The sequence below is a fragment of the Streptomyces sp. NPDC006552 genome, assembly GCF_040611655.1.
Classification (GTDB): domain Bacteria; phylum Actinomycetota; class Actinomycetes; order Streptomycetales; family Streptomycetaceae; genus Streptomyces.
Window position 1 is genome coordinate 1 of sequence record NZ_JBEXOS010000046.1, and the last position, 57671, is coordinate 57671.

Genomic DNA, 57671 nt, shown 5'->3' on the forward strand with positions numbered 1-57671 from the left:
GACGCCTTCCAGGTCACCGGTGCCGTCGCCGTCGCTGTCGGCGAAGCTGCGCGGGTAGACCTGGTAGATGACCGCGTCGCGCCACCAGTCGGTGGCCTGGCGAGTCGGCGTGGGCGTCGCGGAGACGTCCGTGGAGTGCTGGCTCATGGCGTCCTTGAAACGTGAGGGAGGCGGGCAACGGGAAGCAGGGCGGTTCAGCCCTTGGTGCCGCCTGCGGTCAGGCCGGTCACCAGGTTCTTCTGGACGAGGTAGAAGACGGCGGAGATCGGGACGGCGATCAGGACGGCCGTGGCGGCCATGTACTGGCGCTGCGCGTCGTGTTCGCTGACGAAACTCTGCAGTCCGACGGCGAGGGTGTACTTCTGATCGTCGAGCATGAAGGTGTTGGCGAAGGCGACCTCGCTCCACGCGGTGATCATCGTGTAGAAGGCGGCGACGGCCAGGCCCGGCCGGGCCAGCGGCAGGATCAGCCGGAAGAAGGTGCCGAACGGGGAGAGCCCGTCGACCCGGCCCGCCTCGTCGATCTCCATGGGGATCGTGTCGAAGTACCCCTTCATCAGCCAGGCGCAGTACGGCACGGCGGTCGTCAGGTAGACGACGATGAGTCCGGCGTAGGTGTCGATGAGCCCGAGGTCCGAGAGGATCACGTACATCGGGACCATGAGGACCGCGACGGGGAACATCTGCGTGCACAGCAGGACCCACATGAACTTCTTGTAGCCGGGAAAGCGCATCCGCGAGACCGCGTAGCCGCTCGTCGCGGCGACCAGCACGCCGATCACGGTGGTGCCGAGCGAGACCAGGAGCGTATTTCCCAGCCACTTGAGGAAGTTGGTGTGCTGCAGGACGAACGTGTAGTTGTCGAACGTCCACGTGTCGAGGATGCGCGACGGGTGCAGGTAGTCGTCCTTGCCCGGGCCGAGGGAGAGGAAGACCAGCCAGCCGATCGGGAAGAGCGCGACGACGCTCGACACGATCAGCACGGCGTGGGTGAGGACCGACGCCCTGCGGCTGCGCCGGCCGCGCAGCGGCGCGTTCACCGGCCGCGGGGCCTGGCCGGCCGGCTCCGGTACGGAGGTCTCGATGAGGGTCTGGGTGGTCATGGTGGTGGCTGCTCCTGCCTCGTCAGATGGCGGCTTGGGCGTCATTGCGGTTCAGCCACCGTCGGTAGACGGAGGTGAAGACGATGAGGATGGACAGGAGCAGGACGCCGTAGGCGGCGGACTGGGCGTAGTCGCGCGGCTGCTGGCCGAACCCGAGGTAGTAGGCCCAGGTGACGAGGATCTGCGCGTCGGGCGCCGTGTTGCCGAAGAGCAGGAAGATGATCGCGAACTGGTTGAACGTCCAGATGATGCCGAGCAGGACGACGGTGGAGCTGACGGAGCGCAGGCCGGGCAGGGTCACGTGCCGGAAGCGCTGCCAGGCGTTGGCGCCGTCCATCTCCGACGCCTCGTAGAGCGTGGCGTCGATGGACTGCAGACCGCCGAGGAGCGAGACCATCATGAACGGCACACCGCACCACGTGTTCACGAGGATCGCGGCGAGCTGCTGGAAGAACGGGTCCTCCAGCCAGGCGGGGGTCGGCATGCCGAGCGCGTCGAGCGTGGTGTTGACGACGCCGGCGTCGGCGAGCATGAACCGCCAGGCGAAGACCGTGACGAACGTGGGCACCGCCCACGGCAGGATCAGCATCATCCGGTAGGCGGTGCGGCCGCGCAGCCCCCGCTGGTTGAGCAGCAGCGCCAGGCCGAGGCCGATGCCGTAGTGCAGGGCGACACATGCCGCCGTCCACACGATGGTCCAGATGAAGTGCGACCAGAAGCGGTCGTAGGAGGTGGGCCCCCACAGGATGTCGGCGTAGTTGTCGAGGCCGATGAACTTGTAGGTGGCGTCGATGTGGTTGACGCCGATGGTGCGGGCCGAGTTGAGGCTGGTGGCGTCGGTGAGCGTCAGGTAGAAGCCGCGGACCAGCGGATACAGCACGATGACGGCGAGCACGACCACCACGGGGGCGATCATCGCGTACGCGTACCAGTGCTTCTGGTAACCGTTCTTGAGCCGGGCCATGAGGCCCGGGCGCCGGCCTCGGTCACCCCCGCTGGGGGCGGCCGGGCGCTCGACGGCGACAGTCATGGGAGTACACCTTCTGGTTCGCGGCTTCGGGAGGGTGCCAGGAGCCGTGCGGCGTGCTGCCGCACGGCGGGTGCCGCGGTCCCGCGCGCGGGGCGGGCTGTCGTGGGCGGGACCGCGGCACCGGATCAGGGGTCACTCGGTCAAGTCCCCCCGGATGGGGGTTACTTGGTGAAGCCGTCCGGCAGGAGCTTCGTGTACTGCGTCTCGACGGTGTCGATCACCTTGTCGATGCTCTCCTTGCCGCCGGCCGCCTTGGGCAGCTCGGTGTCGAGCGGGCCCCACAGCGAGCTGTACTCCGGCAGTTCGGGCCGCGGGTGGGCGGCGGGCAGCACCTTCTGGAAGCCGGCCAGCCCCGGGTCGGCCGTGACCTGCGCGGTGTAGGCGTCCTCGCGGGTGGGCAGCGTCGCGTTCTTCTGGGCGATCTTCGACTGGGTGGCGGCCGAGGTCATCCACTTCACGAACTTCAGGGCCGCTTCCTGGTGGGCCTTGTCGGAGCCCGCGTAGACGGAGAGGTTGTGGCCGCCGGTCGGGGCGCCCGCCTTGCCGCTGGAGCCGGCCGGGACGGTGGCGATGCCGAGGTTCGCCTTGTCCTTGAACGCCGAGCCCTTGTAGAAGTTGGTGACCTCCCACGGACCCTCGACCGTCATGGCGACCTTGCCGTTGACGAAGGCGTCCTGGCGGTGGGCGTAGGAGTCGGCGGTGACGTCCGCCTTGTGCAGGCCCTTGCCGTCGAACGTGCTCAGCCAGGTCTTGGTCGCCTTCTGGCCCGCGGCCGAGCCGAGGGTGATCTTCTTGGCGGTGGCGTCGACGGTGTCGGTGCCCTCGCCCAGCAGGAACGGCTCCAGGTAGTAGCCCTTCTCGCTGCCCCAGTAGCCGTCGACGCCGGTCTTGTCCTTGACCTTGGCTGCGGCCGACTTCAACTCGTCCCAGGTGGTGGGGGCCTTGGTGATGCCGGCCTTCTTGAAGAGGGCCTTGTTGTAGACGAGGGCGAGGGTGTCGGTGACCAGCGGCACGCCGTAGGTCTTGCCCTCGAACTGCGCCTGCTTGATCAGGTTGGGCTGGAACTTGCCCTGCTCGGCGAGGGCCTCGGTGCCGTCGAGCGGCAGCAGGTAGCTCTTCTTCGCGAAGGCGGGGGTCCAGCCGACCTCGGCGCGCAGCACGTCCGGGGCGCCGCTGGCCCCGGCCGCGGTGTCGAACTTGTTCTGCGCCTGGTCGAAGGGGACGTTGACGTACTTGACCTTGACGTCCTTGTTCGCCTTCTCGAAGTCCTTGACCAGCGCCTGGTACGTGGGCGACTCGTTGGTGGCGTTCGACGTGTCCCACCACGTGATGGTGGTCGGGCCCGAGGCCTTGCCGCCGTCGTCGTCGCTACCGCCGCAGGCCGTCGCCGCGAGAGCGAGGGACGCCACCACCGCGGTGGCCGCTATGCCACGCCGCATGAGATCTCCTAGAGGGTGAAAGCCCGTGAGTGGACAGGAAGCGATCCCGTGCGCTTCCCTGGCCGACTTGCCGGCTGCACCGCTGCGGCCGCCGGGCGACGTGAACGTAACAGCGCGGAAAGGCCCGCGAAAGACCTTGCGCGATTTTTCTGCAAGGGACGGTCATCGTTACATCCCCGTGTCCGGAAGGTTGCCAAAGGGTCAGTTGACAGCCTGCTCGGAACAGGGACAAAGGGCGGCATTCGCCCGCATGTACCGCGCCAGATCGTCGAGTTGCGGGGTGGTGGCGACTGCCGTGATGGCTGAAATTCCTTCCAACCGGCTTGCAGCACCCGGCCATGGGTCCGGCCGCGGCAACCGGTACAGTCCCCTCCCATGACCGCGCGGCTCTCCGACATCGCAGCCCAGGCGGGCGTCAGTGAGGCCACGGTCAGCCGCGTGCTCAACGGCAGACCGGGCGTGGCCGACGGCACCCGCGAATCCGTCCTGGCCGCGCTCGACGTGCTCGGCTACGAGCGCCCGCCACGCCTGCGCACCCGCAGCGCGGGCCTGGTCGGACTGATCACCCCGGAGCTCGACAACCCCATCTTCCCGGCGCTCGCCCAGGTCATCGGCCAGGCCCTGACCCGCCAGGGCTACACACCGGTCCTCGCCACCCAGACCCCGGGCGGCTCCACCGAGGACGAGCTGACCGAGATGCTGGTGGAGCGCAGCGTCGCGGGCATCATCTACGTCTCCGGACTGCACGCGGACACCACCGCCGACACCCAGCGCTACGACCGACTGCGCGGCCAGGGCATACCGTTCGTCCTCGTCAACGGATTCTCGGCGCGGATCAAGGCCCCGTTCGTGTCGACCGACGACCGGGCCGCGACGCGGCTCGCCGTGGCGCACCTCGTCTCGCTCGGCCACACCCGGATCGGGGTCGCGGTCGGCCCGCGCCGCTTCGTACCGGTGCAGCGCAAGATCGAGGGGTTCCGGTCGGGAACGGCCGAGCACCTCGGGCTCACCGCCGAGCAGAGCGAGGAGCTGGTCCAGCACTCCCTGTACACGATGGAGGGCGGCCAGGCCGCCGCGGCGACTCTGCTCGCGCGGGGCTGCACGGCGATCATCTGCGCGAGCGACATGATGGCGCTCGGCGCGATCCGCGCGGCCCGGCAGGCCGGGTTCCGCGTTCCGCAGGACGTGTCGGTGGTCGGCTTCGACGACTCCCCGCTCATCGCGTTCACCGATCCCCCGCTGACCACGATCCGGCAGCCGGTGCAGGCCATGGGGCAGGCGGCGGTCCGCGCGGTCCTGGAGGAGATCGGCGGCACGCCCGCGCCGCACACCGAGTTCGTCTTCATGCCCGAACTGGTGGTCCGCGGCTCGACGGCCGCGGCGCCCGCCGCCCGGCAGGGCTGACCTTCCCGCTCCGGGCGGATGCGGTAAGAAGGCATCCGTGACCGAACCGCCCCACGCCCCCGCCCAGCGCGCCTTCCTCGCCCTCGCCCCGCCCGACGAGGCGAAGAACGAGCTGGCGCGGGCGCTGGGTCCCGCCTACGCCGCCCATCCCGGTCTGCGCTGGAACCGCATCGAGGACTGGCACATCACCCTCGCCTTCCTGGGCGAGCTGCCCGTCGAGGCGGTCCAGCGGCTTCGCCCGCCCCTCGCCGGCCTGGCGGCGGCCCGCCCCGCCCTCGAACTGACGCTGCGCGGGAGCGGGCACTTCGACGAGCGCGTGCTGTGGAGCGGCGTCGACGGTGACCTCGACGGACTGCGGGAGCTGGCCGCGGCCGTCCGGGCGCTGGTCGGGGAGGGCGGGATCGTCCTCCCCGATCGCCCGTTCCGTCCCCACCTCACGCTGGCCCGCGCCCGCCGCTCCGACACCGCGTCCATAGCGGCGGTGGCCGCCTGCCTCGACGGCTTCGCCGGGCGCCCCTGGCGGACCAGGCGCCTGCACCTGGTCGGCAGCACGGTGCGCGGCCACTCGGGCCCGCGGCGCTATCAGGACATCGACGCGTGGGAGCTGACCGCCGTGCGCCCCGGCGCGGCGGCGCCCGGCGGCCCCGGCCCGCTCAGTTCTGGCTGATCCCGCCCCCGCCGATCGTAGCCGGGTCCGGACAGGGTGGGCGCGAGCGGGTCGGCGTGGAGCGGGCCGGGTGCGGTCCCCGGTGACGAGGACCTCGGGGGTCTTCGCGGCGGCGGACGCGGCCGTGGGGAGGGTCAGGGCGGTGGCGGTGCCGGGCGCAGCGAGCGACGGGAGACACCGGGCGTGCGAGGCGGCATGCGGTCCGCCGGGGACGGGGGCAGCCATGGACATTCGTCACCGGCCCCTGGACTCAGCCGCCGTGGGAGTCCAGGGGCGGACGCGCGGTCAGCTGCCGGTCGCGCCGTCGAGCAGCTCGCGCAGGATGTCCAGGTGGCCGTTGTGGCGCGCCGTCTCCTCGGTGAGGTGGTGCAGGATCCAGCGCAGGTCGACATGGACACCGTCGCGGATGGTTCCCACCGCCCGCTCGTCCAGGGCGCGACCGGCGACCAGTTCGCGGTAGCGGGCGCTGTGTTCGGCGTACTCGTCGAGCAGTTGCGCGAGCGGGAAGTCCACAGCGATCCGCATCTCGCGGTCGGGGTCCTCGTCCGTCATGGGGGCCCGGTCCTCCTCCCCGAGGAAGACCACGTGGAACCAGTAGTACTCCACCCAGCGCAAGTGGTTGATCAGTCCGCTCATGGTCATCAGCGGTGAGTTCGGCAGGAGCGGCTTGCGCGCGTTCTCCTCCGAGACGCCGCGGCACTTGGCGCGGGCGGTGTCACGTGCGTAGTCGAGGAACGTGGTGAGCTGGGTGCGCTCGTCCCACGCGGGCGGAGTATCACTGAGTCTGGTCATCGCGCGAAGCCTCCCTGATCACCGCGGCCGTTGTCGAGGCGTTTAGGGCTCGCGCCGCGCGGAGGCCGTGGCGCGCCGCTACTCGCCGCTGATGTTCACCATCCACGTGATGCCGAACCGGTCGACGCACATGCCGAACACGTCGCCCCACATCTGCTTGGCCAGCGGAACGGCGACGGTGCCGCCGGCGGAGAGCTTCTCCCAGTAGCCGCGCAGCTCGGCACCGTCGTCGCCGCTCAGGCTGACCGAGATGTTGGCGCCGGGCCGGTACTCCATACCGGGCGGTGTGTCGGCCGCCATGAGGGTGAACCCGGCGGGGGTCTCCAGCATGCCGTGCATGATCTTGTCGGCGGCCACCTCGGCGCCGGGGGCGCCCGCGTCCCCGAACGTGTTCAGGGCCAACTCCCCGCCGAGCGCGTCCTGGTAGAACTCCATGGCCTGACGGGCGTCACCGTCGAAGCTGATGTACGGGTTGAGGCGAGTGGTCACGGCGGGGTCCTTTCCCGGTGGTCCGGCGGTGGCCGCATTATGCGCCCGGTACGGCCGGCCCGCGACGCGGACAGCGCGGCGCACCGCACGAGCGGCGACACCGCGCTGCCGTAAGGGACCAGGGACCAGGGACGAGCCGCGAGGGGCAGCAGGGGATGTCAGCTGTGCGCGACGCCGAGCCCGTAGAAGGCGACGCGCGCGCCCTTGGTCGTACTGCTGGACGAGGACTGGTTGTAGGAGCCGGCCTTGAAGTACTGCTTGTACGGGAAGAACGACGACGGGATGGCGTAGTGCGTGGTGCTGCCGTTGACTGTCACGTCGAGTGTGTCGCCTCCGGAGACGGCGATGGTGTAGCTCCACGTCTTGCCGACCGCCACGTGCCCGACGGTGTGTGTCGTCTGTCCGCCGGAGGGTGAGTTCTCGGTGCCCACCACGATGTCGCCGCTCGACCGGTAGTACAGCTCGACGAGCGGCTTGGTGGAGCTGCCGCCGGTCCCGAGATGGATCTGGCCGACACACACGTTGGACGTGACGGAGACGACGCGCAGGGTCGCGTTCAGCTTGTGGCTGCCGCTGAGCGACCAGTTGGCGGCGGTGCCGCTGCGGTTCATCTCCCGCAGCTCGGACCGGGCGTAGTTCGAGTTGGGGGTGGTGACGCCCTTCTCGGGAGCCCAGAACGTCATCGCGCCGTCCCGGGTGTCGGTGTAGAAGTACGCGTCCTGGAAGCCGTTCGCGCCCTGGAGCCGCGACGAGGGGATGGTGGTCGGCGACCCGGGCGAGCCGACGGGCTCCTGCAACTGCCACACGGACAGATCGAAGTTGCCGCCGGGTGCCTTGCCGGGGTCGGCCGCGTCGGCGCTGGGGCCGCCGAGCAGGGTGAGGGCGGCGACGACACCGGCGATCGTGGCGGTGGACAGGGCTCTGGTGCTGCTGATCATGGGGGGGTTCCTCCAGCTGAGACGACGCTGTGACATTCGACGTTCATGTATCTGAAGGCTGGGTTCACTTATGAACCTCGCGTGCGGCGAACGTAAAGGTCTGCACCAGCGGAGTCAAGAGGGTGAACATGGCGGGGCCCACCGGGGGTAAGACCGGTGGGCCTGGCGCATCCCGGTGAGCCTGGACCGGCGAGGGCACCGGGAGATCGGGGGGTCGCCTTCCTCAGGTGCGGGTCCACCGCTGGTTGGCGCCGTTCGCGCAAGGGGTGAGCTGGATCAGGGTGCCGTTGGCGGTGCCGTTCGCGACGGTGTCGAGGCAGAGGCCGGACTGGACGCCGATGACGGTGCCGTCGGAGCCCAGGCGCCATTTCTGGTTGTCGGCGCCCCAGCAGCTGTAGATCTGGATCCTGGTGCCGCTGCCGGTGCCGGCGGCGTCCAGGCACTTGTTGCCGTAGACCCGGAACTCACCGGCGGCGGTGTACGTCCACTGCTGGTTGCCGCCACCGTGGCAGTCCCACAGCTGGACCTGCGCGCCGTCGGCGGTACTCGCGCCCGAGACGTCCAGGCAGCGGCCCGACCCGGCGCCCTTGAGCGGCCCGGCGTCCGAAGGGGGCGTGGTGGTACCGCCGTTCAGGGCGTCGAGGACCGCGGTGTAGGCCGCCTTCTTGCTGCCGTCACCATTGAACAACAGGGGCGTGTCCCCCGACCGCCAGGAGTCGGTGTCGCGCACCCCCCAGACGGTGATGCCGAGGCAGCGCGCGACGGCCAGGCAGTCGTTGGTCACCGCGGCGTACGTCGCGGCCGAGGCCCCCTGGATGTCCAGCTCGGTGATCGCCACGTCGACGCCGAGTGCGGCGAAACTCTGCAAGGTCGTACGGAAGTTACTGTTGTACGGGCTGCCGCTGTTGAAGTGCGACTGGAAGCCGACGCAGTCGATCGGCACGCCGCGCTGCTTGAAGTCCTTGACCATCGCGTACACGGCCTGGGTCTTGGCCCAGGTCCAGTTCTCGATGTTGTAGTCGTTGTAGCAGAGCTTGGCGGCCGGGTCGGCGGCGCGCGCGGTGCGGAACGCGGACTCGATCCAGTCGTTGCCGGTGCGCTGCAGGTTGGAGTCGCGCCGGGCTCCCGAACTCCCGTCGGCGAACGCCTCGTTCACGACGTCCCACTGCGCGATCTTGCCCTTGTAGTGGCTCATGACGCCGTTGATGTGGTCGGTCATCGCCTGGCGCAGCGTGCTGCCGCTGAGGCTCTGCATCCAGCCGGGCTGCTGGGAGTGCCAGGCCAGGGTGTGGCCGCGCACCTGCTTGCCGTTCTGCACCGCCCAGTTGTAGACGCGGTCGGCCGCGGAGAAGTTGAACTGGCCGCGCTGCGGTTCCGTGGCGTCGATCTTCATCTCGTTCTCGGCCGTCACCATGGAGAACTCACGGCCGGCGATCGAGGTGTACGCCGTGTCGCCCAGCTTGCCGGAGGCGATGGCGGTGCCGAAGTAGCGTCCGCTCTGCGCGGCCGCGGCGCCGAGCGTGTTCTCGGCGGCGTGTGCCGGTGGCGGCCCGGCCAGGGCGGTGGCCGCGCCGAGGACGCTGACGAACAGGGCCAGTAGCAGAGCGCGGATCTTGTGGCGGGCGAAGAGTCTGGGAAGGGCGTACGAGCCCATAGGTGTGCCTCCAAAGTCGTGATCGGGACGGACTGAAGGACTGAAGGAGCCGTGCGGCGCGGCCTGTTCAGGGCTCGACGCCGTTCGGCATTTCGGGCCGTGACCCGCTTTCCCAGACAGGGATGATTGAGGTGTTGACGGTGGATCGTCAATACTCGCCGCAGAATAAGTTTCTGTGGCGTGAACGAAAGTTGCGGAATTTCGGCAGACCGCAGGATGAGCCCTCGACCCAGACGTCAGCGCATGACGAGGATCGAGAACAGGGCCAGGAACAGGGCGAGTTCGCAGACTGCACTACCGAACTACCGTTTCATCCGCGGCTGTTGCTCACTTCGACTCGATCGAAACATTTCGGAATTCTCTTCCTGGGCCGCCGTGATGCTGCTGCGCCACACCAGCGTCCGACCGATCAGGCCGGGCCTGTCCCGCGTGGCCAGGGAGGGGGCGTCGCGATAGCGGGACCACCCGCAGAGGTAGCTGCTTCAGCCGCTCTCGATGCCCGGAGACCGGAAGGCACCCCTGCCATGACGTCCGTCGTCGCCCGCGGTCGACAGCCACAGCACATGGAGTTCGACGGTGATACGGACGCCGAGTTCGTCCTCCAGGGCGGCGTAGGAGTCGGCGGCGTCTCGTCCCGCGCCGGTTTCTGTTCGGGGGCGTCCCGGGACGGCTCCGCGGCGGCCCGCGCCGTGAGGTAGCGGATCTCGATGCGGTCCGGTTCCCGGATGTACCCGACGGACAGGTCGGGGCAGTCGTCGAGCATGGTGCCGTCCACCGTCACGGTCAGGATGCCGGGCAGCCCCGAGGGCCGGCCCAGGTCGGGGTCGTCGGCCAGTTGGCCGGCCAGGGCCTTCAGCGCGTAGGGAACGTCCGCTCCGAGCTGCGCGGCGATGCGGTGTAGGTCCGGCTGGATCTCGACGTTCACTGCCGGGGGCTCCTTGGCCGCCGGGGGAAGTGTGGTCCGCCCCGCACAGTAGAGCGCCCCGGCCGGGGCCCCGGAAGCCGCTCTTCAAGAGCACTGGAATCGATGTGCATGCACGGTGAAGACCGGGGCACATGGGTGAAGCACAACAGAACAACAAGACCGGCAGCTGCCGTACCTGGCGGCCGCGCCTCACCCGTGAGCCGACCGGCGACGTGACGCTCACGGGGACGGCTGGCGGACTTGACGCGAACGGTCAGCACGTGCCGAACAGAAGACTCGAACGAACGGATTCATGATGATTGTCATTGGGCTGATTCTGCTGATCATTGGCCTGCTGGTGGGCATGTCACTGCTGACCACGATAGGCGGAATTCTCATCCTGGTCGGCGCCATCCTGTGGATCCTCGGAGCCACCGGGCGCGCCGTCGGCGGACGCAAACACTATTTCTAGGCACGGCGTACGGGCCACGCCCGACGCACGGTGCCGGATCGGGGCTCCGCGGAGATCGTCTCTCCGTGGGGCCCCGTTTGCGTTGCCCGGACGCCGGGGCGGCCACGGCGTCAGCCGCGCCACCCCGGCCGCGGCGTCAGCCGCGCCGCCCCAGCGGTGACGAGGGGTGTGCGGCGCCCTGGGCCGGGACCAGGTCCGGCAGCGCGCCGAAGCCGTTCCATTCCAGCCGCAGGATGGCGAGGTCGTCGGTGTGCCGGTCCGCGTTGAGCGCCCGGACCTGGCTGATCAGCTCGTCGAGGTGCGTGTCGGTGTCGTCCGCGGGGATGCGGTCCATCAGCCGGATGAGCCCCTCGACGCCGAGGCGCTGCGGCTCCTCCCCCTCATGGCCCTCGACCAGACCGTCCGTGTAGATCACCAGCGCTCCGCGCTGCGGCAACGTGAGCTCGCTCGCGTGCCAGTTCGCGTACCCCGGCGCGATGCCCAGGGCGATGCCGTGCCGGGCCGGCACCTCGTAGGTGCCCTCCGGGGTGGTGAGCAGCGGGGCGTGGTGGCCGGCGAGGTAGAGGGTCGCGCGGCCCCGCGCCGGGTCCAGGCAGGCCAGGGTGACCGTCGCGAACAGGTCGCTCTGGGTGCGCTCGGCGACCAGCATCCGCTCCAGGAGCAGCAGCAGATCCTCGGCGCGGTGGCCGCCCAGGGTGAGGGAGCGCCAGGCGATGCGCAGGCAGACGCCGAGCGCGGCGGCGTCCGGGCCGTGTCCGCTCACGTCGCCGACGATGGCGTGCAGCTGGCCGTCGGGGGTCTGCACGACGTCGAGGAAGTCGCCGCCCAGTAGGGCCCGCTCGCGGCCGGGCAGGTAGCGGCTGACGGCCCGGATGGTGGAGGCGGCGATCATCGGCTGGGGCAGCAGGCCGCGTTCGAGGCGGGCGTTCTCCTCGGCGCGCAGCCGCCCGGCCCGTATGTCGGCGCTGGCTCGCTCGGCCTGCTTGCGGTGGACCGCGTAGCGCACGGCCCGGTGCAGCAGGTCCGGGGCGACCTGGCCCTTGACCAGGTAGTCCTGCGCGCCGGCGGCCACCGCCTCGCTGCCGGCCTGGGATTCGGCCAGTCCGGTCAGGACGATGATCGCGGCGTCGGGCACGGTCTCCTTGACCGCTTCGACCGCGCCGATCCCGCTGGTGTCGGGCAGGTGCAGGTCGAGCAGGATGCAGTCCGCGGCGTGCACCGTCGGCTCGGTGCGGACCTCGGCCAGGGTGCTGCACCGGATCAGTTCGTACCGCATCCCGGTGTCGATCAGCAGCTCCTCCACCAGGAGGGCGTCGCCGTCGTCGTCCTCGACGAGGACGATCCGGACGGGTCTGTCGGGTCCGGGGCTGGTCATCGCGCGGCCGCGCTCTCGAGGGCGTCCGGCTGCCGTACGGGCTCCGCGGCGGCGAGGGTGAAGACGATGCGGGTGCCCGGCGCGTGGTCCGGGTCGACGCCGATGGTGCCGCCGTGGAACTCGGTGATCTTCTTGCACATGGCGAGGCCGATGCCGCTTCCCGGATAGGCGTCCTTGGTGTGCAGGCGCTGGAAGATGACGAACACCTTCTCCGCGAACTCGGCGGCGATGCCGATGCCGTTGTCGCTCACCGCGAAGCGCCACAGGGCGCCGTCGCGGACCGCCTCGATCGTGATCTCGGGGGCCCGGTCGGCGTGGCGGAACTTCACGGCGTTGGCGATGAGGTTCTGCCAGAGGATGCCGAGCTGGGTGGCGTCCCCGGTCACGGTGGGGAGCGGGTCGCGGACGATGCGGGCCTTGGACTCCTCGATGGAGACGCTCAGCGCGTCGAGCGTCTGGCCGACGACCTCCTCCAGGTCGACCTCGCGGTGGTCGTTGTGGACGCGGCCCACGCGCGAGAACTCCAGGAGGTCGTTGATGAGCTTCTGCATCCGGTTCGCGCCGTCCACGGCGAACCCGATGTACTGGTCGGCGCGCTCGTCGAGCTGACCCGCGTACCGGCGCTGCAGGAGCTGGGTGAAGCTGGAGACCTTGCGCAGCGGTTCCTGCAGGTCGTGCGAGGCGACGTAGGCGAACTGCTCGAGCTCGGAGTTGGAGCGGCGCAGGTCGGCGGCCTGGTCGTCGAGCCGGTGCCGGGCCTCTTCGGCGAACGCCAGTTCGTCCAGCAGGCGGCGGCGCATGGCTTCCATGTCCGCACCGAGCTGACGCAGGTCCGCCGGTCCGGTGGCGGCGACGGGGTGCTCGAAGGCGCCGCCGGAGACGGCGCGGGCGTCGGCGCCCAGCTTGGCCAGTGGTGTGGTGATACCCCGCCGCAGGCCCTCGAAGACCAGGACCGTGAGCAGCAGGATGACGGCGCCGATACTGAGGAGGATGGAGTCGCGCAGGCGCGCCGCGCTGCGCAGGTCTTCCCGGGCGCCCTCGCGGGCGGCGCGCTGGTGCTCCTGCTGGACGGCCATCGCCTTGCGCAGTGCGTCGAACGTGTTCTTGCCCTGGTTGGTCCGCTGTGCGGAGGTCTTCGCGGGGGCCCCGGCGGGGGTCTCGGCGACCGGTCGCGCGTAGCCGCGCTGCCAGCGGTCCGACGCGTTCAGGACGGTGTCGAGGTCCGTCTGCCCCTTGCTGTCGTGCGCGAGCAGGCGCCGCAGTCCGCTCACGGCGGAGCGCTGGTCGGCCAAACCCTCCTGGTAGGGCGCCAGGAAGGTGCGTTCACCGGTGAGTCCGTAGCCGCGGATGCCGGTCTCCTGGTTGACCAGGGCCGCTTCCAGGCGCACGGAGGTCGCGAGCGCCGGGCTGCGCACGTCGACCAGCTCGTCGGTGAGGGTGGACGTCCGGTTCAGCGCCCAGAGACCGAGCCCGCCGAGGACGGCGAGCACGATGAGAGCCAGGGTGGCGCTCACGCGCAGCCAGCGGCGCGTCGTCCAGCTCGCACGGGAGGTTCCGGGACGTCGGTGATGGACGTCGGTCGCCATGCGATGCGCTCCTCGTGAGATGGGTCAGGGCCGCCTTACCTTGCGCGGGGCGTGCATACTGTAACCGCAATCCGACAAGTCATGTTGTCGACCGGTGGGCGGTATCCCTAAGGTGGGCTTCATGCCTGGCAAGCATTTCCCCCTACCCGTGACCGAGGAGGAGATCGTCGAGCTGACCGTCGACGCGCTCGACGCCCTGGTCCGCCGGCTCACCCCACGCGCTCTCGACCCGCGGCCCGCCGACGACGGCCGGGCCACGGCGCAGTCGCAGGCGCTGACGCGCCTGTACGTCGTGTGGCAGCTGAGAAGTGCCCTGGACCGCCTGGAGTACGAGGCGGCCCAGGACGCCGTGGCTGCCGGAGCCGGTTACCCGCAGCTCGGCCGGGCCCTCAACATCACCCGGCAGGGGGCCAGGAACCGCTGGCCCGATCTGATCTCCCACCCCTCCCACGCCCCAGCCGACCCGAACCCGTCCCGGAGCTCATGTGATGACCACGACCCGTCCCTATGACGTCCTGCTCGTCGAGGACGACCTCGCCGACGCCATGCTGGTGCAGGACGCCCTGAGCGCGCGCGGCGCGCGCAACCTGACGCAGGTCGAGGACGGCATCGCCGCTCTGGAGTACCTGCGCGACCCGCACTCCACCCGCCCCGACCTGATCGTCCTGGACCTCAACATGCCGCGGATGAACGGGCGGGAGCTGCTGACCGTCCTCAAGGGTGACGAGGAACTGCGCACCATCCCGGTCGTGGTCCTGACGACCTCGGCGGCGCCCGACGACGTGACGGGAGCCTATCGGCAGTACGCCAACGCCTATGTCACCAAGCCGGTCAACCTCGACGACTTCGAGCGAGCGGTGCAGAGCATCGACGCGTTCTACCTGGACACGACCACGCAACCACCGCGCTCCTGACACAATTTCGGACAAGGGGCCCGCGCGGCGGTCCGGTTCGCGGAACCCGGCGCGCGACCACCACTGGAGGAGGTCCTGTGGGTGCTCAGGAGGCATCTCACACGGAGCGCTTCACGTGCTCGCAGGCTCGGACCGACACGAGCAGGGTCGTGAACGCGCTGAGTGCGGAGCTCACTGCCGGGCAGACGCGCCGGCTGCGTGAGGACGCGCTGCTGATCGCCAGCGAACTCGCGTCGAACGCGCTGCGGCACGGCGGAGGCATCACCCGGTTCCGCGCCCGGGTCCAGGACGGCGCCCTGCTGGTGGAGGTCAGCGACCCCAGCCCCCGGGCGCCGCAGCTGAGGCCGCACGATCCCACCGTGCCCGGGGGGTTCGGCTGGATGATGGTGAACAACCTGGCGCACACGGTCACCGTCGAGACCGACGGCCGGGGCAAGACGATACGCGCGGCCCTGGACGTGGGCTCCTACCGATGACGGTGCGGCGGCCCGAGGTCGCGCGCTCACGCGTCGGAGCGGACCTCCACCGCCGACAACTGTCCTGCGGGCCAGCCCGTGTTGGCGGTGAACCGCAGCCGTAGGTAGCGGACCGTGGGGGCGGGCAGGGACAGCGTCACGGTGTTGTCCGTCGCCGGGTCGAAGGGGTACTCCGCGGCGGCGAGCACCGTGGTGAAGTCGGCGCCGTTCGTGCTGCCGAGCACCGACAGGGTCTGGGTGCGCCGGGACCAGGCCGGGTCGGGCGGCAGGGACAGCACGAGGCGGCGGAGCGTCGTCGCGGCACCGAGGTCGACCTGGAACCACTGCGGGAAGGCGTTGTTGCGGCTCTCCCAGTACGTGCGGGGGTCACCGTCCACCGCGTTGCCCGGCGCGTAGAGCTGGGTGGAGCCGGAGGCGGTGGCCGGCCGGCGCAGGGCGAGGTCGCCCGCGGCCGGCGGAGTGGTGCCCGGCATCGGCGGGGTCGGCCGGACCGGGGTGAGCGGCAGCTGGCCCTTGAGCATCCGGCCGCCGTCCCCGGTGAGGCGCAGGTAGTAGTCGGCGGAGCAGGCGGTGCCGTCCTCGTCCAGGCCCAGGAAGCCGGAGTTCGCGGGGACGTGGGCCGCGCTCTCGGCCGTCTTGGCGATCTGGTTGCCCTCGTTGTACTCGTCGAACATGGAGATGTAGATGCCCTGGGCGCCGAGGCGGACCATGTTGTAGAACTGGCGCCACATGAAGTCGCCGTGGACGCGCTGGCGCGACTGGACGTCGCCGGGCAGGACACAGGGCTGGTAGTCGATGCCGTGGGCGGCGCAGTGGGCCTGGTCCGGGGTGTTGACGTCGGTGTGAAAGCGGTCGGTGTCCGCCACAGTGCCGATCCGGCCCACCATCCAGGGCGAGAGCATGTCGAAGGCGTGGTAGACGTCGAGATAGCCCGGCCGGGAGTCCTCGATGCCGGAGCGCCAGTGGGTGGGCACGCCGCCCATCACGTAACAGCCCTGCGCCTTGAACCAGTTGACGACCTCCAGGCAGTCGGCGGCCGGCCACGCCTTGTCGGGCTCGTTGAAGCCGAAGCCCCAGATCCCGACGACGGGTCTGCCGTTCTGGACGGCGTAGGCGGGGGACGCGGTGTGGGCGCGCATCTTCTGCGTCCAGTCGGCGGGCAGTTCGGTGCGCATGTTCGTCCAGCCGGTGGCGTCGTACATGAGGTAGAACTTCCGGCCGTGGCTCTCGGCCGCGCTGCGTACTTTGGCGGCCATGGCGTCGCGCGTGGCGCCCTCGGAGCTGTTGGGGTTGAAGCGCTGGAGTGCGACGGTGTCGATGGCGTTCTCCCGCAGCCACCGCATATGGGTGTCGACGGTCTGCTGGTCGTACGAGGAGAAGAGGGTGGCGGGCGAGCCGTCGCCGAGGTCGGCGTAGGCCGTGCGGTAACCGCTGGTGTAGTCGCGCATGTCGGGCCAGCTGCGGATGGCGTTGTTGGCGGGCGCGGGCGGCCGGCCCCAGTCGCCGCTCCAGTGCCACCAGCCGTCGATGGGTGCCGCATCGCCCTGGCAGGCGAACCAGCCCTGGTAGCCGACGGTGACGCGGCCGACGACGTCGCCGGGCGGGGACGCGGCCGTCGCGGGGCTCGCCGTCGGGAGCCCGGCTGCGGCGACCGCGCCGCCCGCGAGCGCGGACTTGAGGACATTGCGCCGTGACAGGGTCATGGGTCCCTCGCCTTTCGTGGGGGGCGGGTGCATGACAACCTTGCGGGCCCACTGCGAGGTATTCAAGATAGATGAGCGCAAAATAACGACCGACCGACTCAAATTCCTTACCTGGCCCCCGAGTTGGGCACCACACGCGGCACCGGCCGTCCGGTCCGGGGCGGCAGGGTACGCCGGAGCACCGTCCGCACCGGGGGCGCATACGCGAATCGGATGCGCCCCCTCCGCCCCCGCTGGAACGCCCATTCGACTGCCGTCTCCAGAGCCCCAGAAAACCCCCGTTCTCCCAGGTCACCCGGCATGTGACCGGCCAGAGCCCCGGGGCGCGGCGAGGGGGTTACCGGCAGTGCTTCGAATCTTCAGCACAAATTGCACACATCCCTCTCTCCAACCGGGGGCCGATGGTCTAGATTGACCGTGCTTCAGCCGTTCGACGACGGAGCGACCGCTATCGAGATACAGGTCCGGCCTCAGGGGAAAGCCAGCGTTATCTCCCCCCGCCGGCCGTGGGGGTGATCGATGTTCGGGGCCTGACCAGCTCCGAGTGCGGGGAGCACCCGGGGTGGCGCCAGGTGTCCGCGGAGTACACCGGGCCGCCCGGACGGCGGGTCCGTCGCCGCCTCAGGGCGGTGCGCACAGCGCTGTAGGAGCCGGCAGGTCCGGTCTGGGGGCGAGGCCCCCGATGGGGAGGACAGCGCGACTCGGGAGTGGGGACTTCCCGAGGGAGAGAGCAGCGCGACACGGGGGGCGGTGCTTCCCGTGCGACCACTGAGACCTGGGGGGGTCCTGTGCAGGGGGAATTAGTCGACCCGTTTTCGTCGGCGCGCGGGGGTCTGGCGAGTGCGACGCTCAGCCGTCCGGCAAGCGACTGGGAACAGCGGTACCGCCGCACCGTGATCACCGCCGACACGGTGACCACCGCCGTCGTGGTGACCTCGATCGGCAGCTTCTTCGGAGCGCGGGACGCGGCCAACTGGCACGAGAAGTGGACCATCCTCGCCTTCGGCACCGAGCTGCTGGTGCTGGCCGCCCTCGCGGTGAGCCGGTCCTGGGCACCCGCCGTGCTCGGCCAGGGGGCCGAGGAGTTCCGCCGGCTCGGCCGCTCGCTGTTCACGGCGGCCGTCGTGCTGGCACTCGGCGGAATCGCGCTCACCTCACGGAACATCAAACTCTGGATATTCGTCGCGCTGCCGGCGATCGCGCTCACCACCATGACCGCGCGGTACCTGCTGCGCCTGCGGCTGCACAAGCAGCGCAAGGAAGGACAGTGCCTGCGGCCGGTGCTCGCCGCCGGAAGCGTGGAGACCGTGCGCGACCTGATCAGCCGGGCCCGCAAGTTCCCGCACCTGGGCTGGCGGGTGGACGCGGTCTGCACCACGGACGGCCTCGCCCCCGACGGCGACCAGCTGTACGGGGTGCCGGTCGTCGGGCCGCTGGCGGACGTCGCCAGCCACGTACAGCGCGACGGCTACCGGGTCGTCGCGGTCACCCCGGACCCGCACTGGTCGCCGGAGACCTTGCAGCGACTGGCCTGGAACCTGGAGGGCAGCGACGCCGAGATGGTCGTCGCGCCGGTCCTCATGGAGGTCGCGGGGCCCCGGCTGCACGTCGACGCGGTCCTCGGGATACCCCTGCTGCGGGTCAGCATGCCGACCTTCACCGGGGGCCGCCGGGCCGTCAAGGGGATCGTCGACCGGCTGGGAGCGGCGTTCCTGCTGCTGTTCTTCGCCCCGCTCATGGTCACCGTCGCGGTGCTCGTGATGGTGGACAGCCGGGGCGGAGCGCTCTACAGCCAGCGCCGGGTCGGCAAGGACGGCCACGAGTTCACCATCTACAAGTTCCGCACCATGGTCACCGGCGCCCACCGGGCCCGCGCCGGCCTGGCCGACGTGAACGAGGGCGCGGGGCTGCTCTTCAAGCTCCGCCGCGACCCGCGGGTGACCCGGGTGGGAGCGGTGCTGCGCCGCTACTCGATCGACGAACTCCCGCAGCTGTTCAACGTGTTGACCGGATCGATGTCGCTCGTCGGCCCGAGACCTCCGCTGCCGGAGGAGTCCGCCGCGTACGGTCCGGACATCCGGCGCCGCCTGCTGGTCAAGCCCGGCCTCACCGGCCTGTGGCAGATCAGCGGCCGCAGCGACCTGCCGTGGGACGAGGCGGTCCGCCTCGATCTGCGGTACGTGGAGGACTGGTCGCTCGCCCTGGACACGGTGATCTTGTGGAAGACACTGCGTGCGGTGGTCTACGGGCAGGGGGCGTACTGATGCGCGGGGGGCGGCGGGCCGACCGGTCCGCCGGCGCGGGGACCGCAGGCCGTGAGGGCCTGCCTGGGGGGAGGAACGGGTCATGAGAGTCAGCGTGTTCGGGCTCGGCTACGTGGGCTGCGTGTCGGCCGCGTGCCTGGCCGGCATGGGGCACGAGGTCATCGGGGTGGACGTGAACCAGGTCAAGGTCGACCTGGTCAACGACGGCAAGGCCCCGGTGGTCGAGGAGCGCATCGGCGAGCTCATCGCCGAGGTCGTGGGGACCGGCGCGCTGCGCGCCACCGCCGACGTCCGGGAGGCGGTCCTGGGCAGCGAGGTGTCGCTGATCTGCGTCGGCACGCCCTCGGAGGCCAACGGCAGTCTGTGCACCACCTATCTGGAGCGGGTCACCGAGCAGATCGGTGCCGTGCTCGCCGAGCGGGGCGGACGGCACACCGTCGTCTTCCGCAGCACCATGCTGCCGGGCACCTGCCTGAACCTGCTGGTGCCGATCCTGGAGAAGCACGTCGGCGGGATGGCCGGCGCCGACGTCGGGGTCGCGGTCAACCCGGAGTTCCTGCGCGAGGGCACGAGCGTGCGGGACTTCTTCGACCCGCCCAAGACCGTCATCGGCGAACTCGACCCGGCCAGCGGCGACGTGGTCGCGGCCCTGTACGAGACGCTGCCCGGCGAGGTGTTCCGGGTGCCGGTGCCGACGGCCGAGGCGATCAAGTACGCGGACAACGCGTTCCACGGCCTGAAAATCGGCTTCGCCAACGAGCTGGGCGCGGTGTGCCAGGCGCTCGGCGTCGACTCGCACCAGGTGATCGACGTCTTCCTCGCCGACCGCAAGCTGAACATCAGCCCCGCCTATCTGCGCCCCGGCTTCGCCTTCGGCGGCTCCTGCCTGCCCAAGGACCTGCGCAGCCTGGTCCACGCGGCGCAGCGGGCCGACGTGTCGGTGCCCATCCTCTCCCACGTCCTGCCCTCCAACTCCGCCCATCTGCAACGGGCGGTGGAGCTGGTGGAGCGCTCGGGCCGGCGCCGGGTGGGCCTGTTCGGCCTCTCCTTCAAACCCGGCACCGACGACCTGCGCGAGAGCCCGCTGGTGGAGCTGGCGGAGCGCCTCTTCGGCAAGGGCTACGACCTGAAGATCTACGACGCCAACGTGAGCCTGTCCCGGCTGCTCGGCGCCAACCGCGAGTACATCGAGAACCGGCTGCCGCACCTCGCGCAGCTGCTCGCGGACTCCGTCGGCGAAGTGCTCACTCACGCCGAGGTGTGCCTGGTCGGGACCAAGGACCCGGCCGTGCTCGCGGCCCTGCCCCACGGCCACGACGGCCCGGAACTGATCGATCTCATCCGCCTTCCCGACGCCGAGACGCGCCGGACCGAACCGGGGTACGTGGGCCTTGCCTGGTGAAACGAAGCACGAGAACGGGACCGGCGGGCGCGCGCTGGTCCTGGTGGAGAACCTGTCGGTGCCGTTCGACCGGCGCGTGTGGCAGGAGTGCACGACGCTGCGGGACGCGGGCTGGGAGGTCCACGTCATCTGCCCCCGGGGCAGCAAGCGGGACACGGAGGCGGAGGCCGAGATCGACGGGGTGCGCATCCACCGCTACCCGTTGCGCGCGGCCACCGGAGGACCCGCCGGCTACCTGCGGGAGTACGGGGCGGCGCTGTGGCACACGGCGCGGCTCGCCCGCAAGGTCGGCCCGGTCCACGTCGTCCACGCCTGCAACCCGCCGGACCTGCTCTTCCTGCCGGCGCTGCGGCTCAAGCGGCTCGGCGCGCGGTTCGTCTTCGACCAGCACGACCTGGTGCCCGAGCTGTACCTGTCCCGGTTCGACCGGGGCGAGGACCTGCTCTACCGCGGAGTGCGCGCGCTTGAACGGCTGACCTACCGCGCCGCGGACATCGTGCTCGCCACGAACGAGAGCTACCGGGACGTCGCGGTGGGCCGGGGCGGCAAGCGACCCGAGGACGTCTTCGTGGTGCGCAGCGCGCCGCAGACCGACCGCTTCCAACCGGTGCCCGCCGAGCCCGAGTTGCGGCGCGGCAAGCCCCATCTGCTGTGCTACCTCGGCGTGATGGGCCCCCAGGACGGGGTGGACTACGCCCTGCGGGCACTCGCCGAGCTGCGTGACGGGATCGGGCGCGACGACTGGCACGCGGTCTTCGTCGGCTCCGGTGACGCCCACGACGCGATGGTGGAGCTGGCGGGGCGGCTCGGGCTCGCCGGGCAGGTGGAGTTCACCGGCCGCATCCCGGACGCCGATCTGGTGCGCTATCTGTCCACCGCGGACGTGTGCCTCTCCCCCGACCCGCGCAATCCGCTCAACGACGTGTCGACCATGAACAAGGTCCTGGAGTACATGGCGATGGGCCGGCCGATCGTCTCGTTCGACCTGCGGGAGGCGCGCGTCTCCGCCGGGGACGCCGCCGTCTACGCGCCCGCCAATGACGAGGCGGCGTTCGCGGGGCTCATCGCGCAGCTCCTCGACGACCCGGCGAAGCGGGCCGAGATGGGCAAGATCGGCCAGGAGCGGATCGGCGGGCAGCTGTCCTGGCGCAACTCCCAGGAGTCGCTGCTCGCCGCCTACACCGCCGCGTGCCGGGGCCGTGTCCCGGTGCCGGCGGGCGACCTCATACGGACCGGGAAGAGGCCGCGGCGTTGAGTGACGACACCATCCGCCTGGCCACGGTCGGGCGGATTCTCCACCGGCGCCGACGGCTGCTCGCCGTCCTCGTCGTGGTGGGCGCGCTCGTCGGGTACGGCGCTTCGCTGCTGTTCCCGCCGAGCTACACGACCACCGCCTCCGTGCTGCTCCCGGGGCAGTGGGAGGAGCGCGAACTGCTCACCCAGGCGGAGATCGCGACCAGTTCACAGGTGCTCGACCGCACCGCCGCCGCGCTGCGGTGGTCCGGTGTCGACGGGCCCGGCCTGCGCGACCGGGTGAGCGTCGCACCGGCGGACGGGAACATCATCAAGATTTCGGGCACGGCCGCCACGCCGGCGCGGGCGCAACAGCTCGCCGACCGCATGGCCCAGCAGTTCGTCGACTACGCCGCCCGGCTCGCGGGCGACGACCCCGGCCCCGAGGCGGCGGCGGGGCCCGAGACGCTGCGCAAGCAGGTCGCGCAGACCAACCGCCGGATCAGCGAGCTGGCCGACGCCGCCGATCCCGGGCGGACCGTGGAGAGCGTGCAGGCCCGCACCGAGCTGGAGAAGCTGCGCACCGCGCTCCAGGAGTCCCTGCGCAAGCTGGAGCAGGCCGACCCGGCGACCGACAGGGCCACCATGGTCGTCATGGGCCCCTCGGCGCGGCCCACGGGCCAGGCGCCGCCGACGCGGACACAGCTCGTCGCCGGCGGGGCGCTGGTCTTCCTGCTGCTCGCGGTCGTCGGCCATCTCGCCGCGGCGCGGGTCGACCGCCGCCCGCGGACCGGTCCGGAGATCGCCGCCGCGCTCGGCTCGGAGCTGCTCGGCACCGTCGACGTGCCCGGGGAGCGGCGTACGCCCCGGCCGCGGGAGCACGGCGCGCGCAGCCGCCTGCGCCGGCTCCTCGGCGCCGACACGCGGTGGGACCTGCCGACGCCGCGGGTCAGCGGCGACGAGGGCAGCCGCCGGGTCCGCTACCGCCGGGTGTGCGTGCGACTGCGTACCCAACTGCCCGCCGCACGAGGCTTTCTGGTCGTCGTCCCGGAGGGGGACGAGATCGCCCGCCGGGCGGCCGGGCAGCTCGTCTCCGAGGCCGCGGGCGATCCGTCCGGCACCTCCACGGGACGGGGGTACCCCGCGCTGCGGGTGGCGGAGGTCTCCACCGAGCAACCGCTGGTGCCCGACCGCGAGCTGGAGTCCGGCGCCCTGGTCGTGCTCAGCGCCGGCAACTGGACCACGGGGGAACTCTCCGGGGTCGCCGAGGCCTGCGCGGACGCGGGGCACGACGTCGTCGGCGTCGTCGTCGCCGACCCGGTCCGGGCCCGGCCGGCCCCCGCCGCCGTCCCGGCGCCGCGCCGCGCCCGGACCGCCGTATCGGTGGGCGACGACGCGAGGGGAGGCCGGGTATGACGACGGACAGGACCGCCGCGAACGCCCCGCTCCTCGACCTGCACGCGCTCGTGGTGGCGGTGCGCAGGCGGCGCCGCCTGTGGGGCTGCCTGGCGCTGCTGGGGCTGCTGGTCGGCCCGGCGGTGGCGGTCCTGCTGCCGCCCGCGCCGACCGCGGTGACCACGGTGCTGGTCGCGCACAAGGAGGACCAGCCGAACGACACCGGCACGCTCATCCGGACCGACGTCGAGCTGCTGGGCACCACGCGGATCGCCGGCAAGGCCCTGAAGGCCCTCGGCTCCGCGGACAGACCCGAGGACTTCCTGCGGGACTACCGCGGCACCGGCGTGACCAACAACCTGCTGCGGATCGAGGTGACGGGCGACAGCGACGCGCAGGCGGTGGCCCGGGCCAAGGCGGTGGCGGACGCGTTCGTCGCGGACCACGTGCAGCGGATGTGGGACACGGCGAAGGCCGAGTCCAAGGCCCTGCTGGACCAGCGTGACCGCATGCGGGAGGAGCTCGCCAAGGTCAACACGGAGATCGGCGGCCGCTCCCCGGAGAGCGACCCGGCCGCGGCGGCGGGCATCGAGACCCTCTTCTCCCGCCGGGCCGAACTCACCTCGCGCATCGCCGACTTCGACCAGCGCTCCGAAGAGGCGCGGGTCGGCACGCCCCAGCTGATCGCGGGCACCCAGATCGTGGACGCCCCGCGCGCGCTGCGGCACTCCCTGGCGAAGGCCGCCGCGACCGACGCCGCGATCGGGCTCGTCCTCGGGCTCGTCCTCGGGCTCGCGCTGGCCGCGGTCGGCGCGGTGGTGGCGGACCGGCCCGTGCTGCGCCGGGACATCGCCGCGAACCTGGGCGCCTCGGTCATCGCGGAGCTGCCGCACCGGCCGGGCCGGTGGTGGCACCGCCGCCGGACCCGGGCGGCGCGCGACCGGCTGGCGCTGACCCTGGCCCGTACCGCGCGCGGCTCCGCGGAACCGCTGTCGCTGCTGGAACTCGGCTGCGCGCGCGACACCGGCGCGCTCGCCCTCGACGTCGCCAGAGTGCTGGGGGCCGACGGTCCGGTGACCGTCGTCGACGGCCTGCCGGGCCCGCAGCTCGCCGCGCGCGCGACGGGACCGGGCGACCCGGAGGTGGTCAGCGGTGAGCCCGGCGCGGTCCGCTCCCCGCGGGAGCGGCGGCTCGGTGTCGGCTCGGTCGCGCCCGGGACGGCCTGGACCGACCTTCAGTACCTCGGCGCGCGGACCGTGCTCGTCGTCCGGGCCGGGCACGCCGGCGCGGCCTGGCTGCACACCGTGGCACGGCAGCTCGCGGACCAGCGCATCCCGGTGGTCGGCGTGGTGCTGATCGACCCCGACCCGCGCGACCGGACCGACGGCACGCTGTGGGACGGGCTGAACATGGCGCTGCGGGGACACGGCGAGCGAACGGCCCCCGCGGGCGGTCCGGGCAGGCGGCGGCCGGAGCGGGAGCCGATCGGGGCCGCACGGGTCCGGGACAACGAGCAGGAGGCGCGGTAGCTCATGTGTGGCATCGCAGGCACGTACCGATGGCCGGACGGGAAGGCCGTGACCGACCGGCTCACCGAGATCCTGGCCCACCGCGGCCCGGACGGGTCGGGCCGGTACGGGCACCGGCTCGGTGACGGCGAGGTGCACCTAGGGCACCGCCGGCTCTCCATCATCGACCTGTCCGGGACCGGCGCCCAGCCGATGGTCTCGGACGGTCTCGCGCTCACGTACAACGGCGAGCTGTACAACGCGCCGGAACTCCGCGCCGAACTGGCCGCCGCCGGAGTGCGCTTCCGGGGCACCTCCGACACCGAGGTGGTGCTGGAGGCCTGGCGGCGGTGGGGCACGGAGTGCCTGCCCCGGCTGCGCGGCATGTTCGCGTTCGGGATCTTCGACGAGCGGACCGGAGAACTGGTGCTGGCGCGCGACCAGTTGGGCATCAAGCCGCTGTTCCTGCTGCGGCGCGGCGGCGGCCTGATGTTCGCGTCCGAGCTGAAGGCGCTCGCCGCGGTGAACGGCGGCTCGCTCGACGTCGACCCCGCGGCGCTCGTGGCGTCGCTGCTCTACTACTGGGTCCCGGACTCGCGGTGCGCGTTCCGCGAGGCGGAGAAGCTGCCGCCGGGGAGCTGGCTGCGGTGTCTGCCCGACGGGCGGGTCGAGCGCGGCCGGTACTGGGACCTGAAGGCCGTCGCCGCCGAGGGTCAGGAGCGGGCCCGCCAGGGCGAACAGCCGGACCTGGCGGCGGTCGTGGCGGAGTCGACCCGGCGCCACCTGCTCTCCGACGTCCCCGTGGCCACCTTCCTCTCCGGCGGCCTCGACTCCAGCTGGCTGACCGCGCTGGCCGCCCGGCACCGGCCGGGCATCTCCGCGTACACGATCGGGTTCCGCGCCGAGGACGCCCGGTTCGAGGCGATGCCCGACGACCTGCGCTACGCCCGGCAGGTGGCCGAGCGGTTCGGGGTGGATCTGCGCGAGATCGAGATCGCCCCCGACGTGCTCGACCTGCTGCCGCGGATGACCGAGCACCTGGACGAGCCGATCGGCGACCCGGCCGCGATCAACACGTTCCTGATCTGCTCGGCCGCCCGGGAGGCCGGGGTCAAGGTGATGCTCTCTGGGATGGGCGCCGACGAACTGTTCGCCGGGTACCGCAAGCACCTGGCCAACCTGCTGGCGCTGCGCTACCAGCGGGTGCCGCGGCCCGTGCGGCGCGGCCTGCACCGGGCCGTGGACCGGCTGCCGGTGGCGACGAGCCGCCGCGGCTACCGCTCGGTGCGGTTCGCCAAGCGGTTCCTGTCCTTCGCCGAACTGCCGGAGGAGACCGCGTTCCGGCGCAGCTACACCATGTACGACCGGGGGGAACTGCTCGCGCTCGTCGATCCCGACCTGGCCGGGACGGTCGACGACGTGCTGGGCGAGCACGCGGACGTCTACCACGACAACGAGCTGGACGACTTCGTCAACCGTATGTGCCTGGGCGACGCCCGGATGTTCCTGCCGGGGCTGAACCTCGCGTACACGGACCGCTCCAGCATGGCCGCGTCGACCGAGGTGCGGGTGCCGTACGTGGACGTGGAGGTGGTGAAGGCGGCGTTCGCCGTGCCCGGCGACCGCAAGATCGTCGGCCGGCAGGGCAAGGCCGCGCTCAAGGAGGCGGCCACCTCGATCCTGCCCCGGGAGATCGTGTACCGGCCCAAGGGCCTCTTCAGCGCTCCGCTGCGGGCCTGGATGAGCCGGGACCTGGCGCCGCTGGTGCGTGAGGTGGTGCAGGACGGTGTGCTCGTCAACTCCGGGTTCCTGCGCCGGGACGCGCTGGCGCGGATGGTCGCGCAGGACGCGGCCGGGCAGCGGGACTTCTCCAAGCATCTGTGGCATGTGCTGACGCTCGAGTACTGGTACCGCGGCGCGACCGCCGGCGCCGGCCGGAGCGGGGCGGCCTGAGCGCGTGGACGGTGTGAACGGCATGGCCGGCGTAGAAGGCGCTGACGGTGTGGACTCAAGAGGAGCTCGGGTGAAACAGGTTGTGCAGAACTACAAGAGCGGCGAACTGGCGCTGCTCGACGTCCCGGCGCCGGGGTGCAAGCCGGGCGGCGTCCTGGTGCGCAGCGCCTTCTCGCTGATCTCCACCGGGACCGAGCTGATGAAGGTGTCCGAGGCCGGCATGTCGATGGTGGGCAAGGCCCGCTCGCGCCCCGACCAGGTCGCCAAGGTGATGCAGAGCGTGGCCACGAACGGGGTGCCCGCCACCTACCGCAAGGTGATGGGCAAGCTCGACTCCTACACGCCGCTGGGGTACTCGCTGTGCGGCGTGGTCGAGCAGGTGGGCGCCGGCGTGGACGATGTGAAGGTCGGTGACCTGGTGGCCTGCGCCGGCAACGAGCACGCGTTGCACGCCGAGCTGAACTGGGTGCCGACGAACCTCTACGCCCCGGTGCCGGACGGCCTCGCGCCGCGCCACGCGGCCTTCGGGACCGTCGGGTCGATCGCGATGCAGGGCGTCCGCCAGGGTGACCCGCGGCTCGGCGAGGTGGCGCTGGTCATCGGCCTCGGGCTGATCGGACAGCTCGTCGTGCAGCTCCTGACGGCCTCGGGGGTCCGGGTGGTCGGGGCCGACCCGGATCCGGCACGCTGCGAACTCGCCGCGCGGCTGGGTGCTGTGGCCTGCGGCGACCCCGCGTCCACGGCCGTCAAGGCGGCCGTCGTCGAGCTGACCGACGGCCACGGCGTGGACCAGGTGTATCTGGCCGCGGGCGGTGGCAGCAACCAGCCGGTGGAGCTGGCGGCCGAGCTGAGCCGGGACCGCGGCCGGGTCGTCGACATCGGCAAGTGCAGCCTGGACCTGCCGTGGAACGCGTACTACGAGAAAGAGCTGGACGTCCGCTTCTCGCGCTCCTACGGCCCCGGGCGCTACGACCCGGAGTACGAGCTGGAGGGCCGCGACTACCCGATCGGCTATGTGCGCTGGACCGAGCGCCGCAATCTGGCGTGCTTCCTCGATCTGGTCGCCCGTGGCCGCGTCGACGTGGAGCCGCTGGTCTCGCACGTCGCGGACTTCGACGACGCCGTTCAGACGTATCAGCGCCTCAAGGACGGCGAGTTGAAGGCCGTGGCGGTGCTGTTCCGCTACCCGGCGCGGCCCGGGGGGACGGAGCCCGCGCCCGCTCCGACGGTGGCGGTGCCCGCGGTGCCCGCGCGGCGGCGGCCGGTGCGGGCCACCTCCGCGCCGGTCCGCCTCGCGTTCGTCGGCGCGGGCAACTACGCGACGTCGATGCTGCTGCCGCACCTCACGGGCCGGGCGGGCGTCGAGCTGGCCACGGTCGTCACGACGACGGCGCTGTCGGCGGCCAACGCCCAGCGCAAGTTCGGCTTCGCGGAGGCGACCACCGACCTGGACGCCGTGCTCGGTGACCCGTCCGTCGACGCGGTGTTCGTGGTCACCCGCCACAGCTCGCACGCGGACCTGACCCGCAAGGCGCTCCTCGCGGGCAAGGCGGTCTTCGTGGAGAAGCCCCTCGCCCTGACCGAGGAGGAGCTGGCCGGTGTGGTGGCGGCGGTGGAGGAGTCCGGCAACGACCGGCTGCAAGTGGGCTTCAACCGCCGCTTCGCACCGCTGCTGACCGAGGCGAAGCAGCGGTTCGGCACCCGGACCGGTCCGGCGAGCCTGCGCTACCTGGTCAACGCGGGCCGCCTCCAGCAGGGCAGCTGGTACCTCCAGCAGGGCGCCGAGGGCTCCCGGTTCGCGGGCGAGGGCGGGCACTTCATCGACACGGCGAGCTGGCTGCTCGGGTCCGACCCGGTCTCGGTCTACGCGACCGCCTCCGCCGGCAACGAGGACCTGCAGATCGTCCTCGGCTACCCGGACGGCTCCACCGCCACGCTCAGCTACGTCACCACCGGCCCCGGCAGCTTCCCCAAGGAGACGCTCGACCTGGTCGCGGACGGCAAGGTGCTGCGGCTCGACGACTTCGTCCGTGCCGCCGTGTACGACGGCCGCCGCAAGCGGGTGGTCGGCTCCCGGCTGCCGCAGGCCCGGGACAAGGGCCAGAACGCCGAACTGGCCGCGTTCGTGCGGGCGGTGCGGTCCGGCGGGCCGATGCCGGTGCCGCTGGACTCGCTCGTCGCCACCACCGCGGCCACCCTCGCCGTACGGCGCGGCCTGGCCTCCGGCGCGCCGGTGACGCTGGCGGGCGCCCGATGACGGTGGACGCGACGAGCCCGGGCTGGTACCTGCGGCGGCTGTCCCGGATGGGGCCGCGGGAGATCGGCGGCCGGGCGCTCGACACGGCGCGCCGGCGCCGGTGGCACACGGCACGGCCGCAGTACCCGGACGTGACCGGCGCCCGGTTCACCGCACTGCTGCCCGCGGGGACGATCGAGGCGGTCCCCGCGGACGCCGCGGAGCGGCTCGTCGCCGCGGCGGACCGGCTGCTGGGCGGGCAGGCCGAGTTCTTCGGCGTGGTCCGCGACGACCTGGCCGATCCGGACTGGTGGTACGACCCGAGGACGGGGCGCAGGGCGCCGGCGGGGTACGCCTTCGACGTGCCCTACCGCGACGAGGAGGCGGTCGGGGACATCAAGCAGATCTGGGAGCCCTCGCGCCACCAGTACCTGACCGTCCTGGCCGCCGCCTACGCGGTCACCGGGGACGAGCGGTACGCCGAGCGCGTGGCGGCGCACCTGCGGTCGTGGTGGTCGGCCAACCCGCCGCTGCGCGGGGTGCACTGGGTCAGCGGCATCGAGCTGGGCATCCGGCTGCTGTCGTGGGTGTGGGTGCGCCGGCTGCTGGACGGCTGGCCAGGGGCGGCGGCGCTCTTCGAGTCCAATCCGGTGGCGCTGCGCCAGATCTGGCACCACCAGCGGTGGCTGGCCGCGTTCCCCAGCCGGGGGTCGTCGGCCAACAACCACGTCGTCGCCGAGGCCGCCGGGCAGCTCGCCGCCGCCTGCGCCTTCGACTGGTTCCCCGCCTCGCGGCGGTGGCGTGCGGACGCGCTGCGCTCCCTGGAGCGCCACCTGCGGAGCAACACCTTCCCTTCGGGCCTCAACCGCGAGCAGGCCGGTGAGTACCACGGCCTGGTCCTGGAGCTGGGCCTGGCCGCGCTGGCCGAGGCGGACGCCGCCCGCGTGCCGGTCCCGACGACGGTGCGGCTGGTCCTGCTGCGGATGACGGACGCGCTCGCGGCCGTCGTCGACGACCGGCTGCGGCCGCCGCGCCAGGGCGACGGGGACGACGGGCACGGTCTGGTCGTGGACGGGGCGGGCACCGACCGCTGGGGCTCGCTCCTGGCCACCGGCGAGGCCGTGTTCGGCCGGCTCCCCTGGTGGCCGCGGGTGACCGGCACGGACGTGCGCACCCCGCTGCTGGCCGCGCTGCTGCTGCCGTACGCCAAGACCGGGAACGTGAGCCGTCCGGCCGCCCGCCCGGCCCACTTCGCCGACGCGGGCGTGACGATCCTGCGGGGCCCCGGTGGGCTCTGGTGCCGCTGCGACGGCGGACCGCACGGTTTCCTCTCCATCGCCGCGCACGCCCACGCGGACGCGCTGTCCCTGGAGGTCCGGCACGACGGGGTCGACCTCCTCGCCGACCCGGGGACGTTCTGCTACCACGGGCAGCCCGAGTGGCGGCGGTACTTCCGCTCGACGCTCGGCCACAACACCCTGGAGCTGGACGGCCGGGACCAGTCCGTCGCCGGGGGTCCGTTCCTGTGGACGCGGCACGCCGGCAGCCGCGTCCTGACCGCGCAGCCCGGCGGCGCCCTGGACGGGGGGACGGCCCGCTGGAGCGCCGAGCACGACGGGTACGCGCCGTCCGTGCACCGCCGCCGGGTGGAGCTGACCGCCGCGCCCGAGGAGCTGCGGGTCGTCGACGAGGTGCGGGGTCCGGGCCGGCCGGTGCGGCTGGCGTTCCATCTCGGCCCGGCCGTCGCCGCGGACCTGGTGGGCAGCCGGGCCCGGCTCACCTGGATCCGGGACGGCGAGGGCCGCTCCGCGGTCCTCGACCTGCCCGCGCAGCTGAACTGGCGTGCGCACCGCGGCGAGAGCGACCCGCCGCTCGGCTGGTACTCCCCCGGCTTCGGACGCAAGGAACCCGCCACCACGCTGATCGGCACCGGTACCACCGGCCCGGCCGACGACACCGCGCGGCCCGGGGAGTTCACCACCGTACTCAGGTTCCGCGGCCAGGAGGGCGCGTGAGGATCACGTGGCGGAACTGGGCCGCGCCGTCGGCGCTGGTGTTGCTCGCGGTCGCCGGATGTACGAGCACGGGTACGCCGGACGATGCCGCGCCGGAGCCCGGTGCCTCCGCGTCCGCGGCCGGGGCGCGGCCGGCGGCCCGGGTGTGCGCCGGGCCCGCCGCCGGACCGGCGAAGCCGCCGCCGGGCGCGGTAGTGGTCGACCCCAAGAAGGTGAACGACCTGGCGGCCAAGACCCGGGAGAACCCGCCGCACACCACGTTCTGGCTCCGGCCGGGCAGGCACACGCTCGAAGCGGACCGCTACGCGCAGGTCATCCCGAAGAAGGGGGACCGCTACCTCGGTGCGCCCGGCGCGGTGCTCGACGGCCGCAAGAAGAACCAGTACGCGTTCGGCGGTGACGCCCCGGACGTCCGCGTGAGCCATCTGACCGTGCAGGGTTTCGTCGCGCCGCAGAACGAGGGCGTGGTCAACCACGGCTCCGCCGACGGCTGGGTGATCGAGGACTCGACGATCCAGTACAACTCCGGCGCCGGGCTGATGGCCGGCGCCCGCCAGCAGGTGCGCGGCAACTGCCTGCGCGGCAACGGGCAGTACGGCATGAACGCGTACAAGGACGGCGACTCCATCCGCGGCCTGGTGGTCGAGGGCAACGAGATCGTGGGCAACAACACCGGCGACTGGGAGCGGCGGCAGGAGGGCTGCGGCTGCACCGGCGGGATCAAGTTCTGGGCCGTCGACCGCGCCGACGTGCGCGGCAACTGGGTGCACGACAACCGCGGCACGGGGCTGTGGGCGGACACCAACAACAACGACTTCCGCATCCAGGACAACGTGATCGAGAAGAACGACGGTGCCGCGCTGATCTACGAGATCAGCTACAACGCGGTCATCCGGGACAACACGATCCGGCGGAACAACTGGGTGGAGGGCCGCCGGGCCGCCGAGCGCGGCGACGGCTTCCCGTTCGCGACGCTCTACCTGTCCGAGTCCGGCGGCGAGCCCCGCGTCGAGGCCCGCACGGACAAGATCGAGGTGTCCGGCAACGTCCTGGAGGACAACTGGAACGGCATCACCCTGTGGGAGGGCGCCGACCGGTTCTGCAACAGCCCGGCCAACACCTCGACCGGTGACTGCACGCTGCTGGTGAAGCGGGCGAAGTGGTGCGCGCAGCCGGCGATCGCCCGTACCCCGCTCTACGACGACTGCCGCTGGAAGACCCAGCGGGTGGACATCCACGACAACCGCTTCGCCCTCGACAAGGCGGTCGTCGACTGCACGAAGCTGTGCGACCGGATGGGGCTCCTGTCCAACTACGGCACCTACCCGGACTGGTCCCCGTACAAGGGTGAGCGGGTGGCGGAGGCGATCACCGGCAGGCAGCACAACCGCTGGCACGACAACGTCTACGTCGGCACGTGGAACTTCGTCGCGCACGACCCGAGCCGGGTGCTGGACTCCGTGCAGTGGCAGGGCACGCCGTACCAGCAGGACACGGGGAGCACCTTCGACCTGCGGGGCGGTGGTTGAGGTGGCCGACGAACCGGCGCGCACCCCGCGGGCGGTGGGGGTCGTCTGGGGGCTGCTGGGCCTGAACACGCTCGGCTCCGCCGGGGCGAAGACCATCGTCCCGCTGCCCCGGTCCCTGATCCAGCTGGTGACGATGGGCGCGCTGGTCGCCGCGTTCACGCTGGCGCTCGTCCTCAACCGGCGGCTGCGGATCCGGCCGAGCGCCTTCCTGTTCCTGCTGACGCTGCTGCTCGTGCCGAGCGTGCTCTCCAGCCTGCACCTTGAGTCCGGACTCGGTGCGCTGTTCCGCTGCTGCCGCCTCGCGCTCTTCGTGGCCACGCTGTGGCTGCTGAGCTGCTGGTGGGACGGGAGCACGACGTTCGTGCGCCACCACATCCGGATGTACTTCGCGGCGATCGCGACGGCCGCCGCCGGCCTGGCGATCTCGCCCGGCGCGGCCATGCCCGAGCTGTACGGCGGGCGGCTGGTCGGCGCCCTGTGGCCGCTCACCCCGCCGCAGATCGGGCAGTACGCCGCGGTGATCATCGGGCTCACCGTGCTGCTCCTCCTCGCCCGCGGGACCGACGGGCGCGGCGCCGCGGTGATCATCGTCGTCGCGCTCGTCCTGCTCGCCATGACGCACACCCGCACGGCGACGCTCGGCCTGCTCGTCGGACTGCTCCTGGCGATCGGCTCGCTGGTCCTGACCAGCGCCGCCGCCCGCCGCTTCTTCGCCTGGTCGGTGGTGGTCGCCACGGTGGCCGGGCTGGCGCTCGCCTCCGCGCTGCAGGCGTGGTTCCTGCGCGGGCAGAGCAAGGAGAACTTCAGCAGTCTCACCGGCCGCGCCAAGGTCTGGGACGCCCTGCTGGCGGCGCCTCGCTCGACGGCCGAGCAGCTGTTCGGGACGGGGCTCGGCGACAAGTCGTTCGGCGGGCTGCCGATCGACAACAGCTGGCTGGCCGTCTACAACGAGCAGGGCCTGACCGGGGTCGCCCTCGTGGCGGCGATGTTCGTGGTGCTCGGCGGGGTGGCGCTGCTGCGGCCGCCGTCGCCGGCGCGGGCCGGTGCCATCTTCCTGATCAGCTACGTCGCGATGTCCTCGTACACCGAAGCCGGTCTGGGCGACGCCTCGCCGTACCTGCTCCATCTCGCCCTGGCCGCCTCGTTGCTGGCGGCGCCCGCCGCGCCGGCCACGCCGCTGCCGGCGCCCGCGCTCCCGCGCCGGCGTGTCCCGCGCTGGGCCCGGACCTCGGAGGTGACCTGAGCATGCACGTCCTCGTGGTGCACAACCACTACGGCTCGGCGCAGCCGAGCGGCGAGAACCGCGTCGTCGACCAGGAGGTGGAGCTGCTGCGCGCGGCCGGCCACCGGGTCGGGCGGTTCGAGCGGCGCAGCGACGACATCGCCGGCCGGTCGCTGCCGGGCAAGGCCGCGGTGCCGCTGCTCGTGCCGTTCAACCCCGCGGTCCGCTCGGAGCTGGCCGCGCGGCTGCGTGCCGACCGGCCGGACGTGGTCCATGTGCACAACGTCTTCCCGCTGCTGTCCCCCGCGGTCCTTTCCGCCTGTGCCGACGCCGGGGTGCCGGCCGTCGCCACGCTGCACAATTACACCCAGGTGTGCGCGCCGGGCACGCTACAGCGGGACGGCCGGGTCTGCACCGAGTGCGCGGGCACCACGGTGCCGCTGCCCGCCGTCCGGCACGGCTGCTACCGCGGATCCCGCCTTGCGACGGTGCCGCTCGCGGTCGGCCTGGCGGTCAACCGGCGGCGGTGGTGGGCCGGGGTGGAGCGGTTCCTGTGCATCTCGGCGGCCCAGCGCGACGTGCTGGTGCGGGCCGGGATGCCGGCCGGCAAGCTCGCGGTGAAGCACAACTTCGTGCCCGATCCGGGGCTGGTCCGTCAGGGCGCGGGTGAGCAGCTGCTCTTCCTGGGCCGGCTCGCGGAGGCGAAGGGCGTGCGGCTGCTGATGGCCGCGTGGGACCTGCTCGCCGCCGAGGGCGGCGTGGGGGTGCCGCTCGTCATCGCCGGGACGGGGCCGCTGGAGGGGGCGGTGTCCGCCTGGGCGGCGGGCCGGGACGACGTGCGCTACGTCGGCCTGTACGACCCGCGGCAGTGCCAGGAGGCCGTGGCGCGGTCGGTCGCCGTGCTGGCTCCCTCGACGGCGATGGAGACCTTCGGCCTGGTGGTCGCGGAGGCGATGGCGGCCGGGGTCCCGGCCGTCGCAGCGGCGCACGGCTCCTTCGTCGAACTCGTCGAGGACGGCGTGAGCGGGTTGCTGCACCGGCCGGGCGAGGCCGCCTCGCTGGCGTCCTGTCTGCGCCGGATCACGGCGGAGCCGGCGCGCAACCAGGAGATGAGCCGGGCGGCCCGGCGCCGCTACGAGCGGGGCTTCAGCCCGGCCGTCGGCCTGCAGCGCCTGGAGGAGGAGTACCGCACCGCGATCGCGGGGCGGTCGAGAGCAATGGGGGGAAGTAGATGACACGATGCCGACTCTGCGGCTCGGCGGCGATGGAGAGCGTCGTCGACCTGGGAGCGACACCGCCGTGCGAGAGTTTCCTCGCGGCTGACCGTCTCGACCTGGCGGAGCCCGCGTACCCGCTGCACCTGCGGGTGTGCACCGACTGCTGGCTGGCGCAGATCCCGCCGCTGATCACGCCGGAGGAGACGTTCGAGGAGTACGCGTACTTCTCGTCCTTCTCCACCTCCTGGGTGGAGCACGCGCGCACGTTCGTCGCGGACGCCGTGGAGCGGGCGGCCCTCGGCCCGGACGGCTTCGTGGTCGAGGTCGCGAGCAACGACGGGTACCTGCTCAAGCACGTGGTGGAGCGCGGTCTGCGCTGCCTCGGCGTCGAGCCGTCGGTGAACGTCGGTGCGGCGGCGCGGGACGCGGGGGTGCCCACGCTCACCGCGTTCCTCTCCCCCGAGACCGGCGCGGCCGTCCGCGCCGAGCACGGCCCGGCGGACCTGGTCGTGGCCAACAACGTGTACGCGCACATCCCGGACGTCATCGGTTTCACCCAGGGGCTGCGCTCCCTGGTCGCCGACGACGGCTGGGTCTCCATCGAGGTGCAGCACCTGCTGACCCTGATCGAGCAGAACCAGTACGACACGATCTACCACGAGCACTTCCAGTACTACACGGTGGCCTCCGCGATCCGGGCGCTGGCCAGCGGCGGACTGGCGCTTGTGGACGTCGAGCTGCTGCCCACGCACGGCGGTTCCATCCGGCTGTGGGCCCGGCCGGCCGAGGCGGCGGGCGAGCCGTCCGCGCGGGTCGCCGACGTGCTGGCGCGGGAGAAGGCGGCCGGGCTGCAAGAGCTGTCCGGGTACACCGAGTTCTCCGCCCGGGTGGCCAAGGTCCGCCGTGACCTGCTCAAGTTCCTCATCGAGGCGGCCGAACGCGGCGAGACGGTGGTCGGCTACGGCGCCCCGGGCAAGGGCAACACCCTGCTCAACCACTGCGGCATCCGGCCCGACCTGCTCGCGTACACGGTCGACCGCAACCCGTACAAGCACGGCAGGTACACGCCGGGCACCCGCATCCCGATCCTGCCGCCGGAGCAGATCGAGGCCGACCGGCCGGACTACGTCCTCGTCCTGCCGTGGAACCTGCGGGAGGAGCTGGTCGAGCAGCTCTCCTTCGTGCACGACTGGGGCGGCCGGCTGGTCTTCCCCATACCGGAACTGAGCGTTGTCGAAGCCACGTCTGGAGAGGGCGCAGCATGAAGGTCGTACTGTTCTGCGGCGGTTACGGAATGCGGATGCGCAGCGGCGCCGCGGACGACGTGCCCAAGCCGATGGCGATGGTCGGGCCGCGCCCGCTGATCTGGCACGTCATGCGCTACTACGCGCACTTCGGGCACACGGAGTTCATCCTGTGCCTGGGTTACGGCGCCCACCACATCAAGAACTTCTTCCTCAACTACGAGGAGACGACGTCGAACGACTTCGTGCTGCGGGGCGGGCGCACGGAGCTGCTCTCCACGGACATCTCCGACTGGACGATCACGTTCGCGCAGACCGGCATCGAGTCGCCCATCGGTGAGCGGCTGCGCCGGGTCCGCCACCACCTGGACGGCGACGAGATGTTCCTCGCCAACTACGCGGACGTGCTCACCGACGCCCCGCTGCCGCGGATGATCGAGCAGTTCGCCGGGCGCGACGCGGGCGCGTCGATGATGGTGGTGCCGCCGCAGTCCTCCTTCCACTGTGTGGAGCTGGGCGAGAACGGCCTGGTCGGCGGCATCACCGCGGTGAGCGAGCTGCCGCTGTGGGAGAACGGCGGCTACTTCGTGCTCCGCCAGGAGGTCTTCGACCACATCCCCGAGGGCGGGGACCTGGTCGCCGACGGCTGCGCCGAACTGGCCAAGAGCGGACGGCTCGTGGCGCACCAGCACCGCGGTTTCTGGAAGCCGACCGACACGGTGAAGGAGCGGGCGGCGCTGGACGCCGCCTACGCCCGCGGCGAGCGCCCGTGGGCCGTGTGGGAGCGGGACCGGGCCGGGGTGGGCGCGTGATCCGGCTCGGGGCGCGGGGCCTGGAGCGGATCGTGGCGGTGGGCGCGCACTGCGACGACATCGCCATCGGCGCCGGCGGCACACTGCTGACGCTCTGCCAGGCGCGGCCGGGCATCCGCGTCGACGCGCTGGTGCTCTCCGGGGGCGGCGGCGAGCGCGAGCAGGAGGAGCGGGCCGCGCTCGCCGCCTTCTGCCCGGGCGCCGACCTGCGTCTGACCGTGCTCAAGCTGCCGGACGGCCGGTTGCCGGTGCACTGGGACGAGGCGAAGGCCGCGGTCGAGGAGGTGCGCGCGCGCACCGATCCGGACCTCGTCCTCGCGCCGCGCACCGACGACGCGCACCAGGACCACCGGGGCCTGGCCCAGCTGATGCCCACCGCCTTCCGCGACCATCTCGTGCTCGGCTACGAGATCGTCAAGTGGGACGGCGATCTCGGCCGGATGGCGGCGTACCAGCCGCTGACGCCGCAGACCGCCGAGGAGAAGGTGCGGCTGCTGCAGGAGCACTACCCCTCGCAGCGGCACCGGCCCTGGTACGACCGCGAGGCCTTCCTCGGCCTCGCACGGATCCGCGGTATCGAGTGCCACGCCCGCTACGCCGAAGCCTTCGCCGTCACCAAACTCACTCTCGACCTGGGGGAATGAACCTTGCGCGTACTGCTCACCGGACACCAGGGCTACCTGGGCACCGTCATGGCCCCGGTGCTCGCGGCCGCCGGACACGAAGTCGTCGGTCTCGACGCCGGTCTGTTCGCCGACTGCGTCCTCGGCCCGCCGCCCGCGGACCCCGCAGGGCACCGGGTGGACCTGCGCGACGTCACGGCCGACCACGTGTCCGGGGTGGGCGCCGTGATCCACCTGGCCGCGCTCTCCAACGACCCGCTGGGCTCGCTCGCGCCCGAGCTGACCTACGACATCAACCACCACGCCTCGGTGCGCCTGGCCCGGCTGGCCCGCGAGGCGGGCGTACGGCGCTTCCTGTACGCGTCCACGTGCTCGGTCTACGGCGCCGCCGGCGGCGGCGACCTGGTCGGCGAGGACGCCCCGCTGCGTCCGGTGACGCCGTACGCCGAGTCCAAGGTGCGGGTCGAGGACGACCTGCACGCGCTGGCGGACGGCGACTTCACCCCGGTGTACCTGCGCAACGCCACCGCGTTCGGCTTCTCCCCGCGGCTGCGCGCCGACATCGTGCTGAACAACCTGGTGGGCCACGCGCTCCTCTCCGGCGAGGTGCTGGTCCTCTCCGACGGCACTCCCTGGCGCCCGCTCGTGCACGCCGCCGACATCGCGCGCGCCTTCGCCGCCGCGCTCACCGCGCCGCGCGAGGCGGTCCACGACCGGGCGTTCAACATCGGCAGCGAGACCAACAACGTCACGGTCGCCGAGATCGCCGGGCAGGTCGCCGAGGCGGTGCCCGGCGCCCGGGTGCGGATCACCGGGGAGAACGGCGCCGACCCGCGCTCCTACCGGGTGGACTTCTCCCGGTTCCGGGCCGCGATCCCCGGCTTCGACTGCGCGTGGACGGTGAAGCAGGGCGCTGTCGAACTCGCCGACGCCTACCGGAAGTTCGACCTGACCCGGGAGGACTTCGAGCGGCGCTTCACCCGGCTCGCCGTGCTGCGCGCCGCCACCGAGGCGAAGGCCGTCGACGCCACCCTGCGGCGGCGCGGGTGACCGCGGCCGGCGCGGCGATGCACGCGCTCGTGGAGCGGCTCTACCCGCTGTGCCGGAGCATCACCGGCGACGGGGTGCGCGCCACCCTGGACATCGTCGGCGAGTACCTCCCGCTCCAGGTGCACGAGGTGCCGACGGGGACGCAGGTGCTCGACTGGACGGTGCCGCAGGAGTGGAACATCCGGGACGCCTACGTCGCGAACGCGGCCGGTGAGCGGGTCGTCGACTTCGCGGCGTCCAGCCTGCACGTGCTCGGCTACAGCGTGCCGGTGTCGGCGCGGATGCCGCTGTCCGAGCTGCGCGAGCACCTGTACACCCTGCCGGACCACCCGTCCTGGGTGCCGTACCGCACCAGTTACTACCAGCCGCGGTGGGGGTTCTGCCTGGCCCAGGAGACGCTGGACGCGCTGGAGGAGGGCGAGTACGAGGTGTGCGTCGACTCCACGCTCGCCGACGGCCACCTCACCTATGCCGAGCACGTGGTCCCCGGGCAGGTCTGCGACGAGGTGATCGTCTCCTGCCACACCTGCCATCCGTCGCTGGCCAACGACAACCTGGCGGGCATCGCGGTGGCGACCTACCTGGCCAGGGAGCTGGCCGGGCGTACGCCGTACTACACCTACCGGTTCATCTTCGCGCCCGGCACCATCGGCGCGATCACCTGGCTGGCCCGGAACGCGGAGCGGGTGGACCGGGTCAAGCACGGTCTGGTGCTGGCCTGCGCCGGGGACCGGGGCGACCTGACGTACAAGCAGAGCAGGCGCGGTGACGCGGAGATCGACCGGGTGCTGCGGCACGTCCTCGCCACCTCGGGGCGCCCGCACCGGGTCACCGAGTTCACCCCGTACGGGTACGACGAGCGCCAGTACTGCTCCCCCGGCTTCGACCTCGGTGTCGGCTCGCTGACCCGGACGCCGTACGCCGGATACCCGGAGTACCACACCTCGGCGGACGACCCGTCCTTCGTCGCCCCGGAGGCGATGGCGGACACCCTGGCCGTGTGCCGCGAGGCGTTCGCCCTCCTCGACCGCAACCGCCGGTACGTCAACCTGAGTCCGTACGGCGAACCGCAGTTGGGCCGGCGGGGTCTGTACGACGCCCTCGGCGGGCGCAGCGACACCCAGCAGGCCCAGCTGGCCATGCTCTGGGTGCTCAGCCTCTCCGACGGGGAGCGGAGCCTGCTCGACGTGGCCGAGCGGTCCGGGCTCGCGTTCGACACCGTCGCCGCGGCGGCCGACGCCCTGCACGGGGCCGGGCTGATCAAGGCATGACGTCGATGACCGCCGGCGGGAAGCCGACGAGGCCGGCCGGGTCCGCCCGGCGGGCCCTTGTCGGCCGGCTCTCCTGGGGCCTGGCCGACCAGGCGGCCTCCAGCATGAGCAACTTCGTGGTGGGGGTCTACGTGGCCCGCTCGCTCGGGGTGACCGCCTTCGGCGTGTTCAGCCTGGCCTGGGTCACCTACGGCGTGGTGCTCAACGTCTCGCGCGGTCTGGCCACGGACCCGCTCGTGGTGCGGTTCAGCGGTGTGGCGCCCGCGGACTGGCGCGCGGCGGCGGCCCGCGCGTCGGGGACCGCGCTCGGCGTCGGCCTCGTCCTCGGCGCGCTCGCCCTGGCCACCGGGCTCGCCGTAGGGGGCCGGGTGGGGCCCGCGTTCGCCTGCCTCGGCGTCGTCCTGCCCGGGCTGCTGCTCCAGGACGCGTGGCGGTTCGCGTTCTTCGCCGCGGGCACCGGGCGCAAGGCGTTCGTCAACGACGTCGTGTGGGCCGTCGCGCTCGTCCCGGCCATGGTGGTGGCGGCCCGCGCCGGCACCGTGGGGGCCTTCGTGCTCGCCTGGGGCGGCTCCGCGGCGGTGGCCGCGGCCTACGGCTGCTTCCAGTCCGCCCTCGTGCCCCGGCTCGCCGGAGCCCGCGCCTGGCTCCGCGACCACCGAGACCTCGGCTCCCGGTACCTGGCCGAGAACGTCACCAACAGCGGCGCCGCCCAGCTGCGGGCGTACGGGCTCGGCGTGCTCGTCGGGGTCGGCGCGGTAGGCGTGGTGCGCGGTGCCGAACTCCTGCTCGGCCCGTTCATGGCGGTCCTGATGGGGCTCTCGCTGGTCACCGTGGCGGAGGCGGCACGGGTGCTGCGGCGGGCCCCGCACCAGCTGGGCCGGTTCTGCCTGCTCCTGGGCGGCGGGCAGGCCGCCGCCGCGCTGCTGTGGGGCGCGGCGCTGCTGCTGGTGCCGGACCGGGCCGGCACGTTCGTGCTCGGCGGCGTCTGGGACCACGCCTCGCAGCTCATCGTGCCGGTCACCCTCGGCGTCGCGGGCGCCGGACTCGGCACCGGCGCGGCGGCCGGGCTGCGCGCGCTGGGCGCGGCCCGGCGCAGTCTGCGCAGCCAGCTGATCGCCTCGGCCTGCTATGTCACCGGCGGGCTCGGCGGCGCGGCCGCGGCCGGCACGGTCGGCTCGGCTTGGGGCGTCGCCTGCGCGACCGCCTGCGGCTCGGCCGTGTGGTGGTGGCAACTGCGGTCGGCCCTGCGCGCGCACCACCGGAACACCCTTCCCGAAGTGAGGACGTCATGACCGCACAACCCCGGCTGAGCATCGGCCTGCCCGTCTACAACGGTGAGGAGTACCTCGCCGAATCGCTCGACGCCCTGCTCGGCCAGACCTACGAGGACTTCGAGCTGGTCATCACCGACAACGCCTCGACCGACGGGACCGAGTCCCTGTGCCGCAAGTACGCGGCGCGGGACTCCCGCATACGCTACCTCCGGCTGCCGCGCAACATCGGCGCCGCGCCCAACCACAACTACGTGTTCACGCAGTGCCGCGGCGAGCTGTTCAAGTGGGCCTCGCACGACGACCTGTACGCCCGTGACCTGCTGCGGCGCTGCGTGGAGGCGCTCGACGAGCACCCCGGGGTGGTCCTCGCCCACGCCGACCAGGCGGTGATCGACGGCGCGGGACAGGTGAAGGTGCCCTACGCGTACACGCTCGCCACCGATTCGCCGCGGGCACCCGAGCGGTTCCGCAGCCTGCTCTTCGAGCCGGGCGGCGACGACTTCTACGGGGTGCTGCGGGCCGACGTGCTGCGCCGGGTCAAGCCGCACGACAGCTACCACCACGCGGACCGCACCTTCGTCGCCGAGATCACCCTGCACGGCCCCTTCCACCAGGTGCCGGAGCTGCTGTACTTCCGCCGCGACCACCCCACCCGCGCCGAGCGCGCCAACCCCTCCCTGCGCTCCCGGTGCGTCAACCTCGACCCGCGCCGGGCCGGTCCCCTGCACCCGGTGCCGCGGCTGCTCGCCGAGTACGTCTGGGGTTTCGCCGAGGCGATCCGGCGGGCGCCGCTCTCGGTGGCCGACCGGCGCGCCTGCTACGGCCATCTCGCCGCGTGGATGGCGAGCCGCGCCCGGCCGGGCGCGGGTGAGCGGGTGGAGGACCGCGCCCCGGTCGACCCGGCCGCGTCCGGGATCTCCCTGGACACCCTGGTCGCCGGACGCGAGGGACGGCAGGCGTGACGCGGCGGACGGCCCCGGCGCGCGTCGGGGTGTTCGGTCTGCTCGGCTCCGGCAACCTCGGCAACGACGGTTCGCTGGAGGCCGTGCTCGGTTACCTGCGCACCGCCCATCCGCGGGCGGTCGTGGACGCGCTGTGCGGCGGGCCCGGGGCCGTGGCCGCCCGGTACGGGATCCGGGCGACGCGGCTGCACTGGTACCGCGGGGAGTACCGCACCGCGTCACGGGCGGGCGCGGTCGCCGGCAAGGGCGTGGGCAAGCTCGTCGACGCCGTCCGCACCGCGGCCTGGGTGCGCCGGCACGACGTGGTGATCGTGCCGGGCATGGGCGTCCTGGAGGCCACGCTGCCGCTGCGGCCGTGGGGTTTCCCGTACGCGCTGTTCCTGCTCTGCGCGAGCGGGCGTCTTCTCGGCACCCGGGTCGCGCTGGTCGGCGTCGGCGCGGGACCGATCGGCGACCCGGCGACCCGGGCCCTGGTGCGCTGGTCGGCGCGGCTGGCCGCGTACCGCTCGTACCGGGACACGCTGTCGCGTGACGCGATGCGGGAGATGGGCGTCGACACCGCGCGCGACACGGTCCACCCGGATCTCGCCTTCGCCCTGCCGGCCCCGCCGCCGCGTCCGCCCGGGGACGCGCCGGGCCCGGTCTGCGTCGGCGTCATGGCCTTCCACGGCGGCAACGACGACCGCGCCCGCGCGGCAGAGATCCACCGGCGCTACCTGGACGGGACGACCCGGTTCGTCCGCGCGCTGGCCGAGGAGGGCCGGGAGGTCCGGCTGCTCACCGGCGACGGGGTCGACGCTCCGGTGGTCGAGGCGATCCTCGCCGCGGTGGACTCGCCGCTGGTCACCGCCGCCGCGACGGCCTCGCTCGCCGACCTGATGAAGGAGACGGCCGCCGCGGACGTCGTGGTGGCGACCCGGTACCACAACCTGGTCTGCGCGCTGAAGACCGGCACACCGACCCTGGCCCTGAGCTACGCGGCCAAGTCCGACGCGCTGATGGCGCAGATGGGTCTCGGCGCGTACTGCCACCCGGCCCGGGAGGTCGACGCCGACCGGCTGCTCGACCAGTTCCGTGCCGTGGAGCGGCGCGCCGCCGAGCTGCGGCGGACCCTGGCCGAGCGGAACCGGGTGGCGGCCGAGCACCTCCAGCGCCAGTTCACCGCCCTGAGCACGGCCCTGTTCCCGGCGAGCGGTGCCACCGACGCCCCCGTCCACACCCCGCAGGAGGCATCATGAAGGCGACCGCGGTCCCGGAGATCGACGGCGCGTACCTCTTCGAGCCGACGCCGTACGCGGACGAACGCGGCTTCTTCTGCCGCACGTTCGACGCCGACGTGGTCCGCTCGGTGGGGCTCGATCCGACCGCCTTCGTCCAGGACAGCCTGTCCCGCTCGGCCCGGGGGGTGGTGCGCGGGATGCACCTGCGCTCCGGCGCGGGTGAGGCCAAGCTGGTGCGCTGCTCGTACGGGAAGGTCTTCGACGTCGTCGTGGACCTGCGCGAGCACTCGCCGACCTACCTGGGCCGGGCCTCCTTCGAGCTGTCCGGCGCGGCGCAGACGACGCTGTACATCCCGGCGGGGTGCGCGCACGGCTTCCAGGCGCTGACCGAGACCGCCGACACCTCCTACCGGATCGACCGCCCGCACGACCCCGCCGAGGACGTGACGATCGCCTTCGACGATCCCGGCCTCGCCATCGCCTGGCCGCTGCCGGTCACCTCGGTGTCCGAGCGGGACCGGCGGGCGCCGGGCCTCGCCGAGGTCCTGAAGCAGAGAGAGAGCTGACGCCGACGTGGACACCGAAGAGTTCGCCCTGCCCCGCTCCCGGCAGGCCAACGAGCGGCTGCACGCCCTGATCCCCGGCGGTGCGCACACCTACGCCAAGGGCGACGACCAGTACCCCGAGGGCCTCGCCCCGGTCATCAGCCACGGCCGCGGCGCCCACGTGTGGGACGTCGACGGCAACCGCTACATCGAGTACGGCTCCGGGCTGCGCTCGGTCAGCCTCGGCCACGCCCACCCCCGGGTGGTGGAGGCGGTGCGGCGCGAGCTGGACCGCGGCAGCAACTTCGCGCGGCCCTCGATCGTGGAGGTGGCGGCCGCGGAGCGGTTCCTGGCCACGGTACCGACCGCGCAGATGGTGAAGTTCGCCAAGAACGGCTCCGACGTCACCACCGCCGCGGTCCGCCTCGCCCGGGCCGTCACCGGGCGGGCGCGGGTGGCCGTCTGCGGCGACCATCCGTTCTTCTCCGTCGACGACTGGTTCATCGGCACCACGCCGATGTCCGCGGGGATCCCGGCGGCGACCACCGACCTCACGGTGGCGTTCCCCTACGGGGACCTGCCCGCGACCGAGGCGCTCCTCGCCCGGTACCCGGGCGACATCGCCTGCCTGATCCTCGAACCGGCCGCCCACACCGAGCCGCCGCCCGGGTACCTCGAAGGGCTGCGCGCGCTGGCCGACCGGCACGGCTGCGTCCTGGTCTTCGACGAGATGATCACGGGGCTGCGCTGGTCCGAGGCGGGCGCGCAGGGCCTGTACGGCGTGGTCCCCGACCTGTCCACGTTCGGCAAGGCGCTGGGCAACGGGTTCGCCGTCTCCGCGCTGGCCGGGCGCCGCGACCTGATGGAGCGGGGCGGCACCCGCCACGCGGGCGAGCGGGTGTTCCTGCTCTCGACGACGCACGGGGCCGAGACGCACGCGCTGGCGGCCGCGATGGCCGTGCAGAGCACCTACACCGAGGAGGGCGTCACCGCGCGGCTGCACGCCCTCGGCGAGCGGCTGGCGGCCGGGGTCCGGGAGGCGGCCGCGGCCATGGGCGTCGGCGACCACGTCCTCGTCCGGGGCCGGGCGAGCAACCTGGTCTTCGCCACCCTCGACGCACACCGGCGGCCCTCGCAGGAGTACCGCACGCTGTTCCTGCGGCAGTTGCTCGCGGGCGGGGTGCTCGCCCCGTCGTTCGTGGTGAGCAGCGCGCTCGACGACGCCGACATCGACCGCACCGTCGATGTGGTGGCGCAGGCCTGCGCGGTCTACCGCAAGGCGCTGGACGCGGGTGACCCCGCGCCCTGGATGGGCGGGCGGCCGGTGCGGCCGGTCTTCCGCCGCCTGGCCTGAGGCGAGGTGACGCGGCGTCAGCCGTGGTCCGGGCGCGCGGAGTCGGGGCCGCGACCGGCCGCGCGGTCGACGAGCCAAGCGGTCGCCGGCACCACGGCCAGGGCCGTGCACCAGCCGCCGAGCACATCGGTCGGGTAGTGCGCGCTCAGCATGACCTGCGCCCAGCCCATCACGACGCCGGCGACCAGCGTGGCGGCGAGTACGAGCAGCAGGGCGCCGGTCCGGCGCCACCGCGCGCGGCCGGCCACGACCAGCGCCACCACGAAGGCGAACGCGCTGAGGAAGGCGGTGTGCCCGCTCGGGTACGACAGGTTGTCCTCGCCGTGGATGGTGCGTCCGACCAGGGACTTGGCCAGCGTGGTCGTGAGGACGGCGAGGCCGGGCCCGGCGACGGCGAGGACGGCCGCGCGCGGGCGGCGCAGCCACAGGCAGCCCGCCACGGCGGCCGCGATCAGCAGCACCGCTCCGGCGGGCTCGCCCAGGAAGTCGACGGCGAGGGCGAGGCGGCGCCAGGGCGGCCGGATGGCGTCCGCCGTCGGGTCGGCGAGCCAGCGGTCCACCCGGCCGGGCCGGCTGTGACCGGCGTACATGACGCCGAGCACGAGGGCCACCAGCGCGCCGGCTACGGCGGTCGGCGCGAGCGCGGGACGCAGCGCCCCGGGCAGCAGTGCTCGGGCGGGCGGAGGTAACTCCCGTTCTTCCGTGCCCTGGTGCGGCCGCGCCGGCCTGCGTGCGGTGACCTTCTTGTCTGCCATGTGCAGCAGTATCTGGTATGCCGGTCCGCGATGTGCCGGTCCCCGTGGTCCTACTGGTTCGGCACCGCGTCGTCGGCGGGCGCGTCGCTGCGTCCGTAGTGGTGGGTGGTGACCATGTAGAGGAGCCCTACGGCGACCACGACGCCGCCGCTGAGCAGCACGATCCAGTTGTCGAACCAGGCGGCCTCGGGGGTGCGGGGCCAGGCGATGTTGACGATGGCGAAGATCCCGTAGGCGAGGGCGCCCGCGTTGACCAGCAGGCCCCAGCGGCCGAGCCGGTACTCGCCGCTCGGCCGCCAGCCCTTGAGGCGGGCCCGCAGCGCCGCGAGGACGACCATCTGGAAGGCGGTGTAGATGCCGAGGATCGCGAAGGACACGATCTTGGTGAGGGCGTCGGCCGAGATCAGGGAGCCGACGGCGATCAGCGCGGGGACGACCGCGGAGACCAGCAGCGCGTACTGCGGCACCGCGCGCGAGGGCGAGAACCTTCGCAGCAGCCGGTGGCCGATGATCATCTCGTCGCGGGCGTAGGAGTAGATGAGCCGGCCCGCCGCAGCCTGAAGGCTGATCGTGCAGGACAGGAAGGAGATGAGGACGACGCCCATGACGATGCGGGCGCCCGCCTCGCCCAGCGCGTCGAAGAGGATCCGCACGACCGGGTCGGGGTCGTCGCCGGAGATCACGGCACGGTAGTCGGTGACGGCGAGCAGCAGCGTCAGGCAGGTGAAGGTGGCGGCCGCCCCGCCGACGTAGATGGTGCGGCGCATCGCCTTGGGGATGACGGTGCCGGGGTGCTTGACCTCCTCGGCGACGTCGCCACAGGCCTCGAAGCCGTAGTACTGGTAGAAGCCGATGATGGCCGCGCCGAGGAAGACGGGCAGGTAGGAGCCGTCGCCGGCGGTGCCGTAGTCGTCGAAGAGGACGCCGAGGCCGTGGAAGCGGTGGGTGACGAGCAGGATGATGCCGACGACGAGGGCGCCGATCAGCTCGGCGCCGAAGCCGATCAGCGCCGCCCACGAAAGGGCCTTCGTACCGGCGTAGTTGATGAGCACGGCGATGACGATCAGCGCGACCGTGCAGAGCACCGTGGTGTGCACGGTGGGCCGGAAGCCGAGCAGCATGGCGATGTAGGGTCCGGCACCGTACGCGACGCTGGTGATGGTCACGAGCAGCGCCCACAGGTAGATCCAGCCGGTCATCCAGGCCCACCGCTTGCCCCACAGGCGCCGGGCCCACGGGTAGACACCGCCCGCGACCGGATACTGCGCGACGACCTCGCCGAAGACCAGGGCGACGAGGAACTGCCCGCAGCCCGCCATGACGAAGGCCCAGATCATCGGCGGGCCGCCGGAGGCGAGCGCGGTGCCGAAGAGGGTGTAGGTGCTGACCACCGGCGAGAGGTAGGTGAAGCCGAGGGCGAAGTTCGCCCAGGGGCCCATGTCCTTGCGGAACTCCGAGGCGGACTCGTCCGCGGACGCGGCGCCGTCCGGTGTGGCGGGAACGGTCATCGCCCCGGTCCGTCCGTCGCCGGCGGACGCGGCGCCGGCCGGGGGGCGATGAGATCGGCGGCGCGCTCGGCGGCGAGCAGCACGGTGACCATGGGGTTGACGGTCGGCATGGTCGGGAAGACCGACGCGTCGACGATGCGCACGCCGTCGTGGCCGCGCAGCCGCAGCTCCGGGTCGACCACCGCCATCGGGTCGTCCTCCGCGCCCATCCGGCAGGTGCCCGCCGGGTGGTAGACGGTGTGGGCGGCGCGCCGTCCGTACTCCGAGAGGTCGGCGTCCGAGGTGACGCCGGGGCCGGGCGCGACCTCGCGCAGCAGCCAGTCGTTCAGCGGGGCGGCCGAGGCGACCTCGCGGGCGATCCGCAGACCGTCGACGATGGTGCGTTCGTCGTACCCCTCGGGGTCGGTGAAGTAGCGGAAGTCCAGGGCCGGTTTGACGGACGGGTCCGCGCTGTGCAGCCACATGCGGCCGACGGAGCGGGCGCGCGGCACGTTCGGGGTCATGCAGACGCCGTGTTCGGGGACGGGGTAGCCGAGGCGTTCGGTGTTGACCGTGAACGGCACTTGGTAGAAGTGGAACATCAGGTCGGGGCGCGGGCCGCTCGCGCTGTCGCGGCGCACGAAGAGCCCGGCGTCGGAGTCCATCGCGGAGTTGGGCGGCAGCGGGCCGCGGGTCTCCCAGACCATCACGGACTCGGGGTGGTCGAGGAGGTTCTCGCCGATCCCCGGCAGGTCGGCCTCGACCTCGATGCCCAGCTCGCGCAGGTGTCCGGCGGGGCCGATGCCGGAGAGCATGAGCAGGCGCGGGGTGTCGATGGCGCCGGCGCACAGCAGCACCTCGGCGTCGGCCTCCAGGGTCGACGACGATCCGTCGGGGTTGCGGACCTGGATGCGGGTGAAGCGGCCCTCGCTGTCCCGCGTCAGCCGGTGCGCCCAGGTCTCCAGGCGCAGCGTCAGGTTCGGGCGGTCCAGGACGGGGTGCAGGTAGGCGACCGAGGCGGAGGAGCGGTTGTTGGTCGCGGGGTCGTAGGCGAGGGAGAAGAAGCCGGCGCCGTCGGCGAAGGGGCGGGCGTTGAAGTCCTCGACGACAGGGACGCCGAGCCGGCCGGCGGCGGCCGTGACGAAGTCCTGCGCGATGGCGTTCCGGTCGGCGGGGCCGACGGGGACGATGGTGTTCTGCAGCCGGGCCCGGTACGGCAGGATCGTCCCGGGGTCCCAGCCGGCGCAGCCGAGCCGCACCCACTCCTCCAGGTCCTCGGGGAAGGGCAGGAAGCTGATCAGCGTGTTGTGCGAGGAACAGCCGCCGAGGACGCGGGCCCTGGAGTGCAGGATGTGGGAGTTGCCGCGCGGCTGTTCCTCGGTGGTGTAGCCGTAGTCGAACTGCGAGCCGAGCAGGTTGATCCAGTTGCGCAGTTTGAGGATGCGGTCGTCGCCGACGTCGCTCGGGCCGCCCTCCACCACGCAGACCCGGCAGGCCGGGTCCTCGCTCAGCCGCGCCGCCAGTACGGATCCGGCCGTACCGCCACCGATGATCACGTAGTCGTAGGTCGTCGTCTCGTCGTCCATGCCCTGCCCGTCCGCTCGCCGTGTCCGTCCGTGTCAGCCCTTGAACCAGCCGGAGGGGCCCGGGTCCAGGTTCTGGTAGATGTGCTTGGCCTCCTGGTACTCGCGCAGGCCGGTCGGGCCGAGTTCGCGGCCGAAGCCGGAGCGGCCGAAGCCGCCCCATTCGGCGCCCGGCACGTAGGGGTGGAAGTCGTTGATCCAGACGGTGCCGTGCCGCAGTCGCTCCGCGACGCGCTGGGCGCGGCTCGCGTCGTTGGTCCACACGCCGCCCGCGAGGCCGTAGCGGGTGTCGTTGGCCAGCTCCACCGCCTCGTCCTCGTCGTGGAAGCGTTCCACGGTGACGACCGGGCCGAAGACCTCCTCCCGCACGATGCGCATGGAGCGGTCGCAGTCGGCGTAGATGGTGGGCAGCAGGAAGAAGCCGCGGGAGAGCTCGGGGTCGTCGGGGCGGCCGCCGCCGCAGACCAGGCGGGCGCCCTCGGCGCGGGCGACCTCCAGGTACCCCTCGACCTTCGCCCGGTGCTCGGCCGAGCTGAGCGGTCCGCTCTCGGTGCGCGGGTCGAGGCCGTTGCCGAGCCGGATGGTCCGGGCGCGGGCGGCGAGACGTTCCACGAACCGGTCGTGCAGGCAGTCCTCGACGAGGAGCCGCGAGCCGGCCGAGCAGACCTGCCCGGAGTGGAGGAAGGAGGCTTCGAGTGCGTGGTCCACGGCCGCTTCGACGTCGCAGTCGGCGAAGACGACATTGGGGTTCTTGCCGCCGAGTTCGAGCGCGAGGTTCTTCACGCCCGGTGCGCACGCCTCCATGATCCGGCGCCCCGTGGCCAGGCCGCCGGTGAAGGAGACGAGGTCGACGTCGGGGTGGGCGGCCATGGCGGCGCCGACGGTGGCGCCCGGCCCGAGCACCAGGTTGGCGACCCCGGCCGGGGTTCCCGCCTCGGCGATCAGCCGCATCAGGTGGATCGTGGAGAGCGGGGTCGTCTCACTGGGCTTGAGCACGAAGGTGTTGCCCGCGGCCAGGGCGGGGGCGACCTTCCAGGAGGCCTGGAGCAGCGGGTAGTTCCAGGGCGCGATGAGCGCGCAGACGCCGACGGGGTGGTAGGTGACGCGGCTGAGCACGCCGGGGCCGACGTCCACGACCCGGCCGCCGTCCTTGTCGGCGATCTCGGCGAAGTAGCGGAAGGCGTTCGAGACGTCCTCGATGTCGATGCGTGCCTCGGCGAGCGTCTTGCCGGTGTCGAGGCACTCGACGCGGGCCATCTCCTCCTGGTCGCGCAGGAGCAGCCGCGCCACGGTGTGCAGGATGTCGGCGCGCTCGCGGGTGGCTGTCCGCGGCCAGCCGCCACGGTCGAAGGCCCGGCGCGCGGCGGCCACGGCCAGGTCCACGTCGGCCGCGTCCGCGTCGTCGACCTGCTGGACGACGGTGGCGTCGAAGGGGTTGACGACGTCCCGCCGCGCCCCCTGGACGGCGCCGGTCCACTCCCCGTCGACGAACAGCTCCGGCATCGTGGTCTCCCTCGCTCGCGCACCAGAGCGGCGCCGGGGTGACCCGCCGGCGGCCGCGCACCGGCCCCCAACATCGTCCGGCGGGCCCGTCCGGCGCGTCCGGCACACCGGGCGGGCGAGGGTTGGCCGTCAATGTGACCTGGTTGGGCTATGGAGCGGGACGCGGGCCGGTGCGCTCGCGCGGGAGCGCCGGGCGGACCCGGGGGTTCAGACGTCGCGGGCGGTGCGCTTGACGCACTCGGCGACGACGTCCCGCAGGCTGCCGGTGCGGGCGAAGGTCTCACGCTGGACGCGCGCCCCGTTGCCGTCGCGCAGGAGCCGGTCGAGGCGCGAGCGGACCTCGTCGTAGTCGCCCGCGTCCTCCAGTGCCGCCCGTACGTGCGTGACGAGGGACTCGACGGCCCTCGCCGCCGGGGCGGGGCGCATCGTGACGGGATCCACCAGGTCGTCGTCGAGACCGGAGCGGCCCGCGCGCCAGCTCGCGAGCCGCAGCAGGGTCACCGGGACCGGGGCCGGGGGTTCACCGGCCCGCCACTGCCGGGCCGCCGTCTCGACGAGGCCGCGCACCAGCATGGCGAGGAGCACCGTCATGGACGGTTCGAGGCAGACGTCGGCCACCCGGATCTCGACGGTGGGGTGGGCGGCGGAGAGCCGGGCGTCGAAGTAGATCATGCCGTCGTCGCGCAGGGCGCCGGTCGCGACCATGGCCTCGATCTGCTCGTGGTAGGCGGCGGCGTCCTCGAAGACGCCCACCGGGCCCGCGGAGGGCCAGCGCCCCCAGACCCGGCTGCGATAGCTGGCGTAGCGGGAGTCCTGGCCCTGCCAGAAGGGGGAGTTGGCGCTCAGGGCGAGCAGCACGGAGAGCCAGGGCCGGATCCGGTTGAGGACTCCCACGCCCTCTTCGTCGGACTCGACGTGGACGTGGACGTGGCAGCCGCAGGTGAGCTGTTCCTGCGTGGTCAGGCCGAACTGCTCCTCCAGCCACTGGTAGCGCTCGCCGGTTCCGACCGTGGGGCTGACCGGAAGCGGGGAGGTGGCCAGTGCGGCGATCTCGGCGCCCAGGGTCCGCGCGTGCCGGGCCGCCTGCGCCCGCCACTGGACGATCTCCCGCGCGAGGTCCGTCATGTCCGTGTGCGGGCTGGTGGCGAACTCCAGCTGCTGGCGGTGGAGTTCCGCCTCGAAGGCGTCGTCGTCGCTCTTGTCCTCGCGTGCCGCCATCGCCAGGACGGCGTGCGACAGCGCCCGCGCCTCACCGCTCTCGCCGTCGACGAGCAGCAGCTCCTCTTCCACACCGACACTGCGCATTCATACCGTCCCAACAAAGTAGCGAGCACGCCTGTCGGGGCCTTGTACCCCACCGGGGGCCGGTTCTAGCAGGCGAATGTGGTGGCGAGCCGGGTCAGGGTCAGGAGGACGCCGACACGGGCGAATCGGTCCGGGCGGCGACCGAGTCATGGGTCGCCGACGCGGGGACGGGCCGGTCGTGGCGCAGCGCGTCCCAGACGCGGTGCGAGGCCGTCTCGAGCGGCAGGACGCGGCCGGCGTCCTGGGCGTCGTAGGTGACCGGCAGGGTGACCATGTCGGTGCGAGCGGGGCTGATGCCCTTCAGGTCCTTGCCGAGGCCCAGGAGCTTGTCGGTGGAGGCGAGGCCGGAGTCGGCGCTGATGGTCTTGGTCGCGGTGTCGGCCAGGTCGTAGGCCTTGCCGGGGTGGCCGAGCGGGTCGACGGTGTCCGCGCGGTGGATCAGGGCCTTCATGAACGCCTGCTGGAGCTGGATGCGGCCCAGGTCGCTGCCGTCCGCGACGCCGTGCCGGGTGCGGACGAGCTCCAGGGCCTGCTTGCCCTTGAGGGTGTGCCGGCCCGCGTCGAGGGAGAGGCCGCTGGCGGGGTCGTGGATGGCCCGGTGCGTGGTGACGTCCACACCGCCGAGTTCGTCGATGAGCTTCTGGAAGCCCTCGAAGTCGACCTCGAGGTAGTGGTCCATGCGCAGGCCGGACATGTTCTCGACCGTCTTGACCGTGCAGGCGGGCCCGCCGACCTCGTAGGACGAGTTGAACATGGCCTCGTGGGCGGCCGGCGCGGTGGAGCCGTGGCCCGTCGCGCACCGGGGGCGCTCGACCATCGTGTCGCGCGGGATGCTGACGACCGAGGCCTTCTTGTGGCTCTTGTCGACGTGCAGCACCATCGCCGTGTCGGCGCGGGCCCCGGCGACACCCTTGCCGTACTGGCCGTGGGTGCCTGCCCGGGAGTCGGACCCGAGCAGGAGGATGTTCATCGAGCCGTCGTGCTGGGCGCCGGGCCGGTCGTCGCCGAGGGCGGCGTCGACGTCGGTGCCCTTGATGTTGCCGTCGAGGTGCTGCCAGGCGTACGCGGTACCGCCCGCGCCCGCCAGGACCAGTCCGAGGGCGCTCCAGGTGAGGTACCGCAGGGCCCGGCTGCGCGGGCTGCGCCGTGCGCGGCGGACCCGCGCGGGTCCGTAGGGGGGCGCCGCCGAGCCGTCGGCCGGGTGCGCCTGGTGCTCGTCTCCGCTCATGCGCGGCATGCGTGGCCCTTCGTCGTCGGCCGGGGTGCTCAGTACGCCGAGTTCACGTTGTCGATCGAGCCGTAGCGGTGGGCGGCGTAGTTGGCGGCCGCGGTGATGTTGGCGACCGGGTCGGTCAGGCTGTTCGCGGTGCCCGAGACGTGGAAGCGGTCGAACGTCGGCTGGATGACCTGGAGCAGGCCCTTGGAGGGGATGCCGTTGCGGGCGTTGATGTCCCAGTTGTTCTGGGCGTTCGGGTTGCCGGAGGACTCCCGCATGATGTTGCGGTGCAGGCCCTCGTAGGAGCCGGGGATGCCCTTGGCCTTCATGATGTCGAGGGACTGGCGGATCCAGCCGTCGAGGTTGTTCGCGTAGCTCTTCTTGGCCGGGGCGGCGGCCGGCTTGGTGGCCGGGGCGGCGGCCTTCTTCGTGGCCGGGGCGGAGGTCGCGGCCTTGGCGGGCGCCTCGGCGGGCACGGCGTGAGCGGTGGTGGGGACCAGCGTGAGGGCCGCGGCGACGGCGCCGGCGGTGGCTATGCCGGAGAAGGAGACCTTGCGGAGGCGGGCGGTGCGGTCGGCGGTGGCGCTCGTGTGCGTCAGGGCGATCGACATGCGGGGGTGACTCCAATGCGGTGCGTGGGGTTCTGCCGGAGTGGACTCGGCGAACCGGGGACGACTGCAAGAGTTAGCGACGCCGGGAAGGCGACGCAAGAATGTGACGTACTACCGCATTACGAAGAAAGTCCGGTTGATCCCCGCGGCGACGGCTCCAGGACACGGCCCCGGCGCTCCCCGCACTACTACCGCCCTTCGCATGTGACGTGGCTCCTATGGGTGGGCTCACCTTCTGGGCCCTATTTCCGGACATTGAAGGGCAGGCCGGGCACCCCGGACACGCGAAAGGCCCGGTCCGTGGACCGGGCCTCTCGGGGGGCTCGTGGTGATGCTCTCGGGGGGGTGCCGCCGGTCGTGGTGGCGGCGCGGCGGTCAGCCGGTGAAGGCGTCCGGGTCGGGCCCGGTGCGCTCGTCGCGGTTGAGCGCGGAGATCTCCCCGATGTCGCCCTCGCTGAGCTCGAAGTCGAAGACGTCGAAGTTCTCCTTGATCCTCTTGTGGGTGGAGGACTTGGGGAAGACGATGTCGCCGCGCTGGAGGTGCCAGCGGAGCGTGACCTGGGCGGGCGACTTGCCTGCCGCCTGCGCGATGCGGTTGATGGTCGGGTCGTCGAGCACCTTACCCTGGGCGATGGGCGACCAGGCCTCGGTGGCGATGGCGTGCTCGGCGCCGAAGGCGCGGGCCTCGTCCTGGGTGAGGTAGGGGTGCACCTCGATCTGGTTGACGGCGGGCACCACGTCGGTGTTCTGCAGCAGCCGGCGCAGGTGGTGGGGCTGGAAATTGGAGACGCCGATCGCCTTGGCGCGGCCCGAGCGGTAGATCTCCTCCAGGGCCTTCCAGGTCTCCACGAAGTCGCCCTTGCCCGGGACCGGCCAGTGGATGAGGAAGAGGTCCAGGTGGTCGAGGCCCAGCGCCTCCATCGTGCCGTCGAAGGCCCGCAGGGCGTCGTCGCGCGCGTGGGCGTCGTTGTTGAGCTTGCTGGTCACGAAGATGTCGCCGCGGTCGATCCCGGACTCCCGGACCGCCTCGCCGACCCCCTTCTCGTTGCGGTACATCTGCGCCGTGTCGATGTGCCGGTAGCCGGCCTCCAGGGCCGCCAGCGTCGTCTCCCGGGTCTCCTCCGGCGGGATCTGGAAGGTGCCGAAGCCGAGCTGGGGGATCTGGCTGCCGTTGTTGAGGGCGATGTTCGGTACTGCGGTCACGGTGCTCTCCTCATGTCGGTAGGGGGTCTGTGGGTAGGGCTGTGGCGGGGCGGGGGGCCTGGCTCAGCCGGCGATCCCGCGCAGTTCGGCGTCGGGCGGCAGGACCCGCACCAGCTTGCGGTTGACGAACTCGCGCATCCCGAGCCGGGAGAGCTCGCGTCCGTAGCCCGAGCGCTTGATGCCGCCGAAGGGCAGGTCGGGCTGGGTGGAGGTGGGGTGGTTGACCCAGACCATGCCGGTCTCCACGCGCTCGGCGACCCGGCGGCCCCGCTCGACGTCCGCGCAGAAGACGGAGCCGCCGAGGCCGTACCGGCTGTCGTTGGCGAGCGCGACGGCCTCGTCCTCGTCGGCCACCCGGTAGATCACGGCGGCCGGTCCGAAGAGTTCCTCGCCGTAGGCGCGCATGCCCGGCTTGACGCCGGTGAGGATCGTCGGTTCGACGAAGGCCCCGGGCCGGTCGATGCGGTGCCCGCCGGTGACCAGCTCCGCGCCCTGTTCGACCGTCTCCCGGATCTGGTCGGCCAGCTCCGCGGCCGCCTTCTCCGAGGAGAGCGGGCCGAGCGTGGTCGACTCGTCCGCCGGGTCGCCCGGCACCAGCGCCTCGAACGCGCGGCGCATCCCGGCGACGAAGTCGTCGTGGACGTCCTCCAGCACGATGAACCGCTTGGCGGCGACACAGCTCTGCCCGGTGTTCGCCATCCGGCCGGCCACGGCGGCGCCGACGGTGCGCTCGAGCCCCTCGCCGTCGAGGACGATGAAGACGTCGCTGCCGCCCAGCTCCAGCAGGCTCGGCTTCATGTTCCGCCCGGCCCGCTCGGCGACCTGGGCGCCCGCCCCCTCGCTGCCGGTCAGCGAGACGCCGCGGACGACCGGGCTGTCGATGACGCGCTCGATGTCCTCGTGGCTGACGAACAGGTTCGTGTAAACGCCTTCGGGGGCTCCGGCGTCGCGGAACAGGGTCTCCAGGGCGAGGGCGGACTGCGCGCAGATCCCGGCGTGCTTGACCAGCACGGTGTTGCCGAGGACCAGGTTCGGTCCGGCGAAGCGGACCACCTGGTAGAGCGGGAAGTTCCACGGCATGACGCCCAGCAGCACCCCGAGCGGCTCGTTGACGAGGTACGCCTCGCCCTCGTCGACGTCGAGGGGCTCGGGGGCCACGAAATCCGGTCCCTTGCGGGCGTAGTACTCCAGGATCGAGGCGGCGAGGTCGACCTCGCCGCGCGCCTCCGCGATGAGCTTGCCCATCTCCGTCGTGATGGTCCGGGCGAGCTGCTCCTTGCGTTCCCCCAGGAGCTCGGCCGCGCGTCCCACGACGGCGGCGCGCTCGGCGACCGGCCGTCGCCGCCACGCGTCGAAGGCCTCTCCCGCGGTGTCGAGCCGCGCGTCGACCTCCGCGCCCTCCAGGGCCGGGAACTCCGCGAGCGTCTTGCCGGTGAAGGGGTCGACTGTCGCGAATGAGCTCTTCCGCTGGTCCGCCATGACATCTCCAGAACAACTGCCGAGGGGTGTGGCGGAACCTGTCGTTCCGCCCTCTTCTCGCTGTTCGGGGTACCCGGCCCGCGCAGGCAGAAACAGCAGATACGTCCCGATTGACCTGGAGCTTCCCGCGCCCCGCCCGCCCCGGGCGGTGACCGCGGCCCCAGGTGTCCCGTACGCCCCGGAGAGGATCTCGCCCCGCGGCGTAGCACTTCAGTCGTACGGCACGACCCCTATGCGGAGGGATTCGGGGCACCCGTCCGCCCCCGTACGTTCGTGGGCGGAACACGGTGTTGACCGAGAGGCCACGAAACGATGTACGGCAAGGCGTTCGCGCCCGAATACCAAGGTGAGCTGCGTGCGGAACTCGGGGTGAACTCCTCGTACGAGGACGTCCTGGCCGCCGCGGAGCGCGCGCTCACCGACGCGGTCACGGAGGCGGACAGAGCCCGCGCCGCCCTGGCGGTGGCGGAGGCCCACCGCCGGCTCGGCTGGGTCGCGGACGCGCGGGCCGCCTGGCGGCTGAGCTACCGCAGCGCGCGCACCGCCGGGGACGAGGCCGCCATGGCCTGGGCCCTGTGGAGCGGGGGCACGCTGGCCCGCCAGTGCGGCGCGCTCCCTCTGGCTCGTCGCCTGCTGACCTGGGCCGTCACGCTCGCCGCCGGCAGCGGCGACCGGCTCGCCCACGGCTACTCTCTCGCGGGGCTTGCCGAGACCGGCCGCATCCAGGGCGACTACACTGCCGTCGCCGAGCTGCACGAACAGCTCCTGGAGCAGGGCCGGGCGCACGGCGAGGCCCGGCACATGGTCTGGGCGATGTCCGGGATCGCCCAGATGCACCGCAACACGGGCGCCTACGACCGGGCCCTCGAACTCTTCGAGGAGTCCGTGCGCATCGCCACCGAGGCGGACGACGCCCGGGGACGCGCCTGGTCGCTGCGCGGAGTGGCCGACGTGCTGTCCCTGCGCGGCGCGGCGGACCGGGCGCTGGCCCTGCTCACCGAGGCCGAGGTCATCTGCCGGGAGATGGATCTGGCCGGCGCGCTCGCCTACAACCACAAGATGCGCGGCAACATCCTCTACCGCGCCGGATGGTACGAGGCCGCCCGCGTCACGTACGGGCTGGCGCTGTCGGAGTTCGAGGCGATGCAGGAGAAGCGCGGGGCGGCGCTCGCCCGGCTCGGACTCACCAAGGCGCGGGCCCGGCTGGGGCGCGCCCGCGGCGAGACGCTGACCGAACTGGCCGAGCTGGAGGCG

At 72.4% G+C, this 57671-nt stretch carries 48 protein-coding genes (1 of these 48 running past the window's edge); 28 read left to right on the forward strand and 20 right to left on the reverse strand.

The window, feature by feature from the left end; translation table 11 throughout:
* Positions 1-194: 194 nt before the first annotated feature.
* The 3 genes from ABZY33_RS24325 to ABZY33_RS24335 form a co-directional block, all read right to left on the reverse strand.
* Entirely contained in the window at positions 195-1103 is a 909-nt protein-coding gene (locus ABZY33_RS24325) for a sugar ABC transporter permease (RefSeq protein ID WP_356493763.1), read from the reverse strand.
* A 22-nt stretch (positions 1104-1125) separates the two neighbouring features.
* Positions 1126-2133, reverse strand: a complete 1008-nt coding sequence (locus ABZY33_RS24330; protein WP_356493764.1) for a sugar ABC transporter permease — start codon at positions 2131-2133, stop codon at positions 1126-1128.
* A gap of 161 nt (positions 2134-2294) precedes the next feature.
* On the reverse strand, positions 2295-3572 hold the full coding sequence (locus ABZY33_RS24335; protein ID WP_356493765.1) for an extracellular solute-binding protein: 1278 nt from the start codon (positions 3570-3572) through the stop codon (positions 2295-2297).
* A gap of 375 nt (positions 3573-3947) precedes the next feature.
* On the opposite strand from ABZY33_RS24335, the gene ABZY33_RS24340 reads away from it, so the two are divergent.
* Both ABZY33_RS24340 and thpR read left to right on the forward strand, forming a co-directional pair.
* Positions 3948-4976 carry a LacI family DNA-binding transcriptional regulator gene (locus ABZY33_RS24340; RefSeq protein WP_356493766.1) on the forward strand — a complete coding sequence of 343 codons (1029 nt, stop codon included), beginning with the start codon at positions 3948-3950 and terminating at the stop codon, positions 4974-4976.
* A 37-nt stretch (positions 4977-5013) separates the two neighbouring features.
* Positions 5014-5643: an RNA 2',3'-cyclic phosphodiesterase gene (thpR, locus tag ABZY33_RS24345; protein ID WP_356493767.1), complete on the forward strand. Its 630-nt coding sequence runs from the start codon at positions 5014-5016 to the stop codon at positions 5641-5643.
* A 285-nt stretch (positions 5644-5928) separates the two neighbouring features.
* Here thpR and ABZY33_RS24350 read toward each other — a convergent pair whose 3' ends face one another.
* From ABZY33_RS24350 to ABZY33_RS24370, 5 genes are all read right to left on the reverse strand, one after another.
* Positions 5929-6435, reverse strand: coding sequence for a DinB family protein (locus tag ABZY33_RS24350; protein WP_356493768.1), 507 nt, complete (start codon positions 6433-6435; stop codon positions 5929-5931).
* Between the two features lie 78 nt (positions 6436-6513).
* Positions 6514-6924, reverse strand: coding sequence for a VOC family protein (locus tag ABZY33_RS24355; RefSeq protein WP_356493769.1), 411 nt, complete (start codon positions 6922-6924; stop codon positions 6514-6516).
* A gap of 158 nt (positions 6925-7082) precedes the next feature.
* Complete coding sequence (locus ABZY33_RS24360; RefSeq protein ID WP_356493770.1) at positions 7083-7862, reverse strand: polysaccharide lyase family 7 protein; 780 nt, start codon at positions 7860-7862, stop codon at positions 7083-7085.
* Positions 7863-8085: 223 nt separating this feature from the next.
* A complete protein-coding gene (locus ABZY33_RS24365; RefSeq protein ID WP_356493771.1) occupies positions 8086-9516 on the reverse strand; it encodes an endo-1,4-beta-xylanase in 1431 nt (476 codons plus the stop codon).
* A 409-nt stretch (positions 9517-9925) separates the two neighbouring features.
* Positions 9926-10441 carry a hypothetical protein gene (locus ABZY33_RS24370; protein WP_356493772.1) on the reverse strand — a complete coding sequence of 172 codons (516 nt, stop codon included), beginning with the start codon at positions 10439-10441 and terminating at the stop codon, positions 9926-9928.
* Positions 10442-10733: 292 nt separating this feature from the next.
* Between ABZY33_RS24370 and ABZY33_RS24375 the strand changes: the two genes are divergently transcribed.
* Positions 10734-10892: a hypothetical protein gene (locus tag ABZY33_RS24375; RefSeq protein ID WP_356493819.1), complete on the forward strand. Its 159-nt coding sequence runs from the start codon at positions 10734-10736 to the stop codon at positions 10890-10892.
* Positions 10893-11028: 136 nt separating this feature from the next.
* On the opposite strand, the gene ABZY33_RS24380 is transcribed toward ABZY33_RS24375, so the two are convergent.
* Both ABZY33_RS24380 and ABZY33_RS24385 read right to left on the reverse strand, forming a co-directional pair.
* A complete protein-coding gene (locus ABZY33_RS24380) occupies positions 11029-12267 on the reverse strand; it encodes a SpoIIE family protein phosphatase (protein ID WP_356493773.1) in 1239 nt (412 codons plus the stop codon).
* Positions 12264-13853 carry a CHASE3 domain-containing protein gene (locus ABZY33_RS24385; protein WP_356493774.1) on the reverse strand — a complete coding sequence of 530 codons (1590 nt, stop codon included), beginning with the start codon at positions 13851-13853 and terminating at the stop codon, positions 12264-12266. Before ABZY33_RS24385 ends, ABZY33_RS24380 begins: the two co-directional genes overlap by 4 nt.
* A 121-nt stretch (positions 13854-13974) precedes the next feature.
* On the opposite strand from ABZY33_RS24385, the gene ABZY33_RS24390 reads away from it, so the two are divergent.
* The 3 genes from ABZY33_RS24390 (at position 13975) to ABZY33_RS24400 (ending at position 15243) form a co-directional block, all read left to right on the forward strand.
* Entirely contained in the window at positions 13975-14364 is a 390-nt protein-coding gene (locus ABZY33_RS24390) for a hypothetical protein (protein ID WP_356493775.1), read from the forward strand.
* A complete protein-coding gene (locus ABZY33_RS24395; protein WP_356493776.1) occupies positions 14342-14767 on the forward strand; it encodes a response regulator in 426 nt (141 codons plus the stop codon). Before ABZY33_RS24390 ends, ABZY33_RS24395 begins: the two co-directional genes overlap by 23 nt.
* Positions 14768-14916: 149 nt before the next feature.
* Positions 14917-15243, forward strand: coding sequence for an ATP-binding protein (locus ABZY33_RS24400; protein WP_356493777.1), 327 nt, complete (start codon positions 14917-14919; stop codon positions 15241-15243).
* A gap of 26 nt (positions 15244-15269) precedes the next feature.
* Here the strand turns inward: ABZY33_RS24400 and ABZY33_RS24405 are convergent, their stop codons facing one another.
* Entirely contained in the window at positions 15270-16946 is a 1677-nt protein-coding gene (locus ABZY33_RS24405; RefSeq protein WP_356493778.1) for a discoidin domain-containing protein, read from the reverse strand.
* 833 nt (positions 16947-17779) lie between these two features.
* Between ABZY33_RS24405 and ABZY33_RS24410 the strand changes: the two genes are divergently transcribed.
* From ABZY33_RS24410 to ABZY33_RS24510, 21 genes are all read left to right on the forward strand, one after another.
* Entirely contained in the window at positions 17780-19210 is a 1431-nt protein-coding gene (locus tag ABZY33_RS24410) for a sugar transferase (RefSeq protein WP_356493816.1), read from the forward strand.
* A gap of 82 nt (positions 19211-19292) precedes the next feature.
* The gene (locus ABZY33_RS24415; RefSeq protein ID WP_356493779.1) at positions 19293-20612 is read left to right on the forward strand and encodes a nucleotide sugar dehydrogenase; all 1320 of its coding nucleotides are present in this window, start codon (positions 19293-19295) and stop codon (positions 20610-20612) included.
* On the forward strand, positions 20602-21867 hold the full coding sequence (locus ABZY33_RS24420; RefSeq protein ID WP_356493780.1) for a glycosyltransferase family 4 protein: 1266 nt from the start codon (positions 20602-20604) through the stop codon (positions 21865-21867). The genes ABZY33_RS24415 and ABZY33_RS24420 overlap by 11 nt, the downstream gene beginning before the upstream one ends.
* Positions 21864-23261 carry a polysaccharide biosynthesis protein gene (locus ABZY33_RS24425; protein ID WP_356493781.1) on the forward strand — a complete coding sequence of 466 codons (1398 nt, stop codon included), beginning with the start codon at positions 21864-21866 and terminating at the stop codon, positions 23259-23261. Before ABZY33_RS24420 ends, ABZY33_RS24425 begins: the two co-directional genes overlap by 4 nt.
* Complete coding sequence (locus ABZY33_RS24430) at positions 23258-24769, forward strand: Wzz/FepE/Etk N-terminal domain-containing protein (protein ID WP_356493782.1); 1512 nt, start codon at positions 23258-23260, stop codon at positions 24767-24769. The genes ABZY33_RS24425 and ABZY33_RS24430 overlap by 4 nt, the downstream gene beginning before the upstream one ends.
* Positions 24770-24772: 3 nt before the next feature.
* Positions 24773-26701, forward strand: a complete 1929-nt coding sequence (gene asnB / locus ABZY33_RS24435; RefSeq protein WP_356493783.1) for an asparagine synthase (glutamine-hydrolyzing) — start codon at positions 24773-24775, stop codon at positions 26699-26701.
* A 70-nt stretch (positions 26702-26771) separates the two neighbouring features.
* Positions 26772-28958 (forward strand): bi-domain-containing oxidoreductase, encoded by a 2187-nt coding sequence (locus tag ABZY33_RS24440; protein ID WP_356493784.1) that lies wholly within the window; start codon positions 26772-26774, stop codon positions 28956-28958.
* Positions 28955-30952 carry an alginate lyase family protein gene (locus ABZY33_RS24445; RefSeq protein WP_356493785.1) on the forward strand — a complete coding sequence of 666 codons (1998 nt, stop codon included), beginning with the start codon at positions 28955-28957 and terminating at the stop codon, positions 30950-30952. Before ABZY33_RS24440 ends, ABZY33_RS24445 begins: the two co-directional genes overlap by 4 nt.
* A complete protein-coding gene (locus tag ABZY33_RS24450; RefSeq protein WP_356493786.1) occupies positions 30949-32481 on the forward strand; it encodes a right-handed parallel beta-helix repeat-containing protein in 1533 nt (510 codons plus the stop codon). Before ABZY33_RS24445 ends, ABZY33_RS24450 begins: the two co-directional genes overlap by 4 nt.
* Position 32482: 1 nt before the next feature.
* Positions 32483-33724, forward strand: coding sequence for an O-antigen ligase domain-containing protein (locus ABZY33_RS24455; RefSeq protein ID WP_356493787.1), 1242 nt, complete (start codon positions 32483-32485; stop codon positions 33722-33724).
* Between the two features lie 2 nt (positions 33725-33726).
* Positions 33727-34938, forward strand: a complete 1212-nt coding sequence (locus tag ABZY33_RS24460; RefSeq protein ID WP_356493788.1) for a glycosyltransferase — start codon at positions 33727-33729, stop codon at positions 34936-34938.
* On the forward strand, positions 34935-36185 hold the full coding sequence (locus tag ABZY33_RS24465; RefSeq protein WP_356493789.1) for a class I SAM-dependent methyltransferase: 1251 nt from the start codon (positions 34935-34937) through the stop codon (positions 36183-36185). Before ABZY33_RS24460 ends, ABZY33_RS24465 begins: the two co-directional genes overlap by 4 nt.
* Positions 36182-36976, forward strand: coding sequence for a glucose-1-phosphate cytidylyltransferase (locus tag ABZY33_RS24470; RefSeq protein ID WP_356493790.1), 795 nt, complete (start codon positions 36182-36184; stop codon positions 36974-36976). Before ABZY33_RS24465 ends, ABZY33_RS24470 begins: the two co-directional genes overlap by 4 nt.
* Positions 36973-37620, forward strand: coding sequence for a PIG-L family deacetylase (locus tag ABZY33_RS24475; RefSeq protein WP_356493791.1), 648 nt, complete (start codon positions 36973-36975; stop codon positions 37618-37620). Before ABZY33_RS24470 ends, ABZY33_RS24475 begins: the two co-directional genes overlap by 4 nt.
* 3 nt (positions 37621-37623) lie before the next feature.
* Entirely contained in the window at positions 37624-38649 is a 1026-nt protein-coding gene (locus ABZY33_RS24480) for an SDR family oxidoreductase (protein ID WP_356493792.1), read from the forward strand.
* Positions 38650-38666: 17 nt separating this feature from the next.
* Complete coding sequence (locus tag ABZY33_RS24485) at positions 38667-39920, forward strand: DUF4910 domain-containing protein (RefSeq protein ID WP_356493817.1); 1254 nt, start codon at positions 38667-38669, stop codon at positions 39918-39920.
* Positions 39921-39925: 5 nt separating this feature from the next.
* Positions 39926-41212 carry a hypothetical protein gene (locus ABZY33_RS24490; protein WP_356493818.1) on the forward strand — a complete coding sequence of 429 codons (1287 nt, stop codon included), beginning with the start codon at positions 39926-39928 and terminating at the stop codon, positions 41210-41212.
* Entirely contained in the window at positions 41209-42156 is a 948-nt protein-coding gene (locus tag ABZY33_RS24495) for a glycosyltransferase family 2 protein (protein WP_356493793.1), read from the forward strand. Before ABZY33_RS24490 ends, ABZY33_RS24495 begins: the two co-directional genes overlap by 4 nt.
* Entirely contained in the window at positions 42153-43394 is a 1242-nt protein-coding gene (locus ABZY33_RS24500; protein ID WP_356493794.1) for a polysaccharide pyruvyl transferase family protein, read from the forward strand. The genes ABZY33_RS24495 and ABZY33_RS24500 overlap by 4 nt, the downstream gene beginning before the upstream one ends.
* A complete protein-coding gene (locus ABZY33_RS24505; RefSeq protein ID WP_356493795.1) occupies positions 43391-43942 on the forward strand; it encodes a dTDP-4-dehydrorhamnose 3,5-epimerase family protein in 552 nt (183 codons plus the stop codon). The genes ABZY33_RS24500 and ABZY33_RS24505 overlap by 4 nt, the downstream gene beginning before the upstream one ends.
* 7 nt (positions 43943-43949) lie before the next feature.
* On the forward strand, positions 43950-45275 hold the full coding sequence (locus ABZY33_RS24510; protein ID WP_356493796.1) for a glutamate-1-semialdehyde 2,1-aminomutase: 1326 nt from the start codon (positions 43950-43952) through the stop codon (positions 45273-45275).
* A gap of 17 nt (positions 45276-45292) precedes the next feature.
* On the opposite strand, the gene ABZY33_RS24515 is transcribed toward ABZY33_RS24510, so the two are convergent.
* From ABZY33_RS24515 to ABZY33_RS24555, 9 genes are all read right to left on the reverse strand, one after another.
* Entirely contained in the window at positions 45293-46030 is a 738-nt protein-coding gene (locus ABZY33_RS24515; protein WP_356493797.1) for a phosphatase PAP2 family protein, read from the reverse strand.
* 50 nt (positions 46031-46080) lie between these two features.
* Positions 46081-47538, reverse strand: a complete 1458-nt coding sequence (locus ABZY33_RS24520) for an amino acid permease (RefSeq protein ID WP_356493798.1) — start codon at positions 47536-47538, stop codon at positions 46081-46083.
* The gene (locus ABZY33_RS24525; RefSeq protein ID WP_356493799.1) at positions 47535-49103 is read right to left on the reverse strand and encodes a GMC oxidoreductase; all 1569 of its coding nucleotides are present in this window, start codon (positions 49101-49103) and stop codon (positions 47535-47537) included. The genes ABZY33_RS24520 and ABZY33_RS24525 overlap by 4 nt, the downstream gene beginning before the upstream one ends.
* Positions 49104-49136: 33 nt before the next feature.
* A complete protein-coding gene (locus ABZY33_RS24530) occupies positions 49137-50603 on the reverse strand; it encodes an aldehyde dehydrogenase family protein (RefSeq protein WP_356493800.1) in 1467 nt (488 codons plus the stop codon).
* Between the two features lie 207 nt (positions 50604-50810).
* The gene (locus ABZY33_RS24535; RefSeq protein WP_356493801.1) at positions 50811-51908 is read right to left on the reverse strand and encodes a glutamate--cysteine ligase; all 1098 of its coding nucleotides are present in this window, start codon (positions 51906-51908) and stop codon (positions 50811-50813) included.
* A 100-nt stretch (positions 51909-52008) separates the two neighbouring features.
* Entirely contained in the window at positions 52009-53145 is a 1137-nt protein-coding gene (locus ABZY33_RS24540; RefSeq protein ID WP_356493802.1) for an LCP family protein, read from the reverse strand.
* 29 nt (positions 53146-53174) lie between these two features.
* Positions 53175-53735, reverse strand: a complete 561-nt coding sequence (locus ABZY33_RS24545; RefSeq protein ID WP_356493803.1) for a transglycosylase SLT domain-containing protein — start codon at positions 53733-53735, stop codon at positions 53175-53177.
* Between the two features lie 375 nt (positions 53736-54110).
* Positions 54111-54938 (reverse strand): aldo/keto reductase, encoded by an 828-nt coding sequence (locus ABZY33_RS24550; protein WP_356493804.1) that lies wholly within the window; start codon positions 54936-54938, stop codon positions 54111-54113.
* A 63-nt stretch (positions 54939-55001) separates the two neighbouring features.
* A complete protein-coding gene (locus tag ABZY33_RS24555; protein ID WP_356493805.1) occupies positions 55002-56417 on the reverse strand; it encodes an NAD-dependent succinate-semialdehyde dehydrogenase in 1416 nt (471 codons plus the stop codon).
* A gap of 312 nt (positions 56418-56729) precedes the next feature.
* Between ABZY33_RS24555 and ABZY33_RS24560 the strand changes: the two genes are divergently transcribed.
* Positions 56730-57671, forward strand: the 5' portion of a protein-coding gene (locus tag ABZY33_RS24560; protein WP_356493806.1) for a tetratricopeptide repeat protein. 105 nt of this gene lie beyond the right edge of the window; 942 of the gene's 1047 nt are visible here — the first part of the coding sequence; the start codon lies at positions 56730-56732; its stop codon lies off the right edge, out of view.

Coding starts and splice junctions, on each gene's coding strand:
- ABZY33_RS24325 (WP_356493763.1), bottom strand. CDS start 1,103: ATGACCACCCAGACCCTCATCGAGACCTCCGTACCGGAGCCGGCCGGC.
- ABZY33_RS24330 (WP_356493764.1), bottom strand. CDS start 2,133: ATGACTGTCGCCGTCGAGCGCCCGGCCGCCCCCAGCGGGGGTGACCGA.
- ABZY33_RS24335 (WP_356493765.1), bottom strand. CDS start 3,572: ATGCGGCGTGGCATAGCGGCCACCGCGGTGGTGGCGTCCCTCGCTCTC.
- ABZY33_RS24340 (WP_356493766.1), top strand. CDS start 3,948: ATGACCGCGCGGCTCTCCGACATCGCAGCCCAGGCGGGCGTCAGTGAG.
- ABZY33_RS24350 (WP_356493768.1), bottom strand. CDS start 6,435: ATGACCAGACTCAGTGATACTCCGCCCGCGTGGGACGAGCGCACCCAG.
- ABZY33_RS24360 (WP_356493770.1), bottom strand. CDS start 7,862: ATGATCAGCAGCACCAGAGCCCTGTCCACCGCCACGATCGCCGGTGTC.
- ABZY33_RS24365 (WP_356493771.1), bottom strand. CDS start 9,516: ATGGGCTCGTACGCCCTTCCCAGACTCTTCGCCCGCCACAAGATCCGC.
- ABZY33_RS24375 (WP_356493819.1), top strand. CDS start 10,734: ATGATGATTGTCATTGGGCTGATTCTGCTGATCATTGGCCTGCTGGTG.
- ABZY33_RS24380 (WP_356493773.1), bottom strand. CDS start 12,267: ATGACCAGCCCCGGACCCGACAGACCCGTCCGGATCGTCCTCGTCGAG.
- ABZY33_RS24385 (WP_356493774.1), bottom strand. CDS start 13,853: ATGGCGACCGACGTCCATCACCGACGTCCCGGAACCTCCCGTGCGAGC.
- ABZY33_RS24390 (WP_356493775.1), top strand. CDS start 13,975: ATGCCTGGCAAGCATTTCCCCCTACCCGTGACCGAGGAGGAGATCGTC.
- ABZY33_RS24395 (WP_356493776.1), top strand. CDS start 14,342: ATGACCACGACCCGTCCCTATGACGTCCTGCTCGTCGAGGACGACCTC.
- ABZY33_RS24405 (WP_356493778.1), bottom strand. CDS start 16,946: ATGACCCTGTCACGGCGCAATGTCCTCAAGTCCGCGCTCGCGGGCGGC.
- ABZY33_RS24415 (WP_356493779.1), top strand. CDS start 19,293: ATGAGAGTCAGCGTGTTCGGGCTCGGCTACGTGGGCTGCGTGTCGGCC.
- ABZY33_RS24430 (WP_356493782.1), top strand. CDS start 23,258: ATGACGACGGACAGGACCGCCGCGAACGCCCCGCTCCTCGACCTGCAC.
- asnB (WP_356493783.1), top strand. CDS start 24,773: ATGTGTGGCATCGCAGGCACGTACCGATGGCCGGACGGGAAGGCCGTG.
- ABZY33_RS24445 (WP_356493785.1), top strand. CDS start 28,955: ATGACGGTGGACGCGACGAGCCCGGGCTGGTACCTGCGGCGGCTGTCC.
- ABZY33_RS24460 (WP_356493788.1), top strand. CDS start 33,727: ATGCACGTCCTCGTGGTGCACAACCACTACGGCTCGGCGCAGCCGAGC.
- ABZY33_RS24465 (WP_356493789.1), top strand. CDS start 34,935: ATGACACGATGCCGACTCTGCGGCTCGGCGGCGATGGAGAGCGTCGTC.
- ABZY33_RS24470 (WP_356493790.1), top strand. CDS start 36,182: ATGAAGGTCGTACTGTTCTGCGGCGGTTACGGAATGCGGATGCGCAGC.
- ABZY33_RS24485 (WP_356493817.1), top strand. CDS start 38,667: ATGCACGCGCTCGTGGAGCGGCTCTACCCGCTGTGCCGGAGCATCACC.
- ABZY33_RS24490 (WP_356493818.1), top strand. CDS start 39,926: ATGACCGCCGGCGGGAAGCCGACGAGGCCGGCCGGGTCCGCCCGGCGG.
- ABZY33_RS24495 (WP_356493793.1), top strand. CDS start 41,209: ATGACCGCACAACCCCGGCTGAGCATCGGCCTGCCCGTCTACAACGGT.
- ABZY33_RS24505 (WP_356493795.1), top strand. CDS start 43,391: ATGAAGGCGACCGCGGTCCCGGAGATCGACGGCGCGTACCTCTTCGAG.
- ABZY33_RS24515 (WP_356493797.1), bottom strand. CDS start 46,030: ATGGCAGACAAGAAGGTCACCGCACGCAGGCCGGCGCGGCCGCACCAG.
- ABZY33_RS24520 (WP_356493798.1), bottom strand. CDS start 47,538: ATGACCGTTCCCGCCACACCGGACGGCGCCGCGTCCGCGGACGAGTCC.
- ABZY33_RS24525 (WP_356493799.1), bottom strand. CDS start 49,103: ATGGACGACGAGACGACGACCTACGACTACGTGATCATCGGTGGCGGT.
- ABZY33_RS24530 (WP_356493800.1), bottom strand. CDS start 50,603: ATGCCGGAGCTGTTCGTCGACGGGGAGTGGACCGGCGCCGTCCAGGGG.
- ABZY33_RS24535 (WP_356493801.1), bottom strand. CDS start 51,908: ATGCGCAGTGTCGGTGTGGAAGAGGAGCTGCTGCTCGTCGACGGCGAG.
- ABZY33_RS24540 (WP_356493802.1), bottom strand. CDS start 53,145: ATGCCGCGCATGAGCGGAGACGAGCACCAGGCGCACCCGGCCGACGGC.
- ABZY33_RS24545 (WP_356493803.1), bottom strand. CDS start 53,735: ATGTCGATCGCCCTGACGCACACGAGCGCCACCGCCGACCGCACCGCC.
- ABZY33_RS24555 (WP_356493805.1), bottom strand. CDS start 56,417: ATGGCGGACCAGCGGAAGAGCTCATTCGCGACAGTCGACCCCTTCACC.